The sequence below is a fragment of the Escherichia sp. 93.1518 genome (assembly GCF_013368915.2).
GTDB classification, from domain to species: domain Bacteria; phylum Pseudomonadota; class Gammaproteobacteria; order Enterobacterales; family Enterobacteriaceae; genus Escherichia; species Escherichia ruysiae.
This window is the reverse complement of sequence record NZ_JABWMT020000024.1, coordinates 1-56,534: the sequence shown is the minus strand read 5'-3', so window position 1 is coordinate 56,534 and position 56,534 is coordinate 1. Positions and strand designations below refer to the sequence as shown.

The window sequence follows — 56,534 nt, the reverse complement described above, 5'->3', positions numbered from 1 at the left end:
TGGAGGCGCTAAAAAACATTACTGATGTAGTTCATGATGTGCGATCTAACCGCAATTTTTCCCGACGAGTTTCGGAAGAGCGTATCGCAGAATTTCACCGCTTTGCCCTCGACTTCAATAGTCTGCTGGATGAAATGGAAGAGTGGCAGCTTCGTTTACAGGCAAAAAATGCGCAACTCTTACGTACAGCCCTGCATGATCCGTTAACCGGCCTGGCTAACCGCGCAGCATTCCGCAACTGCATCAATACGTTAATGAGTGATTCTGCCGTTCGGGAAACCTCAGCCTTACTTTTTCTTGATGGCGATAATTTTAAATATATCAATGACACATGGGGTCACGCGACGGGCGATCAGGTCTTGATCGAGATAGCAACACGGTTAATGGAATTTAGCGGGAAACGGCATCAAGCGTACCGTATAGGAGGCGATGAGTTCGCCATGATTCTGTATGGCGTACAGTCAGAATATGAAGTACAGCGTATCTGTACAGCTCTCACACAAACCTTTCATCGCCCATTCGATCTCCATAACGGTCACCAGACCAGTATGACCTTAAGTATTGGATACGCTCTGACTCGCGAACACGCTTCTGCGGAAAAATTACAAGAGCTTGCCGATCGTAATATGTATCAAGCCAAACATCAGCGCGCCGAAAAGCTGGTGAAATAACAAGGAAATATCTACATGATAAAGCAACTGGTAGCACCTCTGGTTTTCTCCACTCTGATACTGGCTGGTTGCCAGACTCCACAAGGCAAATTCACCCCAGAGCAAGTCGCTGCTATGCAGTCTTATGGTTTTACTGAATCTGCAGGTGACTGGTCGCTTGGCTTATCCGACACTATTTTGTTTGCTAAAAATGACTACAAACTGCTTCCGGAAAGTCAGCAACAAATCCAGACCATGGCGGCAAAACTGACCTCTACCGGGCTAACACACGCCCGTATGGATGGTCACACCGATAACTATGGTGAAGATAGCTACAACGAAGCCTTATCACTGAAGCGAGCGAATGTCGTCGCCGATGCCTGGGCTGAGGGCGGGCAAATTCCGCGTAGCAATCTCACCACTCAAGGTTTAGGGAAAAAATATCCTATAGCCAGCAACAAGACAGCACAGGGCCGGGCTGAAAACCGCCGCGTTGCGGTGGTGATTAGTGCGCCTTAAATACAATTTCAGTAGATAAAAAAAGGGCCAGCCAATTGGCCAGCCCTTCTTAACAGGATGTCGCTTAAGCGAAATCTTAGTTGAGGCGCTCTTTGATACGAGCAGCCTTACCAGTACGCTCACGCAGGTAGTACAGTTTAGCTTTACGAACAGCACCACGACGTTTGACAGAAATGCTGTCAACTACCGGAGAGTGAGTCTGGAAGACACGCTCAACGCCTTCGCCGTTGGAAATTTTACGAACAGTGAATGCAGAGTGCAGACCGCGGTTACGAATAGCGATAACCACGCCCTCGAATGCCTGCAGACGTTTTTTGGAACCTTCAACAACCCATACTTTCACTTCCACGGTATCACCCGGACGGAAGGAAGGTACGTCCTGCTTCATCTGCTCTTGTTCAAGTTGCTTAATAATGTTGCTCATAATTTAATCTCTTATCCTGGGTAAACTGATATTTCGGGGGCTTACGCCATCCCATCATGTTTATGTTGCTGTTGTGCGTGTTCCGTTTTGAACTCCGCCAGCAACCTTGCTTGCTCTTCAGTCAGAGCCAGGTTTTCCAGAAGTTCAGGTCTTCTAAGCCAGGTACGACCCAGCGACTGTTTCAAACGCCAGCGACGTATCTCGGCATGGTTGCCCGACAGTAACACTGACGGAACTTCCATCCCTTCTAACACCTCAGGCCGCGTATAGTGCGGGCAATCCAGCAATCCTTCAGCAAAGGAATCTTCCGTTGCTGATGCTTCGTGACCCAGTACGCCCGGAATAAACCGGGAAACGGAGTCAATCAGCGTCATTGCTGGTAACTCACCACCGCTGAGAACGTAATCGCCGATTGACCATTCTTCGTCAATTTCGGTTTGGATCACGCGCTCATCTATACCTTCGTAGCGACCGCACACCAGAATCAATTTTTGATTCGTTGCCAGTTCGCTGACGCCCGCTTGATCAAGCTTGCGCCCCTGCGGTGACAGATAGATCACCTTAGCGCCTTCACCCGCCGCGCTTTTTGCTGCATGAATGGCGTCCCGTAAAGGTTGCACCATCATTAACATCCCCGGTCCGCCGCCGTAAGGACGATCGTCCACGGTACGGTGCCGGTCATGCGTGAAGTCACGTGGACTCCAGCTCTGGATGCTCAGCAGGCCATTTTTCACTGCCCGGCCAGTTACCCCGTAATCGGTAATTGCGCGGAACATTTCAGGAAACAGGCTAATTATGCCAATCCACATAGCGCCGTCTTTTACCGTTTATCCGGTGGTTTAAAAACCAGGATCCCAATCTACTTCGATTGAACGAGTAGTGAGATCGACTTTCTTGATAACCTGCCCATCGAGGAACGGTACGAGACGTTCCTTGATGCCAAACGCATCTTTCAGGTTTGCCTTAATGACGAGAACGTCATTAGATCCGGTTTCCATCATGTCGACGACTTTACCGAGATCGTAGCCTTCAGTGGTCACTACCTGGCAGCCCATCAGGTCTTTCCAGTAGTAGTCACCCTCTTCAAGCTGGGGCAGCTGCGATGAATCCACGACAATTTCACAATTCGTCAGCAGGTTCGCCGCATCACGATCGTCAACACCTTTCAGCTTGATGATCATGTCCTGATTGTGGTGCTTCCAGCTTTCCAGCTGGACTTGCTGCCACTGACCCGCTTTCTGGATAAACCAGGGCTGATAGTCAAAAATGCTTTCGGCGTCTTCGGTGGAAGAAAACACTCTGAGCCACCCACGAATACCGTAAGACGAACCCATTTTTCCCAAAACGATGGGATCAACAGGTGCTTGCGCGGTGAGTTGTTTGCTCATCATGACCACCGTGACAGATTAAGCTGCTTTGTTTACTTCTTTGATCAGCGCAGCAACGCGATCAGAAATAGTTGCGCCCTGGCCAACCCAGTGAGCGATGCGATCCAGATCCAGGCGAGTGCCTTCTTCTTTTTCGCTAGCGATTGGGTTGAAGAAACCAACGCGCTCGATGAAGCGACCGTTGCGTGCATTACGGCTGTCAGCGACAACAACCTGGTAGAACGGACGCTTTTTAGCGCCGTGACGTGCTAAACGAATAGTTACCATAACATCCTCTTGTGTGAATAAAACAACCGGACCCCATCGAGGAACGGAGTCCGGTGTCATATTAAAAGCCCGAAAATTTTACTGATTTCTGGAGAAAATGCAATCAGCAGTTAATAACTCTGTCGCATAAGGTCATTTAGCGACCAGGAAATCCCGGCGGCATCATCCCTTTCATGCTTCTCATCATCTTCGCCATTCCGCCCTTCTTCATTTTCTTCATCATGCGCTGCATGTCGTCGAACTGCTTCAGAAGACGGTTAACGTCCTGCACCTGCATACCGCAACCGGCAGCGATACGACGCTTACGCGAACCTTTGATGATTTCTGGCTTAGCGCGCTCTTTCATCGTCATCGAGTTGATGATGGCTTCCATACGCACCAGCACTTTATCGTCCATTTGCGATTTCACGTTATCCGGGATCTGCCCCATACCCGGCAGTTTGCCCATCAGGCTGGCCATGCCGCCCATATTTTTCATCTGGCGCAGCTGCTCAAGGAAATCGTTAAGATCGAAGCCGTCGCCTTTTTTCAGCTTGCTGGCTAACTTCTCTGCCTGCGCGCGGTCAACTTTACTTTCGATATCTTCGATCAACGACAGAACATCGCCCATGCCGAGAATACGGGAAGCGATACGGTCCGGGTGGAACGGCTCCAGCGCCTCTGTTTTCTCGCCAACACCGAGGAACTTGATAGGCTTGCCGGTAATATGGCGAATAGAAAGCGCCGCACCGCCACGCGCATCGCCGTCCACTTTGGTCAACACTACGCCGGTAAGCGGTAACGCTTCATTGAATGCTTTCGCCGTATTGGCGGCATCCTGACCGGTCATGGCATCAACCACAAACAGGGTTTCAACCGGATTAATCGACGCGTGGACTTGTTTGATCTCGTCCATCATCGCTTCGTCAACGTGCAGACGACCGGCGGTATCCACCAGCAGCACGTCGTAGAATTTCAGCTTAGCTTCTTTCAGCGCCGCGTTAACGATATCAACCGGCTTCTGACCAACATCTGAAGGGAAGAAATCGACGCCTACCTGTTCAGCCAGCGTCTCAAGCTGTTTGATTGCCGCCGGGCGATAAACGTCGGCAGAAACCACCAGCACTTTCTTCTTGTGCTTCTCGCGCAGGAACTTACCGAGTTTACCTACGCTGGTTGTTTTACCGGCTCCTTGCAGGCCCGCCATCAGCACCACCGCAGGCGGTTGCGCAGCCAGGTTCAGGGTCTGGTTCTCTTCGCCCATCGCCGCAACCAACTCGTTACGGACGATTTTGACGAACTCCTGCCCCGGCGTCAGGCTTTTATTAACTTCATGACCAACCGCTTTCTCTTTTACGCGATTGATAAACTCACGCACTACCGGCAGAGCGACGTCCGCCTCCAGCAGCGCCATGCGCACTTCGCGCAGCGTATCTTTAACGTTGTCTTCAGTAAGGCGTCCACGGCCACTGATATTGCGCAGCGTGCGCGACAAACGATCGGTTAAATTATCAAACATTGTCTCTCGCCTGGGGTGGAAACGGTTGGCCGCAATCGCGACACATCATCTGTATTTTGCCGCAGTATAACATGAAGGCGTCTTTGTTGTTATGCAACGGTTGGAGCAGCGTTCACCTGACGCTATACTGCTTTTCTTTCTCATTGCTCAAACTGTCGACATCACTATGCCCGTTTTTGCTCTGCTCGCGCTCGTCGCCTACTCCGTCAGTCTCGCGCTGATTGTTCCCGGTCTGCTGCAAAAAAACGGCGGCTGGCGGCGCATGGCTATTATTTCTGCGGTCATTGCGCTGGTCTGCCACGCAATCGCTCTGGAAGCCCGCATCCTGCCCGACGGTGATAGCGGACAAAACCTCAGCCTGCTGAACGTTGGTTCATTGGTCAGTTTGATGATCTGTACGGTAATGACCATTGTGGCTTCTCGCAATCGTGGCTGGTTGCTGCTACCCATTGTCTATGCCTTTGCGCTTATCAACCTGGCGCTGGCGACCTTCATGCCCAATGAATACATCACCCATCTGGAAGCAACGCCTGGGATGCTGGTGCACATTGGCTTATCGCTCTTTTCCTATGCCACGCTAATTATCGCCGCCCTGTACGCGCTGCAACTGGCGTGGATTGATTACCAACTGAAGAACAAGAAGCTGGCATTTAACCAGGAAATGCCGCCATTGATGAGTATCGAGCGTAAAATGTTCCACATCACGCAGATTGGCGTGGTGCTGCTAACGCTCACGCTTTGCACTGGCCTGTTCTATATGCACAACCTATTTAGCATGGAAAATATCGACAAGGCTGTGCTCTCTATCGTGGCGTGGTTTGTCTATATTGTGCTGCTGTGGGGACATTACCATGAAGGATGGCGTGGACGCCGCGTCGTCTGGTTTAACGTTGCGGGCGCGGTAATTCTGACACTGGCCTACTTCGGCAGCCGAATTGTCCAGCAGTTAATCAGCTAAACCCAGAAAAGGAGTTTCCCCTGGAACACATTTCTACTACTACGTTGATCATTATTCTGATCATCATGGTGGTCATTTCAGCCTATTTTTCCGGGTCCGAAACCGGAATGATGACCCTCAACCGCTATCGTCTGCGACATATGGCGAAACAGGGTAATCGCTCGGCCAAACGCGTCGAAAAATTGCTGCGTAAGCCAGACCGCCTGATAAGCCTGGTGTTAATCGGCAATAACCTGGTCAATATTCTTGCCTCCGCGCTCGGCACTATTGTTGGGATGCGTTTGTACGGCGATGCGGGCGTGGCAATTGCGACTGGTGTGCTGACTTTTGTCGTACTGGTTTTTGCTGAGGTATTGCCGAAAACCATTGCCGCGCTGTACCCGGAAAAAGTCGCTTATCCGAGTAGTTTTCTGCTGGCTCCGCTGCAAATTTTGATGATGCCGCTGGTCTGGTTGCTGAATGCTATCACCCGTATGCTGATGCGCATGATGGGTATCAAAACCGATATCGTGGTTAGCGGCTCTTTGAGCAAAGAAGAGTTGCGCACTATCGTGCACGAATCGCGCTCACAAATTTCCCGTCGCAATCAGGATATGCTGCTGTCGGTGCTCGATCTGGAAAAAATGACCGTCGATGACATCATGGTGCCGCGCAGTGAAATTATCGGCATCGATATCAACGATGACTGGAAATCGATTCTCCGCCAGCTCTCCCACTCTCCTCACGGGCGCATAGTGCTGTACCGCGACTCGCTGGACGACGCCATCAGCATGTTGCGTGTGCGTGAAGCCTGGCGGCTCATGTCGGAGAAAAAAGAGTTCACCAAAGAAACCATGCTACGCGCTGCGGACGAAATCTATTTTGTGCCGGAAGGCACGCCGCTCAGTACGCAATTAGTTAAATTTCAACGCAATAAAAAGAAAGTCGGCCTGGTCGTCAACGAATACGGCGATATTCAGGGACTGGTGACGGTTGAAGATATTCTGGAAGAGATTGTCGGTGATTTCACCACGTCGATGTCGCCAACGCTTGCTGAAGAAGTGACGCCGCAAAACGACGGTTCGGTGATTATTGATGGCACAGCCAACGTGCGAGAAATCAACAAAGCCTTTAACTGGCATCTGCCAGAAGATGATGCTCGCACGGTTAATGGCGTCATTCTTGAGGCACTGGAAGAGATTCCTGTCGCAGGCACTCGCGTGCGTATTGGCGAGTACGATATCGATATTCTCGACGTACAGGACAATATGATTAAGCAGGTAAAAGTTTTTCCTGTGAAACCGCTGCGCGAGAGTGTGGCGGAGTAACGAAAACGGCCCAGCATTCACATGCCGGGCCGTAATTTATTACGAAAACAGTAATTAAGCTTTTGCTTTCGCTACAGTAACCATCGCCGCGCGAATCGTACGACCGTTCAGCGTATAACCTTTCTGCATAATGCCCAGTACGTTACCCGGCGCAACGTCGTCAGATTCCACCATTGCGATAGCCTGATGCACGTTCGGATCCAGCGGTACATTCGTTTCGGCAATCACATCAACGCCAAACTTACGTACTACATCCAGCATCGACTTCAGCGTCAGCTCAATACCTTCAACCATCGCAGACATATCCGGGTTAGCTTTATCAGCCACTTCCAGCGCGCGATCCAGACTATCAATCACCGGCAGCAATTCGTTGATGAATTTTTCCAGCGCGAATTTATGCGCTTTTTCGATATCCAGTTCAGTACGACGACGCAGGTTTTCCATTTCCGCTTTTACGCGCAAAATGCCATCACGTTCACGGGTCTGGGCCTCAGCCAACTGAGCTTCGAGATTCGCAATTTTTTCATCGCGCGGATCCACCTGCTCAGCAGAAGCGTCTGGCTCAACTGCCTCAATCTCTTCGTGCTGATCCATGATAATTTCTTCCGGGGCTTGCCCCTCAGGCGTTTTCTGTTCTTTACTACTCATGAATTTCTCCGCGTTTTTTTCGCATTCATCTCGCTAACTTCGCTTATTATGGGGATCAGTTTCAGGGTTTCAAGGGAAGCACTCACATTGTCATCAATCTTCGCAACAAGGACCTCGGAAAAATGAATAATCATTTCAAGTGTATTGGCATTGTGGGACACCCACGGCACCCTACTGCATTGACAACACATGAAATGCTCTACCGCTGGCTGTGCACAAAAGGTTACGAGGTCATCGTCGAGCAGCAAATCGCTCACGAACTACAACTGAAGAATGTGAAAACTGGCACGCTCGCGGAGATTGGGCAACTGGCTGATCTCGCGGTAGTCGTTGGTGGCGACGGTAATATGCTGGGCGCGGCGCGCACGCTCGCCCGTTACGATATTAAAGTTATTGGAATCAACCGTGGCAACCTGGGTTTCCTGACTGACCTTGACCCCGATAACGCCCAGCAACAATTAGCCGATGTGCTGGAAGGTCACTACATCAGCGAGAAACGTTTTTTGCTGGAAGCGCAAGTCTGTCAGCAAGATTGCCAAAAGCGCATCAGCACCGCGATAAATGAAGTGGTACTTCATCCAGGCAAAGTGGCGCATATGATAGAGTTCGAAGTGTATATCGACGAGATCTTTGCGTTTTCTCAGCGATCTGATGGGCTAATTATTTCGACGCCAACAGGCTCCACCGCCTATTCTCTGTCGGCGGGTGGCCCGATTCTGACACCCTCTCTGGATGCGATTACCCTGGTACCCATGTTCCCGCATACGCTGTCAGCGCGACCACTGGTCATAAACAGCAGCAGCACGATCCGCCTGCGTTTTTCGCATCGCCGTAACGACCTGGAAATCAGTTGCGACAGTCAAATAGCACTGCCGATTCAGGAAGGTGAAGATGTCCTGATTCGGCGCTGTGATTACCATCTGAATCTGATTCACCCGAAAGATTACAGCTATTTCAACACATTAAGTACCAAGCTCGGCTGGTCAAAAAAATTATTCTAATTTTACGCCAGCCTCTTTACTGTATATAAAACCAGTTTATACTGTACACAATAACAGTAATAGTTTTTCATACAGGAAAACAACTATGTTGGCACAACTGACCATCAGCAACTTTGCTATCGTTCGTGAGCTTGAGATTGATTTTCACAGCGGCATGACCGTAATAACCGGCGAGACCGGCGCGGGTAAATCTATTGCGATAGATGCTCTCGGCCTGTGTCTCGGTGGTCGTGCTGAAGCCGACATGGTGCGTACCGGCGCTGCCCGCGCTGATCTGTGCGCCCGTTTTTCACTGAAAGATACGCCCGCAGCACTGCGCTGGCTGGAAGAAAACCAACTGGAAGATGGCCACGAATGCCTGCTTCGTCGCGTTATCAGTAGCGATGGCCGTTCCCGTGGTTTTATCAACGGTACGGCTGTTCCGCTGTCTCAGCTACGCGAACTGGGTCAATTGCTGATTCAGATCCATGGTCAACACGCTCATCAGTTACTCACCAAACCCGAGCATCAGAAATTCCTGCTTGATGGCTACGCCAATGAAACGTCTCTGCTCCAGGAAATGACCGCGCGTTATCAGTTGTGGCATCAAAGCTGCCGTGACCTCGCGCATCATCAACAACTAAGTCAGGAACGCGCCGCCCGTGCTGAACTACTGCAATACCAATTAAAAGAACTGAACGAATTTAATCCGCAGCCCGGCGAGTTTGAACAAATCGACGAAGAGTACAAACGTCTGGCTAACAGCGGTCAATTGCTTACGACCAGCCAGAATGCATTGGCATTAATGGCTGACGGTGAAGATGCGAACCTGCAAAGCCAGCTTTACACCGCTAAACAACTGGTCAGCGAATTGATTGGTATGGACAGCAAACTGTCCAGCGTACTTGATATGCTGGAAGAGGCCACTATCCAGATTGCCGAAGCCAGTGACGAATTACGCCACTACTGCGATCGTCTGGATCTCGACCCTAACCGCTTGTTTGAACTTGAACAGCGTATCTCAAAGCAGATTTCGCTGGCACGTAAACACCACGTCAGCCCGGAGGCATTGCCGCAATATTATCAGTCACTGCTGGAAGAACAGCAGCAACTTGACGATCAGGCCGACTCACAAGAAACGCTCGCGTTGGCGGTAACGAAACATCATCAGCAGGCACTGGAAACGGCGCGCGCATTACACCTGCAACGCCAGCACTATGCAACTGAGCTGGCACACCTGATCACCGACAGTATGCAGGCGCTGTCCATGCCGCATGGACAGTTTACGATTGATGTTAAATTTGACGAACATCACCTGGGCGCTGACGGTGCTGATCGTATTGAGTTTCGGGTAACCACCAACCCAGGTCAGCCGATGCAGCCCATTGCCAAAGTCGCCTCCGGTGGTGAATTGTCCCGTATCGCACTGGCAATTCAGGTCATCACCGCGCGTAAAATGGAAACCCCGGCGCTTATTTTCGATGAAGTGGATGTGGGGATTAGCGGTCCGACAGCGGCAGTTGTCGGCAAACTGCTACGTCAGCTTGGTGAATCAACCCAGGTGATGTGTGTTACCCACCTGCCACAAGTTGCAGGATGCGGTCATCAACACTATTTTGTCAGCAAAGACACCGATGGTGCTATGACCGAAACGCATATGCAATCCCTGGATAAAAAGGCGCGGTTACAAGAGCTGGCACGCCTGCTTGGCGGCAGTGAAGTCACACGCAACACGCTGGCAAACGCGAAAGAACTACTGGCAGCGTAAACTTTTTTACCGCTTCACGGTCAGAATAGACAGCAAAACGCCGTAAGACCGGAAAGCAAAAGGTTTTAAAGTGATGAAAGGTCTATTATCATCGGCATATTACAGATGAGCCACGTACTGCTCGGGCCCGAAAAGGAATCAAATCATTATGCGCTGTAAAACGCTGACTGCTGCCGCAGCAGTACTATTGATGTTGACCGCAGGCTGTTCCACTCTGGAGCGAGTGGTTTACCGTCCTGACATCAACCAGGGGAACTATCTGACTGCTAACGACGTGTCCAAAATACGCGTTGGCATGACGCAACAACAAGTTGCGTACGCATTGGGTACACCGCTGATGTCCGATCCATTTGGTACAAATACCTGGTTCTATGTCTTCCGCCAGCAACCAGGCCATGAAGGTGTAACGCAGCAAACTCTGACGCTGACCTTTAACAGCAGCGGTGTGTTGACCAATATTGATAACAAACCTGCGCTGAGTGGCAACGAATAAAACTTGCTGTTTATAGCGATTAAAAAAGGTGCTCAGTGAGCACCTTTTTTCTGCCTGCTATTTATTCGCCGATTTCTCTGCGCGCTGTCTACGAAGCTCTTTCGGATCGGCAATCAGAGGTCGATAAATCTCTACACGATCGCCATCGCGCACGATATCGCTCAGTTTTGCCGGACGACTGTAAATGCCGACTTTATTTTTAGTTAAATCGATATCTGTACGCAATTCCAGCAAACCACTTGCGCGAATTGCCTCTTCAACCGTCGCGCCCTCCTGCAATGTTACACGCTGCAAATACTGCTTCTCTGGTAACGCGTAAGCTACCTCTACAGCAATTTTACCTGGCACTATAAACCTCTTTTGCTCGCACGGTGAAAGCCTGCACCATATTAGCCGCCAGCTCTTTAAACACGCGACCGAAGGCGAGTTCAATCAACTTATTAGTAAACTCAAAGTCGAGATGAAACTCGATACGGCACGCTTCCGGACTCAACGGTGTAAACTTCCAGCCGCCGATCAATTTCTTGAACGGCCCATCAACCAGATTCATCAGAATACTTTGGTTACTGGTCAACTGATTGCGGGTAGTAAACGTTTTGCTGATCCCAGCCTTAGAGACATCTACCGCAGCGGTCATCTGTCCAGGAGTGGACTCCAGAATCCGACTTCCAGTACAACCTGGCAAAAACTGAGGATAAGACTGAACGTCATTCACTAACTGATACATTTGCTCCGCGCTGTAGGGAACGAGTGCGGTCCGGCTAATTTGAGGCATAACAAATTCCATCAACAAAAATCCAACAAATAATATCATTTATCCTGCTGTAAAAAAAACGCTATCCCGGCGCTGGGTAACATCGTGTTCATGCTAAGATAGAGCCTTGTCCCCCGCAGGATTGATATGGGGTATTTTCGATTTCAGATTACCGATGATTCACGACGCTTATGACGAAGAAAAAAGCACATAAACCTGGTTCAGCGACCATCGCGCTTAACAAGCGCGCCCGTCACGAATACTTTATTGAAGAAGAGTTCGAAGCGGGACTTGCCCTGCAAGGCTGGGAAGTTAAATCCCTGCGCGCAGGAAAAGCCAATATTAGTGACAGCTATGTCCTTCTGCGCGACGGTGAAGCGTTCCTGTTTGGCGCAAATATCACGCCGATGGCAGTGGCTTCCACACATGTGGTGTGCGATCCTACTCGTACCCGCAAGTTACTTCTCAACCAGCGCGAACTGGACTCATTATATGGTCGCGTCAATCGTGAAGGCTATACCGTAGTGGCGCTCTCTCTGTACTGGAAAAATGCCTGGTGCAAAGTGAAAATCGGCGTCGCGAAAGGTAAGAAACAGCACGATAAACGTTCCGACATCAAAGAACGTGAATGGCAGGTTGATAAAGCGCGTATAATGAAAAACGCTCACCGTTAAACCTGCATCACATATTCTGACCAGATCCTCACCGCGCCTCCCCTCTCCGGTGGCGCGAATGCACATCTTATCGGCTATCATATTTGATACAGATGTCGTCATCCCTTTGCTTAATCGAATAAAAATCATGCCAAGCGGGCGCTAAATCCTGAACGATAACGCCATTGGGGCTGGTCATGACGCTCACAAATCTGGTATACTCGCTGTTACACATTGGGGCTGATTCTGGATTCGACGGGATTTGCGAAACCCAAGGTGCATGCCGAGGGGCGGTTGGCCTCGTAAAAAGCCGCAAAAAATAGTCGCAAACGACGAAAACTACGCTTTAGCAGCTTAATAACCTGCTTAGAGCCCTCTCTCCCTAGCCTCCGCTCTTAGGACGGGGATCAAGAGAGGTCAAACCCAAAAGAGATCGCGTGGAAGCCCTGCCTGGGGTTGAAGCGTTAAAACTTAATCAGGCTAGTTTGTTAGTGGCGTGTCCGTCCGCAGCTGGCAAGCGAATGTAAAGACTGACTAAGCATGTAGTGCCGAGGATGTAGGAATTTCGGACGCGGGTTCAACTCCCGCCAGCTCCACCACTTGCTCTTCCGGATACGTCCGGAGAAATCCTGAAAGCCCACATGGCGCAAGCCCTGTGGGCTTTTTTGTGTCTACCGTTGTCCGAGGATATCCAGCTGAATCCAGTGATTATTGGTATACGTTTAGGTATACGGTAAGATGTATACCTAAATGCGTATACCAATTCATGAAGGAACGGCCAAAGTGGCAAGAACGACACGTCCCCTGACCAACACTGAAGTTCTGCGCGCTAAAGCGTTAGAAAAGGATCTAACGTTGCATGATGGCGATGGCCTTTTTCTGCTCGTTAAAACGAACGGTAAGAAATTATGGCGTTTCCGCTACCAAAAGCCAGTAACAAAACAGCGGACCATGATTAGTTTAGGAACCTTCCCTGCACTATCCTTGGCTGAAATCAGAAATGTGCGAGCTAAGTATCTTTCCTTGTTAGCCAAGGGGATCGATCCACAAACACACAATGAACAAGTCACACAACAACAACAAATTGCAGTAGAAAGTATTTTTTCAAACGTTGCTAAAAATTGGTTTGCCATTAAACGCAATAGCGTTACACCTGATTATGCAAAGGATATATGGCGATCCTTAGAGAAGGACATTTTCCCTGCTATCGGAGAGATTCCTGTTCAGGAAATAAAAGCACGTATATTAATTGAAGCCCTAGAACCAATTAAGGCCCGCGGTGCACTCGAGACTGTTCGTCGTTTGGTGCAACGTATTAACGAAATTATGATCTACGCTGTCAATACCGGATTAATTGAGGCTAATCCTGCGTCAGGTATTGGCATGGCTTTTGATAAACCCAAAAAGCAAAATTTGCCAACGCTGCGGCCAGAAGAATTACCTAAACTGATGCATTCTCTAGTAATGTCAAACCTGTCTATTCCTACTCGTTGTCTGATCGAATGGCAACTACTGACACTCGTTCGCCCTTCAGAAGCCTCTGGCGCCCGCTGGGATGAGATCGATTTAGAATCCAAACTTTGGAGAATTCCTGCTGAAAGGATGAAAGCAAAGCGCGAACATATAGTTCCTTTATCATCTCAAGCTTTAATTATTCTTGAAGTAATGAAACCCATAAGTGCTCATCGTGAACATATATTTCCTAGCAGGAATAACCCTCAAGAACCGATGAATAGCCAAACAGCAAATGCAGCATTAAAACGCATAGGGTACGGAGGAAAGTTAGTTGCACATGGACTCCGTTCTATTGCCAGCACTGCATTAAATGAAGCCGAATTTAATTCTGACATTATTGAATCAGCTCTTGCACATATTGATAAAAATGAGGTGAGAAGAGCATATAACCGCTCCACTTATCTTGATAAACGTAAAGAGATGATGGCTTGGTGGGGAAATTTTATATATAAAAATAATTCATTATAAAAGGGATTACAATGAATATTGATTCTATAAAACTTCATTTACAAAATTTTTTCACAAATAATCCAACTGTTCTTATCGGTTCTGGCCTCTCTCTCGGTGAGGGGATTCCAGGCATGAAAACATTGGGAGAACATCTTAATACAACTATCCCCAAATTAGTAAGCGGGGATCTTATAAGAGAATGGGGTATCATAAGTTCCAAACTAAATAATGGTATGGGACTTGAAGATGCCATGGCATTTCTTAAAGATGAAAGTGAACTTATCCCATTAATTATTCAGCACACCGCAGATCTTATTTTAAAGCATGAAAATACTGTAATATGCTCTGTAATCAATGGAGAAAAAAATCTAGCATTTACATCTTTATTGAATCACTTAACTTTTAATCAAAATGAATTGATAATTATAACTCCAAACTATGATAGACTAATTGAAATAGCATGTGAAATTGCTGGTCTAGAAATTTCAACAGGATTTATCAATAGTTATCATTGTATAAATAATCCTGAAGTTGAGTTAGATAAATTCAAAATCGCCCACTCTATCAAAACCACACGAGGTAAATCTACAGTTCAAATTAGAACTAAAAAACACGTTAAAATATTTAAACCTCATGGTAGTCTTGATTGGTTCAAGGCTGACGATAAAATTATCAGGACCAGCTTTCAAAATAAACATGAAAGATTAATTATTACACCAGGTACAAGTAAATTCAGAGCTGGATATCAGCAGCCTTTTGATTGGCATAGAGAAAAAGCAAACCATTATATCAAAAGAGCAAAATCACTATTAATTATTGGCTATGGGTTTAATGATGAGCAGTTAGAAGTACATTTGAAATCAAAAATACGTGAAAAAATACCTGTTTTATTAATGACATATGAATTGACATCAAACGCTCAAAAAATATGTGATGATAATCCTTCTATAACATATGTTATTGCAGAAGGAAACAATTCCATCGTTTGTATCGATGGCATTAAATATAAAATCGAAAAGAATATTTGGTCTTTAAATGAGTTTGTTAAAGAGGTACTTAAATAATGGAATATTACGTCATTAACACTGATGAAACATGCTTTATCGGACGAATCGCAAATGTTGATACCGATCGTGCTATTATCATTTCAGAGTCTCCAGAGATCATACAAGAACTAACCGTTTTTGACTTGGTTGCTATTGAAGGCAATACCCCCACAGAGTTTCTTGTTGGTATCATTGAAAAAGTAAAACGCTCTATTGGAGAAATACAAACTATTGATACTGAAGAAAATATTGAAGATGACAGTGAAAAAGATTTCGATAATATCTTCCAAACTTATTCTATCGATCATGATATTCTTCAAGTAGCTCTTATCGGCACTTTCTGGGAGGTTTACGGGGATAGAAGGAAAATTTTTAAAAGAGGAGCACAATATTTTCCAAAAGTTGAAAAACAAGCATTTCTTATAAAAAAAGACAGTCTTGAGAAATTAATGTCGGCAGTCGACAATGATACTCCTGATGAGCTAAAACTCATACTAGGCAACTATGGAAATACCAATTCACGAGCAGTTGCAAATGGGGATAAATTATTTCAGAGACATGCTGCCCTATTGGGGAGTACTGGTTCAGGTAAAAGTTGGACAGTTGCGTCATTACTAGAACAAGCCTCAAAATTAAAATACAACAATATTGTACTTTATGATCTTCATGGTGAATACAAAACTTTATCTGATACACATAATAAATCGAACCGCCCGAGCATAGCCGATTATTTTAAAATTGCAAGCCCAGGAAATATCGACGATGTAAATAGTATTTATGTACCTCATTGGTTATTAAACAAAGAAGAAATGCTATCACTGTTGTTAGATAGAAGCGATAGCAATGCACCTAATCAGGCAGCAAGATTTAGCTACCACGTGAGAGAGCTAAAAAAAGAATACATCACACACAACAGATTAATACACTTAGAAGATTGTTTGACTGTTGATGCTCCAATACCCTACTCTATCGAGGATCTTATTAGCAGACTGCACGATGATGATCAAGGTATGAAAAAAGGTACTAATAATAAAGAAATAAAAGGTGATTGGAATGGAAAACTAACAAGATTCATAAGCAGGTTAAGAACAAAAGTAGACGACAAGAGGAACTGTTTTCTATTCTCAAATAAACCAGAACACAACCAATATGATTGGTTGGAGAAATACGCTTGTAAAATTTTAAAATCAGATAGCACAGATCATGGCATTAAAATAATTGATTTTTCTGAAGTTCCTTCAGATATTATGCCTATTGTTATTGGTGTATTGACCAGATTTTTATACAACGTCCAATTTTGGAGATGTGAGACCGAACGAACCCCTATAGCATTCGTTTGTGACGAAGCTCATATTTATTTACCCGCTAAGGATACCACTGAGGCTGAAACAAAAATATCCTTATCAATATTCGAGAAAATTGCTAAAGAAGGCAGAAAGTACGGAGTATCTTTATTAGTCGTCAGCCAAAGACCTTCTGATGTTAGCAGAACAATACTAAGTCAATGTAATAACATAATTTCTCTCAGACTAAGTAATTATAGAGATCAACAGGTAGTTAGTCGGTTAATGCCTGATTCATTGAGTTCATTAACATCCATACTACCAATTCTTGATACTGGGGAAGCAATAGTTCTTGGCGACTCTGTTCTATTACCAGCTAGAATAAAATTGAATCCACCAACACTCAAGCCCGATAGCGCAACCAGAGCTTTTTGGAATGAGTGGGGGGCAATTGAAGCAAAAGAAATCTCTATAGCAAATGCTGTTGAATCACTCAGGAGACAATCTCGTAATCGCTAATAAAAATATTATCTAGCAACGCGCAGTGCTTTCCCCGCCTCGCCCGCCCGCTTTGCGGGGCGGTTTCAATGCAGTTGCACTGACACGCTCAGGCCGCGCCGGGAATGGCGCGGTCTGCAGAAAATGAGGCAGGAAAACGCATGCAAAGCCATGCACCTTATCGATGCATGGCTTTTTTCAGTAAAAACGGGCGGATTTTCGGGGAATTTTACACAGACTGATGTGATGCCAGTTGCGCACTTTTACGCGAAAAAATCATGTTCTGCGCAGGGGTGAATTTTTCACGGCTGTCATCCACCGAAGCCGCGTCAGGCCTGAATCCGATGGTCGTTAAAATGTCGCTATCCTGTGCGGAATAATTAATTTTTTCCCCCTTCGCAAGCCAGGACAGAAGGGCTTCACGCAGGGCATCTGTGGCACGCTGTATGGCACAGTTTCGGGCAATGGCCGTCAGCTCACTGTAGCCCATCAGCTCCGGTGCCAGTGCCGCCGCCAGTGCTGTGCCGTGCTGCTGCATAAAATCATTCAGCCGGTCGCGGATGCTGATGTGCTGAACGGCTTCATGCGAACGAATATAACGACCGGCGGCCTGATTCACCTGCCATTTTCTGACTTCGATAATATTGCGTAATTCGTCCAGGCGACTGACGTTTCTGCCTTCTCCTGACAGAAGCCGCAGGTATTCCTGTTCGGCCGCTGCCAGCTCATTTTTGCGTTGCAGCCATGCTGCTTTGTTATTCTGACAGGTGTCAAAGGCCTGCTGTAAGGCTGTGCTTTCCATCGTTATCTCTTTCTCATCATGCTGAAGAATAAAAATACGGTGTGCGGCGACGGCCGGTGTTAACCGGCAGCCCTCATTCCAGACGCAGCGAATATGATTGTGTTTTTAAGCGTACTGGCGGCAGTTCCTGTTTTTCATGCAGGCTTTCTGCCAGTTCGTCCGGCGTGACCGGGCGGACAATGAAACGGTTGATGGTCTGAAGCGTTTTAAACACCAGACCACAGCCCGGATCCGTGCACACATAAAAACGCTCGGTGACTTCCTGAGACAGACGCCTCGATGTTCTTGACAGTGCAAGGCCTTTACATCTCCGACAACAATATCCGGTAACAAGCATTCTTTTCGGGCGTTTCATACTGCCGGAGGCTGACGTCAGTGAATCGCGGTATCTCTGTTTGCCTGAAATGTATTCCATTCCTGAATCTTTACTGTCAGAGAAAAAGCTTTCACTCGCTTCAAATGTCGCAGAGCAATAAATATTCCGGCACTGTGCAATCATTATCTTGGTGCCATCGTCCATGAAATGTGCGCGGCGGGTGTGAGCAACATGTCCACACGACGGGCAGTAAATCATGACAGCAGTCCTCTGGCCTTAAGCTCTGCACCCTGCTGGTCTATTTTGTCCTGCCACACCTTGCGCTGTGCCGGTGTGCCTGCCACCTCATAATCCATGTGCGGGAGTGTTGCCGCTGACAGTCCGGTCAGCCGGAGAACCGGCTCGCCGGTGAGGCTGATTTGCATCTGTTTAATTTTCTGTTCCAGCGATGATTTCACCTGCTGCATGACAGCCTTTTCCGGTGCGACGTAACCCTGATGGCCGGTGGTGTTGGCGAGCGGATTTTCCTGTGCCAGGATGCTCAGATGCATTGCCCGGACAAGCGCCTCACAGGTTTCATTCAGGGCGTGTTCCAGCTCATGCTCTGCATACAGACTCAGTAGGTGATGATGTGCCTTCCGGTAGGCGGTGGCCGTGCTGTCACACGCCCCTTTCAGGCGTTCACGTTCGAAATTCAGCACCACGGCCAGATTGTCATATTCCTGTACCAGCTCCCGGCGTGCCACGCGCTCAATGTGGCGCTGTTTCAGCTCGTCGCTCAGGACACCACCGGCTGCACGAAAGGCCGTGCGCCAGTCGTCAGCGTCGTTTCCGTCGGCCTGCGCCAGCGCATTTTTTTCCTGCTCTGCCCGTTCAATGGCCGTGACGGTCTCATCCATCAGGCGGGCGTTCTCAAGATGGGCGGCTCTGGCCTTTTCCAGTTGTGCCAGCGCGGGTTGCAGATATTCAGGGATGGTGTTGTCAGACATTTTCCGGCTCCTCGTCACTTCAGGTTAAGAAAATTGTGACGTACACCGGACAACAACACGACGCATTGCAGATGTGCCAGCCCTGACACAGGAGACTCATCCTCACACCGGCAAGCCAGGAAAAGGTCGCAGGAAAAACCGGCTTACTGTTTGTTTTTTTATATTTTACTGTTCACCTCTGTTCACCTTAAGAAAAAAGATAAGTAATACAGTAAGTTAAAGGGTGAACAATCGCAGTAATGACTGTTCACCGTCTGTTCACCACTGTTCACCCGCTCATGGACTTTTTGTGCTGTTTACTACTGTTTGTTTTTATTAATTCGCCGGGAATGAATAAGAAGAAACGATTTGTATTTCACTATAAAAATTACGAATTGCTTTAAGTGGCTTTAAATGACTTTAAGTGGAGATGAACAAAAAATACACAAGCATTGTAAGGCTGCCGGAACAAATCCCCCCTGTTGCGTCTGCTGAAAATATTCACAAAATAAAGCGCTACCCGAAGCCGGACGGACTTATCCGGTGCTGTATGGACATTAACGAGGTAGCCCGATGCAAGCTGTTTTTTCTTCCCCGTCTCCCGCCCCTGTGACGCCACTGATGCCGCAGCCGGACATCACACAGGAGCGTTTTTTGCGTCTTCCGGAAGTGATGCACCTGTGCGGCCTGTCACGCTCGACCATCTACGAACTCATCCGTAAGGGGGAATTTCCGCCGCAGGTGAGTCTTGGCGGTAAAAATGTGGCCTGGCTGCACTCTGAAGTCACCGCATGGATGGCCGGCCGCATTGCCGGACGCAAACGGGGGTACGACGCATGATGATGCCTGTTCTGCAAAAAGTCCCTTTTTCTGGCTTGCCTTTTTCCGGCATTTGCGGATATAGTTTTTCCGCTGTCGCAAAATCGGCAGCCGGGCGTGGAAACCCGAGCAATCTAACGGCGACATATGACGCGCCATGCGTCTTTTTTTGTGTCGCAATCAACGCCACAGAGCGCCAGATTATGGTGTGGTGTGTGGTCAGTCGAGCAGATGGCACTCCGTGCATCCTGCCCGCGTCCGCTCATTATGCCGCAGAGTCAATGGTAGCTCAGGCGGGGCAGCCTCCGGGCTGGCCGGTATCCGTTAGAGCCGGTATTTCCACCCCCGTCTGGGCTATCGCCATCGAGCGTGGAAACTCCGGCGATAGCGTAACCTGCTATCTAACGGAGGCTGCCATCATGGCTACAACCCTTACCCCCTCACACCCTGAATTTGTCTTTGTGTTTGCGGCTGTCCGTCGCGCAGACCGTCATCCCCGTATCTGTATGCTTCGCACCGTCGCCGGTGATGAACGCAGCGCCCGCCGTTCCCTTGTCCGTGACTATGTGCTCTCCCTTGCTGCCCGTCTGCCGGTGGTGGAGGTGTCCCGTGCGTAATAAAAAAGCCCCTCAGACCGTCTCAGCGCGTCATGACGCCCGTGAACACCTCAGCATTGAGGCTTACCATAAGCTCAACCGCGCCAGCGCCGTATCCCAGTTTGTTGGGGGTGATTTGATTCACCGTGAACTCTCCGGCCTGCATCAGCTCTACATTCCGCATATTTTCAGCTACCTGAATGAAGATATTGATTTTGTGCTGAATGAGCTGAAAGCCAAAGGCCTGTGCCGCGATTTTCTCGCCCAGCAGAAAGACCGGGGAGACAAGACGCATGTTTGATTTTCCCCAGCCCGGTGAGATTTACCGTTCTGCCGGTTTTCCCGATGTGGCCGTGGTCGGCATTCTGGAAGACGGTATTCCGTGGGAAATGCCGTACCGCTGCCCGGAAATTGTCTGGAACCCGTACCGCCGTAAATTCAGTATCCTTGTGCGTATCCTCGCTGACGGGCGCACCACAGACATCCCGCTGGGGCGTTTTCTGCGGGAATTTACCTGTGACCGTCCTGACCTGTTTAAACGCAGCCCCGTAAACCGGCATGCGGTACTGAAAGAAATGGCCGGAGACCCGGAATTACAGAAATGGCGGGAGAAATATCTGGATATTTACCCGCAGGACACTGTTCCGGCCAGCCGGGCGGCACCGGTGGCGCGGGAATGGCGGGAAATTCCCCGCACGGAGCCTGACCCGGAAATCACCCCGGATAACAGTTACCGCAATTATCTGTAATTAAAAAACGACACCCGAAAAATTAAATGTGCGTATTCGCGCAGGGATACGCACGTCTTCAGGAGACGCAGATATGCCTTATCAGTTAATGCAACCGGCACGGAATGCAGTCATCTGTCACAGGGAGGAAAACAAATGAAAACACCCTTACCGCCCGTCTTACGCGCAGCCCTTTACCGTCGCGCTGTCGCCTGTGCCTGGCTGACCGTGTGCGAACGTCAGCACCGCTACCCGCATCTCACCCTTGAATCACTGGAGGCGGCCATCGCCGCTGAGCTGGAAGGCTTTTATCTGCGCCAGCACGGTGAGGAAAAAGGGCGCCAGATAGCCTGTGCCCTGCTGGAAGATTTAATGGAATCCGGCCCCCTGAAGGCCGCGCCGTCGCTGTCCTTTCTCGGGCTGGTTGTGATGGATGAACTCTGTGCCCGTCACATAAAAGCGCCGGTACTGCACTGAAGGAGAACAACACCATGAAAATGAACGTAACCGCCACCGTCAGCCATGCGCTCGGCCACTGGCCGCGTATTCTCCCGGCGCTGGGGATTCAGGTGCTGAAAAACCGTCATCAGCCCTGTCCGGTCTGTGGCGGGAGTGACCGCTTCCGTTTTGATGACAGGGAGGGGCGCGGCACCTGGTACTGCAATCAGTGTGGTGCCGGTGACGGCCTGAAACTGGTTGAAAAGGTGTTTGGTGTTTCCCCGTCCGACGCGGCCGCAAAGGTGGCTGCCGTGACCGGCAGTCTGCCCCCGGCTGACCTGGCAGTGACGGCCGCCGCCGTTGCTGAAACAGACGCTGCCCGGAAGAACGCCGCCGCACTGGCACAAACCCTGATGGCAAAAACCCGTCCCGGAACCGGTAACGCCTACCTGACCCGCAAGGGCTTTCCCGGCCGGGAATGCCGGATGCTGACCGGCACACACAGAGCCGGTGGCGTGAGCTGGCGCGCCGGTGACCTTGTGGTGCCACTGTATGACGACAGCGGCGAACTGGTTAACCTTCAGTTAATCAGTGCTGACGGCCGTAAGCGCACCCTGAAAGGCGGACAGGTCAGGGGCACCTGTCACATCCTTGAAGGACAGAATCAGGCCGGAAAACGTCTGTGGATAGCGGAGGGATACGCGACCGCACTTACCGTACATCACCTGACCGGTGAAACGGTGATGGTGGCGCTTTCTTCCGTGAACCTCCTTTCTCTGGCCAGCCTTGCCCGGCAGAAGCATCCGGCCTGTCAGATTGTCCTTGCCGCAGACCGTGACCTCAGCGGTGACGGCCAGACAAAAGCCGCCGCAGCCGCAGATGCGTGTGAAGGTGTTGTTGCCCTGCCGCCGGTCTTCGGTGACTGGAATGATGCCTTCACGCAGTGCGGCGGGGAAGCCACCCGTAAGGCCATTTATGATGCCATCCGGCCACCGGCTGAAAGCCCGTTCGACACCATGAGCGAAGCGGAGTTTTCCGCCATGAGTACCAGCGAAAAGGCCATGCGTATCTATGAGCATTACGGCGAGGCGCTCGCGGTCGATGCCAACGGCCAGCTTCTGTCCCGTTATGAAAATGGTGTCTGGAAGGTGCTGCCGCCACAGGACTTTTCCCGGGATGTGGCCGGGCTGTTTCAGCGTCTGCGCGCGCCGTTCTCCTCCGGGAAGGTGGCCTCCGTGGTGGACACCCTGAAGCTGATTATTCCGCAGCAGGAAGCCCCCTCCCGCCGCCTGATTGGCTTTCGTAACGGCGTGCTCGACACGCAGAACGGCACGTTCCACCCGCACAGTCCGTCACACTGGATGCGTACCCTGTGTGATGTGGATTTCACCCCGCCGGTGGACGGTGAAACGCTGGAAACCCACGCCCCCGCGTTCTGGCGCTGGCTTGACCGTGCCGCCGGTGGCCGTGCGGAAAAACGCGACGTGATTCTGGCCGCACTGTTTATGGTGCTGGCAAACCGCTATGACTGGCAGCTCTTTCTGGAGGTGACCGGTCCCGGCGGCAGCGGCAAAAGTATCATGGCCGAAATCGCCACCCTGCTGGCCGGGGAGGATAACGCCACGTCGGCCACCATTGAGACGCTGGAATCCCCGCGTGAACGTGCCGCGTTAACTGGCTTCTCACTGATACGCCTGCCGGACCAGGAAAAATGGAGCGGCGACGGTGCCGGACTCAAGGCCATCACCGGCGGCGATGCGGTGTCCGTGGACCCGAAATACCGGGATGCGTACTCCACGCATATCCCGGCGGTGATTCTGGCCGTGAACAATAACCCGATGCGCTTCACCGACCGCAGCGGCGGCGTGTCACGCCGGCGGGTGATTATTCACTTCCCGGAACAGATAGCCCCGCAGGAGCGCGACCCGCAACTTAAGGACAAAATCACCCGCGAGCTGGCGGTCATCGTGCGTCACCTGATGCAGAAGTTCAGCGACCCGATGCTCGCCCGGTCACTGCTTCAGTCCCAGCAGAACTCAGACGAGGCACTGAACATCAAACGGGATGCCGACCCGACGTTTGATTTTATCGGCTATCTGGAAACCCTGCCGCAGACCAGCGGCATGTATATGGGGAACGCCAGTATCATCCCGCGCAATTACCGTAAATACCTCTATCACGCCTATCTGGCCTACATGGAAGCAAACGGCTACCGGAATGTACTCAGTCTGAAAATGTTCGGACTGGGGCTGCCGGTGATGCTGAAGGAATACGGGCTGAATTACGAGAAGCGCCATACCAAACAGGGGATACAGACCAACCTGACGCTGAAAGAGGAAAGCTACGGCGACTGGCTGCCAAAATGTGACGACCCTGCAACAACCTGACCCTCATGACTCATCTGACCGGCATCTGCCGGTCTTTTTTCATCCCTGAATCCCCCGAAGGTGAACAATCCACTGTTCACCCTTCACCGTATATTCACCCGTTATCACACTGAAATTAAAAGAGAAAAACGAAAGGTGAACAGTGTGAACAATCAAATCAAAAAAAACTTTTTTTCTTCCTGTGTGATTTTCAGCACGGGAAATTAATCCCCTGCACAAGTCACACCGGCAGAATGCCGGAGGTGAAGAATCGAATGTTCACCCTTCACCCATTATTCACCACCTATCACTCTGAAATAAAAGGAGAAAACAGAAAGGTGAACAGTGTGAACAGTTCTTTCGAAAAAAAATTTTTTTCCTGTACGATATAGCATCAATCCAAGTAAAAATGCGCTTTCATTTCACATTAACTTACAGCCATTGGTATACGATTAGGTATACGCACAAAAAATGAATTAAACAAAATCATTAAAAATCAAAGCAATACAATATTTATTCAAACTCCGCCAGCTCCACCAAATAAATCAAGGGGTTACGTGAAAGCGTAGCCCCTTTTTCTTTGGTTGTAGCGGCAAAATGACGACGGATTTAACGACCCCGTATTACTCTTCTGTTTTACAATCACAGTCTTCCTTCTCCTTTTTCAATAGAGAGAAAACCATCGCCAATGTAACAAATATCTGGCTGTATTCTCTGTGCCCCGTACTGAATTGCATTAATACATTCCTGACTTAAATCCGAATTTTTTAGCCCATTGAAGGTACTCACCAAACCAAATGTTAACTATTTGTTGTTTTCGATCACAATAAGAAAACAATATGTCACTTTTGTGCGCATTTTTCAGAAATGTAGATATTTTTAGATTATGGCTACGAAATGAGCATCGCCATGTCACCCTACATCTCATAAGAGGATCGCTTCTGATGAATGCACTGACCGCCGTACACACAAACGCTGTCGATTCAGGCCAGGACTATAGCGGATTCACCCTCACCCCGTCGGCGCAATCCCCGCGTCTTCTGGAACTCACCTTCACCGAACAGACGACCAAACAGTTCCTCGAACAGGTTGCCGAATGGCCCGTGCAGGCGCTGGAGTACAAATCTTTCCTGCGTTTCCGTGTGGGCAAAATTCTTGACGACTTGTGTGCAAATCAGCTGCAACCACTGCTGTTGAAGACGCTACTAAACCGTGCTGAAGGTGCACTGCTAATCAACGCCGTGGGTGTCGATGATGTGAAGCAGGCGGACGAGATGGTGAAGCTGGCAACGGCGGTGGCGCATCTGATTGGTCGTTCCAATTTCGATGCCATGAGCGGTCAGTATTACGCGCGTTTTGTGGTGAAAAATGTCGATAACTCAGACAGCTATCTGCGTCAACCACACCGTGTGATGGAACTGCACAACGACGGCACCTACGTCGAAGAGATCACCGACTACGTGCTGATGATGAAAATCGATGAACAAAACATGCAGGGCGGAAACTCGCTGCTGCTGCATCTCGATGACTGGGAACATCTGGACCACTATTTCCGCCATCCGCTGGCGCGTCGCCCAATGCGTTTTGCCGCGCCGCCGAGCAAAAATGTCAGTAAAGATGTATTCCATCCGGTGTTCGATGTCGATCAGCAGGGTCGCCCGGTGATGCGCTATATCGACCAGTTCGTCCAGCCGAAAGACTTCGAAGAAGGCGTGTGGTTGAGCGAGCTTTCCGATGCCATTGAAACCAGCAAAGGCATTCTTTCTGTCCCCGTTCCCGTTGGCAAATTTCTGTTGATTAACAACCTGTTCTGGTTGCACGGTCGCGACCGATTTACTCCGCACCCGGATCTGCGCCGTGAACTGATGCGTCAGCGTGGCTACTTCGCTTACGCCACTCACCACTACCAGACGCATCAGTAAGCGCAAAGGAATTGAGCGGATGTATGATTTTGTGATTATTGGCGGCGGCATCATCGGCATGTCGACCGCCATGCAACTGATTGATGTCTATCCGGATACCCGCATTGCGTTGCTGGAAAAAGAGTCCGGTCCGGCCTGTCATCAAACGGGCCACAACAGCGGCGTGATCCATGCCGGGGTTTATTACACACCCGGTAGCCTGAAGGCACAGTTTTGCCTGGCTGGGAACCGCGCCACCAAAGCCTTTTGCGATCAAAACGGCATTCGCTATGACAACTGCGGCAAGATGCTGGTCGCCACATCCGCACTCGAAATGGAGCGGATGCGCGCGTTATGGGAACGCACAGCGGCGAACGGGATTGAACGCGAGTGGTTAAACGCCGACGAGCTGCGCGAGCGTGAACCGAATATCACCGGGCTCGGCGGTATTTTTGTGCCGTCCAGCGGCATTGTCAGCTACCGCGACGTCACGGCAGCGATGGCAAAAATCTTCCAGGCCAGAGGCGGCGAGATTATTTATAACGCCGAAGTTAGCGGCCTCAGTGAGCATAAAAACGGCGTGGTTGTCCGCACCCGTCAGGGCGGCGAGTATGAAGCGTCGACGCTGATTAGCTGTTCTGGTCTGATGGCTGACCGGCTGGTGAAAATGCTCGGCCTCGAACCGGGCTTTATCATCTGCCCGTTCCGTGGCGAGTATTTCCGCCTTGCGCCGGAGCATAACCAGATTGTTAACCACCTGATTTACCCCATTCCCGACCCGGCAATGCCATTTTTAGGCGTTCATCTCACCCGGATGATCGACGGCAGCGTCACCGTCGGGCCAAACGCGGTGCTGGCTTTTAAACGCGAGGGTTATCGCAAGCGCGACTTCTCATTTAGCGACACGCTGGAGATTTTGGGCTCCCCGGGGATTCGCCGGGTACTGCAAAACCATCTACGCTCAGGACTGGGCGAGATGAAAAACTCGCTGTGCAAAAGCGGCTATCTGCGGCTGGTGCAAAAGTATTGTCCCCGGCTTTCGTTAAGCGATCTCCAGCCCTGGCCCGCCGGTGTGCGGGCGCAGGCGGTATCGCCGGACGGTAAGCTGATTGACGATTTTCTGTTTGTCACCACCCCGCGCACGATCCACACCTGCAATGCGCCCTCCCCGGCAGCGACATCAGCAATTCCTATTGGTGCGCATATTGTCAGCAAGGTACAAACGCTGTTGGCAAGCCAGAGTAACCCCGGACGCACGCTGCGAGCGGCACGTAGTGTGGATGCCTTACACGCCGCATTTAATCAATAACCTTTGAAAACAGGATGTAGCGATGAAACTTAACGACAGTAACTTATTCCGCCAGCAGGCGTTGATTAACGGGGAATGGCTGGACGCCAACAATGGCGAGGTCATCGACGTCACTAATCCGGCGAACGGCGACAAACTGGGTAGCGTGCCGAAAATGGGCGCTGATGAAACCCGCGCAGCTATCGACGCCGCCAACCGCGCCCTGCCCGCCTGGCGTGCGCTCACCGCCAAAGAACGCGCCAATATTATGCGTAACTGGTTCAATTTGATGATGGAGCATCAGGACGATTTAGCGCGCCTGATGACCCTCGAACAGGGTAAACCGCTGGCTGAAGCGAAAGGCGAAATCAGCTACGCCGCCTCCTTTATTGAGTGGTTTGCCGAAGAAGGTAAACGCATTTATGGCGACACCATTCCCGGTCATCAGGCCGATAAACGCCTGATTGTTATCAAGCAGCCGATTGGCGTCACCGCAGCTATCACGCCGTGGAACTTCCCGGCGGCGATGATTACCCGCAAAGCCGGTCCGGCGCTGGCGGCAGGCTGCACGATGGTGCTGAAGCCCGCCAGTCAGACGCCGTTCTCTGCGCTGGCGCTGGCGGAGCTGGCGATCCGCGCGGGCGTTCCAGCTGGCGTATTTAACGTCGTCACTGGCTCGGCGGGAGCGGTCGGTAACGAACTGACCAGCAATCCGCTGGTGCGCAAGCTGTCGTTTACCGGCTCGACCGAAATTGGCCGCCAGTTGATGGAACAGTGCGCAAAAGACATCAAAAAAGTGTCGCTGGAGCTGGGCGGCAACGCACCGTTTATCGTCTTTGACGATGCCGATCTCGACAAAGCCGTGGAAGGCGCGCTGGCCTCAAAATTCCGCAACGCCGGGCAAACCTGCGTCTGCGCCAACCGTCTGTATGTGCAGGACGGCGTATATGACTGCTTTGCTGAAAAATTGCAGCAGGCGGTGAGCAAACTGCACATCGGCGACGGGCTGGATAAAGGCGTCACCATCGGGCCGCTGATCGATGAAAAAGCGGTAGCAAAAGTGGAAGAGCATATTGCTGATGCGCTGGCGAAAGGCGCGCGCGTGGTTTGCGGCGGTAAAGCGCACGAACGCGGCGGCAACTTCTTCCAGCCGACCATCCTGGTGGACGTGCCGGCCAACGCCAAAGTGTCGAAAGAAGAGACGTTCGGCCCCCTCGCCCCGCTGTTCCGCTTTAAAGATGAAGCCGATGTGATTGCGCAGGCCAATGACACCGAGTTTGGTCTTGCCGCCTATTTCTACGCCCGTGATTTAAGCCGCGTCTTCCGCGTCGGCGAGGCGCTGGAGTACGGCATCGTCGGCATCAATACCGGCATTATTTCCAATGAAGTGGCCCCGTTCGGCGGTATCAAAGCCTCGGGACTGGGTCGTGAAGGTTCGAAGTATGGCATCGAAGATTACTTAGAAATCAAATATATGTGCATCGGTCTTTAACTGGAGAACGCGAATGAGCAGCAATAAAGAGTTAATGCAGCGCCGCAGTCAGGCAGTTCCTCGTGGCGTTGGGCAGATCCACCCAATTTTCGCTGACCGCGCGGAAAACTGCCGGGTGTGGGACGTTGAAGGCCGTGAGTATCTTGATTTCGCGGGCGGGATTGCGGTGCTCAATACCGGGCACCTGCATCCGAAAGTGGTTGTGGCAGTAGAAGCGCAACTGAAAAAACTGTCACACACCTGCTTCCAGGTGCTGGCTTACGAGCCGTATCTGGAGCTGTGCGAAATAATGAATCAGAAGGTGCCGGGCGATTTTGCCAAGAAAACGCTGCTGGTTACGACCGGTTCCGAAGCGGTGGAAAACGCGGTGAAAATCGCCCGCGCCGCCACCAAACGTAGCGGCACCATCGCTTTTAGCGGCGCGTATCACGGGCGCACGCATTACACGCTGGCGCTGACCGGCAAGGTGAATCCGTACTCTGCGGGCATGGGGCTGATGCCGGGCCATGTTTATCGCGCGCTTTATCCTTGCCCGCTGCACGACATAAGCGAGGATGACGCTATCGCCAGTATCCACCGAATTTTTAAAAATGACGCTGCGCCGGAAGATATCGCTGCCATCGTGATTGAGCCGGTTCAGGGCGAAGGCGGTTTCTACGCCGCGACGCCAGCCTTTATGCAACGTTTACGCGCACTGTGTGACGAGCACGGAATCATGCTGATTGCCGATGAAGTGCAGAGCGGCGCGGGGCGTACCGGTACGCTGTTTGCGATGGAGCAGATGGGCGTGGCACCGGATCTCACCACCTTTGCGAAATCGATCGCGGGCGGCTTCCCGCTGGCGGGCGTCACCGGGCGCGCTGAAGTGATGGACGCTGTCGCACCGGGCGGCCTGGGCGGCACCTATGCGGGTAACCCGATTGCCTGCGTGGCGGCGCTGGAAGTGTTGAAGGTGTTCGAGCAGGAAAATCTGCTGCAAAAAGCCAACGACCTGGGACAAAAACTGAAAGACGGATTGTTGGCGATCGCCGAAAAACACCCGGAGATCGGCGATGTGCGCGGGCTGGGGGCGATGATCGCCATCGAGCTGTTTGAAGATGGCGATCACAGTAAACCGGACGCCAGACTCACCGCCGAGATCGTGGCGCGCGCCCGCGACAAAGGCCTGATTCTTCTCTCCTGCGGCCCGTATTACAACGTGCTGCGCATCCTTGTGCCGCTCACCATTGAAGATGCTCAGATTCGTCAGGGTCTGGAGATCATCGCTCAGTGTTTTGATGAGGCGAAGCAATAGCACCGCACCCATGCCGGAGGCGACGCTGCGCGTCTTGTCCGGCCCACGGGAATCCAGGTCGGATAAGGCGTTTACGTCGCATCCGACAATCCGTACGTGAACAGGAATAAATCTATGTCGGCCGGATAAGGCGGAGCCGCTCTCCGGCAAAAAGAATTAATAACAATTAAACGCGTGACCCGACGCGGGAAATGTCGGGGCGCTCTCCCAAGTGACACACTTTCGAGAGGATTCAGGATGGGGCAATCATCGCAACCACATGAGCTAGGCGGCGGGCTGAAATCACGCCACGTCACCATGTTGTCTATTGCCGGTGTTATCGGCGCAAGTCTGTTTGTCGGTTCAAGCGTCGCCATTGCCGAAGCGGGCCCGGCGGTATTACTGGCCTATCTGTTCGCCGGATTACTGGTGGTTATGATTATGCGGATGCTGGCGGAAATGGCGGTTGCCACGCCCGACACCGGTTCGTTTTCCACCTATGCCGACAAAGCCATTGGCCGCTGGGCGGGCTATACCATCGGCTGGCTGTACTGGTGGTTTTGGGTACTGGTCATTCCGCTGGAAGCCAACATCGCCGCCATGATCCTGCACTCGTGGGTTCCCGGCATTCCCATCTGGTTATTTTCTCTGGTCATCACCCTCGCCTTAACCGGCAGTAATTTATTAAGCGTTAAAAACTACGGTGAATTTGAATTCTGGCTGGCGATATGCAAAGTGATTGCCATTCTGGCGTTTATTTTCCTTGGAGCTGTAGCAATTAGCGGTTTTTACCCTTATGCCGAAGTGAGCGGTATTTCAAGATTGTGGGATAGCGGCGGCTTTATGCCGAACGGTTTTGGCGCAGTTTTAAGCGCGATGCTGATCACCATGTTCTCGTTTATGGGCGCGGAAATTGTCACCATTGCGGCAGCAGAATCCGACACGCCGGATAAACATATTGTCCGCGCCACCAACTCGGTTATCTGGCGTATCTCCATTTTCTATTTGTGTTCTATTTTTGTCGTCGTGGCACTCATACCGTGGAATATACCAGGACTGAAAACCGTGGGTTCCTACCGTTCCGTGCTGGAGCTGCTGAATATTCCACATGCAAAATTCATTATGGATTGCGTTATTTTGCTGTCGGTAACCAGCTGCCTGAACTCGGCGCTGTATACCGCGTCAAGGATGCTCTACTCCTTAAGCCGTCGCGGGGATGCGCCAGCGGTAATGGGCAAAATCAACCGTAGCAAAACCCCGTATGTGGCGGTATTACTCTCGACCGGCGCGGCGTTTTTAACGGTGGTAGTGAACTATTACGCGCCCGCCAAAGTGTTTAAATTCCTGATCGACAGCTCCGGTGCTATTGCCCTGCTGGTTTATTTAGTCATCGCCGTTTCGCAATTACGGATGCGTAAAATCCTGCTGGCGGAAGGCGGCGAAATTCGCCTGCGCATGTGGCTTTATCCGTGGCTCACCTGGCTGGTGATTGGCTTTATTACCTTTGTATTGGTGGTGATGTTATTCCGCCCGGCGCAACAACTCGAGGTAATTTCCACCGGCTTATTAGCGATAGGGATTATCTGTACCGTGCCAATTATGGCACGCTGGAAAAAGCTGATATTGTGGCAAAAAACACCCGTTCATAATACGCGCTGATAATGTTCAGGAGTCACACCATGACCATTACGTCTCTGGATGGCTACCGCTGGTTGAAAAACGATATTATTCGCGGCAATTTTCAGCCGGATGAAAAATTACGGATGAGTTCGCTAACGTCGCGTTATGCACTCGGCGTCGGGCCGTTGCGGGAAGCCCTTTCGCAACTGGTGGCGGAACGACTGGTCACGGTGGTGAATCAAAAAGGGTATCGGGTGGCGTCTATGTCAGAGCAAGAACTACTCGATATTTTCGACGCCCGCGCCAATATGGAAGCGATGCTGGTGAGTCTGGCAATTGCCCGTGGCAGCGATGAGTGGGAGGCTGACGTTCTCGCGAAGGCACACTTGCTCGGTAAACTTGAAGCCTCTGACGCCAGCGAGAAAATGCTTGATGAGTGGGATCAGCGCCATCAGGCATTTCATACTGCGATTGTGGCGGGCTGCGGTTCCCACTATTTACTGCAAATGCGCGAGCGTTTGTTTGATCTGGCGGCGCGCTATCGGTTCATCTGGCTGCGGCAAACGGTGCTTTCTGTAGAAATGCTGGAAGATAAACACGATCAGCACCAGACCCTGACTGCGGCGGTGCTGGCGCGAGATACGGCGCGCGCCAGTGAGTTAATGCGCCAGCATTTACTGACGCCAATTCCGATTATCCAGCAGGCGATGGCTGGCAATTAACTACTCTTCAGGAATACGCAACACCTGCCCCGGATAAATTTTATCCGGGCTTTTCAGCATCGGTTTATTCGCTTCGAAGATTTTATTGTAGAGATTGGCGTTACCGTAGACCTGTTTGGAAATGGCACTCAGGGTGTCGCCAGACTTAACAGTATAAAACTGGCTGGCAGTGGCTGGCGTCGCCGTTTTTACCTGATCATCAACACTGGCAATACCGGAAATATTCCCCACTGCAACAAGGATTTTTTCCTTCGCTTCCTGACTTAAGCCGTCACCTGTAACCGTCGCTTTACCATCGACAATCTGAATATTCACTTTATCGGCATCAGGTATACCGGTTTTGTTCAGATGTTCCTGCACCTTCTTCGCCTGATCGTCTTTATCATGCTGACCAGTAACCGCGTCCCAGAGCTTTTCTCCGGCATCTTTCACAAAATTGAACAGACCCATAATTACCTCATTCGTTAACGGAAACACTCAGAAAGTGTAGCAGAGGAACGCGGCGCGTTAACGCCGCAGGATGAGCACAGGATCAATCGCGGGTTTGCACCCAGAAAGCGTGAATTAAACCAGGGATATAGCCAAGAAGTGTCAGCAAAATATTAATAATAAATGCCCAACCAAATCCTTTCCCCAGCAGCACGCCGAGCGGTGGCAAAATGATGGTGATGACGATTCTCCAGAACCCCATATTTCCTCCCTATAAGAAAATTAATCATTGTTTAAAAAGAGATTTTATCTCTTAAGCATAGTAATTTTAGCGGAGTCTGCCCGTTTCAGCCTATGCTTTTACCCTCATTTACGCTGCTGACGCTGGTATACGTTGCATTTTTAGTTTAGAGTTTACTTAATTTAGAAAACACTTAAATAAATATGACTGAACTAGCCCAACTACAGGCCAGCGCCGAACAGGCTGCGGCCTTACTGAAAGCAATGAGTCACCCCAAACGGTTGCTGATTCTGTGCATGATTTGCGGTTCCCCCGGCACCAGCGCCGGTGAACTGGCGCGTATTACCGGACTGAGTGCCTCTGCAACGTCACAGCATCTGGCACGGATGCGTGACGAAGGGATTATCGACAGCCAACGGGATGCCCAACGCATTCTTTATTTCATTAAAAATGAGGCGGTAAATGCCATTATCGCCACCCTAAAAAATGTCTATTGTCCGTAAGGAGTAGCAATGGCTTTAACAACAATTTCACCGCATGATGCACAAGAATTAATCTCACGCGGTGCAAAGTTAATCGATATTCGCGATGCCGATGAATATCTTCGTGAACATATTCCTGAAGCGGATCTGGCACCATTATCCGTGCTGGAACAGGCTGGTCTTCCGGAAAAATTACGTAGAGAACAAATTATATTCCACTGTCAGGCTGGAAAACGCACCAGTAATAATGCACAAAAATTAGCAGCGATTGCCGCCCCCGCAGAGATATTTTTACTGGAAGGCGGAATTGATAGCTGGAAAAAAGCGGGATTGCCGGTAGCCGAAAATAAATCACAGCCTTTACCATTAATGCGTCAGGTACAGATCACAGCTGGTGGCTTAATATTAATCGGCGTCGTATTGGGTTATGCCGTGAATAGCGCGTTCTTTTTATTAAGCGGCTTTGTCGGTGCGGGATTAATATTTGCGGGTATCAGCGGTTTTTGCGGGATGGCAAGGTTGTTAGATAAGATGCCGTGGAATCAGCGAACGTAAGAAGCGACGCCGGACGCGCCATAGTGGCGGCATCCGGCAGCAGTCATTAGATCAGGAAATCGTCGAGAGATTTACCTTCAGCCAGTGCCTGAGCGATCGGTTTCGGTGTACGACCCTGACCGGTCCAGGTTTTGACTTCACCATTAAAATCGGTGAATTGATATTTCGCCGGACGCGGCTGGCGTTTTTTACCTGCACGCGGTGCCGCAGAATTATTACCGAATAACTCTTCCGGGTTAATTCCGTCAGCCTTCATCAGCTCCAGCCAGGTGCTAATTTTCTCCTGGCGCTCTGCCAGTTCACGCTGCTGCTGTTCTTCTTCTTCACGTCTTTCTTTAGTGACAACCCTGAATTTTTCGAGCATTTCTTCAAGAACGTCAATGGAGAATTCGCGAGCCATCGCACGGAGGGTGCGAATGTTATTTAAACTTTGTAACATTACGGACATAATAAAGAAAACCTTTTAACGCCAAAACAAAAAAAGTATTTCGTCGCGTAGTGTAAGCGATCACTTATTATATTTCCACAAAATTTAATCTATTTACAGTCGCGTGCGATATTATTTCAACCGTTATTTCCAGACAAATTAATAATTATTTTCAGTTTATATATTAGCCATTTGGCTTATCATTCCAGACATTTGCGAATAATCGGGTGCTCTCTGCGCCATCATCACCGAATGTAGATTAAAGACAAGTGAATAAAAATGCACAAACAAAGAATAAAACAAATTTTCAGCAACTGAAATTTTATGCTGACATTAGTGGCTTCAGGTCATTAAAAATGCTAAATGAGCTCACCCCCCTACTTAAGCCGGATTGTCTACGCTTTATAGCGTTAACATCTCTTAACCGCCCCACCAGCACAGTTCAAAATAACCACGTAATGATATGATTTTAAATAAAATTATTCATGAAGGCATTTAAAAATCCATAATGTATAAAAAATACGCCATTGCGGAAGATTTTATCTACAAAAACAAAATAAATAAAAATTTTTCACTAATTGATTACTGGCAACCAGCAATATACGCTATGCAAAAATGAAACAGGCAGTCTAAAGCACTGCTTCCATTTCCATTCATATCCGATTTCGCTTTTATTAAGGAGCATTCACATGTTCTCACCGCAGTCACGCTTGCGTCATGCAGTTGCAGACACGTTCGCGATGGTTGTTTATTGTACTGTCGTGAACATGTGTATTGAAGTTTTCCTCTCCGGGATGAGCTTCGAACAGTCTTTTTATTCCAGGCTGGTGGCCGTTCCGGTGAATATCTTAATTGCATGGCCATATGGCATGTACCGCGATCTGTTTATGCGCGCGGCACGCAAAGTTAGCCACTCTGGTTGGACAAAAAATCTGGCTGATATTCTGGCTTATGTGACGTTCCAGTCACCGGTGTATATGGCGATCTTATTAGTGGTAGGCGCAGACTGGCACCAGATTATGGCTGCGGTCAGTTCAAACATCGTTGTTTCGATGCTGATGGGGGCGGTCTATGGCTACTTCCTTGATTACTGTCGCCGCTTGTTCAAAGTGAGCAGCTACCAGCAGGTAAAAGCCTGACCCTTCTTTTCGCGACTGGCACCGCCAGTCGCGTCTTTAACTGGCTTCGCCAAATAAACCATGCAAATAACGTTCAAGCGCAACACGCGAACTAAAGCCATGCGGGATACCGTAATGCTCATGACGTTCACCCGCTAAATAGAGCGGAAATTGCTGGTAATGATCGCAAGTTTTAATATCGGAAGCAGGTTCAGCCAGTGTGGAACTACGTTCTTTTAATGTTGGATGAATTATCAGTGCGGTACGTCCCATTCTCGCTTCGCGGTTAACATAGACATAATGTTCCCCACGGCGGTAACCGTATGCTTTCTGGGTTACTACATCGACAGTAAAACCGACTTTCTCAAGTACGCGCGCCACCTCGTCTGGTCGTAAATACATATTTTATCCTCGTTATTATCTACTGCGCGCCTACCTTACCTGATTGCGCATTCCCAACGCTTTCAGAAAAGTCCATAAAGCCGCGATGAATCTCTGTTAAGAAAATTATGGTCTACACTGAAAATTACATCGAATTCTAATGGGGGATCATATGTTTAACAGACCGAACCGCAACGACGTCGATGATGGCGTGCAGGATATTCAGAATGATGTCAATCAATTAGCCGACAGTCTCGAATCTGTATTGAAGTCCTGGGGCAGCGACGCAAAAGGTGAAGCCGAAGCCGCACGCAGTAAAGCTCAGGCTCTACTGAAAGAAACCAGAGCGCGGATGCATGGTCGTACTCGCGTCCAGCAAGCCGCGCGCGATGCAGTTGGCTGCGCAGATTCTTTTGTTCGTGAAAGACCCTGGTGTAGCGTGGGTACAGCAGCTGCGGTAGGTATTTTTATCGGCGCGCTGTTAAGCATACGCAAATCGTAATGCAACAATGATAATAAATACGCGTCTTTGACCCCGAAGCCTGACTTCGGGGTTTTTAACTTAAGGCACCGCGTAATTGTTGTGCCACCTGCTGCGCCATGCTTTCGCTAACGATATTGGTAAACGAGAGAAGCAATCCTCCTTCCCCACTTGAGCAGATACGCCAGTCGCTAAGTGCTTGTACCGCAAGGCCAGCAGCATTGGCTTTACGCGCGTGGACAATATCGTCGCCCACCATGCTGATAACCATCTGGATGCCCCCTTTTTGTGGCACAACCTGGAATCCTTGTTGCGTAAGCGCCTGCTCAATCCACTGCCTACGCTGAGCATAGTGCTGACGCATTTTCTTCAGATGCCGCCAGAAATGCCCCTCGTGAAGAAAGTCTGCCAGTGTGTTCTGCCATAGAACAGGCACTGCACATGGCTCCCGTGACGCCTGTTGGCGGAATTGTGCAATCTGCTCCACCGGCACCACCAGCCACGCACAGCGCAATGCAGGAAATAGCGATTTGCTGAATGTTCCGGCATAAATCACCCGCTGCGGCGCGTCGAGGCTTTTCAGTGCCGGTAATGGCTTACCGTGATAACGGAATTCACTGTCGTAATCGTCTTCAATAATCCACGCCTGCGCACGCTCTGCCCACGCCAACACCTGATGCCTGCGCGCCAGAGAGAGCGCAACACCGAGCGGGCTTTGATGCGCAGGAGTTATCAGAGCAAAACGTGCATCAGGATAATTTTGCATTCCGCTTGCGACATCCAGTCCGTTGTCATCAACAGGCACAGGTAAAATTTCCACACCGTGGCGAGTAACAATCGGGCGAATCAGCGGAAAACCAGGATCTTCCATCCACATCCCGTCTCCCGGTTTCGCCAGCGCGTACAGAATTAAGGCCATTGAGGCTGCATAACCGTGAGTGATAAAGATCTGTTCTGGCTGGCATTCAATCCCGCGTGAGACGCGTAAATAATCAACAATTGCCTCGCGCAACACCACTTCACCACAGACATCGCCTAACGCCAAATCAAAGCGCGTCTGGGTACGAAGGCGACGCCCCATCACCCGCGCCCACAGCTCACGCGGAAAGAGATCGAGTGCGGGTAATCCCATCTGGAATGGCAGCGGTTGCTGGCTTTCACCGGCAAAGGCAAGCACATCCACAGCGGATTGTTGGGGATGTATCTGCTCACTGACAAAGGTGCCTGCCTGCCCTCGTCGAACCAGCCATCCCTGCGCCACCAGCTCAGCATAAGCATTTTCGACAGTGGATCGGGACACGCCCAGCTCCTGTGACCAGGTACGACTGGAAGGTAGCCTTGCGCCGGGTTTCAGTTCCCCTTGCTCAATAGCCGTTTTTAACTGACGTGCGATATCCTGATAGCGTGGCATATGGTCTGCTTTTTTAGGTAATTTATGGCTCTCTTTAGCAGTCCATTATAGTGCTACATTGCGGGCGTTAATAAGAGGAGAAACTGTATGACTACATTACGTCAGCCTTACTACGAACTTAGCCCGGCAGTGTATAGCGCGCTGGTGCAGGCCAAAACGGCGCTGGAAAATAGTGCGCTGGATACCACACTGATGGAGTTAGTTTATTTGCGCGTCTCGCAAATCAACGGCTGCGCATTTTGTCTGGAGATGCACAGTAAAGCATTACGTAAATCCGGTGTGCCACAGCACAAGCTGGACGCTCTTGCAGGCTGGCGGGTGAGCCATCATTTTGACGATCGCGAGCGGGCGGCGCTGGCATGGGCGGAATCGGTGACCGATATTGCCCGAACCCATGCAGAAGACGACGTTTATCAACCTCTGCTTGAACATTTCAACGCAGCAGAGATCAGCGACCTGACTTTTGCCATCGGACTGATGAATTGCTTTAACCGCCTGGCCGTTTCCATGCGGATGTAATTTCCTGATGCCGGGTAATCACCCGGCTATAGAACACAAAACCCCCTACCCCGTTGAGCCACTCAACGGTGGTGAGTTTTATCGAAATTTCCCATATCTTGTATGGTTGAATCTTTTTTCAACTACATCTAGTATCCCTGTATCAACAGAGAGACAACCCGACGCGTATCATCGCGCCGTATCTTCATTTTAAACGGAAATACGAATCATGCGCATTACTATTTACACTCGTAACGATTGCGTTCAGTGCCACGCCACCAAACGGGCGATGGAAAACCGGGGCTTTGATTTTGAAATGATTAATGTCGATCGCGTTCCTGAAGCGGCGGAAGCGTTGCGTGCTCAGGGCTTTCGTCAGCTGCCGGTTGTGATTGCAGGCGATCTTAGCTGGTCTGGTTTTCGCCCGGACATGATCAATCGTCTGCATCCAGCGCCACACGCGGCCAGTGCATGAGCCAGCTCGTCTACTTCTCCAGCAGCTCCGAAAATACGCAGCGTTTTATCGAACGTTTAGGGCTACCCACCGTGCGCATTCCACTCAATGAGCGGGAACGGATCCAGGTAGACGAGCCTTACATCCTGATCGTGCCCTCTTACGGCGGTGGCGGTACGGCTGGCGCTGTGCCACGACAGGTGATTCGCTTTTTAAACGACGAGCATAACCGGGCGTTGCTTCGCGGCGTTATTGCTTCGGGCAATCGCAACTTTGGTGAGGCGTATGGTCGCGCCGGAGATGTAATTGCCCGGAAATGCGGTGTGCCGTGGCTGTACCGCTTTGAACTCATGGGTACGCAAAGCGATATCGAAAACGTTCGTAAAGGAGTAACCGAATTTTGGCAACGACAACCGCAGAATGCCTGACGCAGGAAACGATGGATTACCACGCTCTGAATGCGATGCTTAACCTTTACGATAGCGCAGGCCGCATTCAGTTCGATAAAGACAGCCAGGCCGTTGACGCCTTTATAGCGACGCATGTGCGTCCGAACAGTGTGACCTTCAGTAGCCAGCAGCAGCGCCTGAACTGGCTGATCAACGAAGGTTACTATGATGAAAGCGTCCTTAATCGCTACTCTCGCGACTTTGTCATTACGCTGTTTGCCCACGCGCACGCCAGCGGTTTTCGTTTCCAGACATTCCTCGGGGCATGGAAGTTTTACACCAGCTATACGTTGAAGACATTCGATGGCAAGCGTTATCTGGAAGATTTTGCCGATCGAGTAACGATGGTGGCGCTGACACTGGCACAAGGCGATGAAACACTGGCGACGCAACTGACTGATGAGATGCTGTCTGGACGTTTTCAGCCTGCCACGCCAACATTCCTCAACTGCGGTAAACAGCAGCGCGGCGAACTGGTTTCCTGTTTTCTGCTGCGTATTGAAGACAATATGGAGTCGATTGGTCGGGCGGTAAATTCCGCACTGCAACTGTCAAAACGCGGCGGCGGTGTGGCTTTTTTGCTGTCGAATCTGCGGGAAGCGGGCGCGCCAATTAAACGTATTGAAAATCAATCTTCTGGCGTGATTCCGGTGATGAAAATGCTGGAAGACGCATTTTCCTATGCCAATCAGCTCGGCGCTCGTCAGGGAGCTGGGGCTGTATATCTGCACGCGCATCATCCCGATATTCTGCGTTTTCTCGACACGAAACGGGAAAATGCCGACGAGAAAATCCGCATTAAAACGCTGTCGCTGGGCGTGGTGATCCCGGATATCACCTTCCATCTGGCGAAAGAGAATGCGCAGATGGCACTGTTTTCGCCTTATGACGTTGAGCGGGTTTACGGCAAGCCGTTTGCCGATATTGCCATCAGCGAACACTATGACGAACTGGTTGCCGACGAACGCATCCGCAAAAAATATATCAATGCGCGTGATTTCTTCCTGCGGCTGGCGGAGATCCAGTTTGAATCCGGCTATCCCTACATCATGTATGAAGACACGGTTAACCGTGCTAACCCTATTGCCGGACGCATAAATATGAGCAATCTTTGCTCAGAGATTTTGCAGGTTAACAGCGCCTCAGAGTATGACGAGAATCTCGACTATGCGCGCACAGGCCATGATATTTCCTGCAATTTAGGTTCGTTGAATATTGCCCACACCATGGATTCCCCTGACTTTGCCCGCACGATAGAAACAGCCGTGCGCGGTCTGACGGCGGTGTCAGATATGAGTCATATCCGCAGCGTGCCGTCTATTGAGGCCGGAAATGCCGCCTCGCACGCCATCGGGCTGGGGCAGATGAATTTACACGGTTATCTGGCGCGGGAAGGCATCGCCTATGGTTCACCGGAAGCTCTGGATTTCACCAATCTCTATTTCTACACCATCACCTGGCACGCCCTGCGTACTTCAATGTTGCTGGCGCGCGAACGCGGTGAAACCTTTGCCGGGTTCAAACAGTCGCGCTATGCCAGCGGTGAATATTTTAGCCAATATCTGCAAGGTAACTGGCAGCCGAAAACGGCGAAAGTTGGCGAACTGTTTGCCCGTAGCGGTATTACGTTACCTACCCGTGAGATGTGGGCGCAGCTGCGCGACGACGTGATGCGCTATGGCATATACAACCAGAATCTCCAGGCGGTGCCGCCAACCGGTTCTATCTCTTATATCAACCATGCCACGTCGAGTATTCATCCGATTGTGGTGAAAGTAGAGATCCGCAAAGAGGGCAAAACAGGACGCGTTTACTACCCTGCCCCGTTTATGACTAACGAGAATCTGGCGCTGTATCAGGACGCTTACGAAATCGGCGCGGAAAAGATTATCGACACCTACGCCGAAGCGACACGCCATGTCGATCAGGGGCTGTCGCTGACGCTGTTTTTCCCCGATACCGCCACAACCCGCGATATCAACAAAGCGCAGATTTACGCCTGGCGTAAGGGAATCAAAACGCTCTATTACATTCGCCTGCGTCAGATGGCGCTGGAAGGTACTGAAATTGAAGGCTGCGTCTCCTGCACGCTCTAAGAGACTGAAAAACAATTGCAATATATTGAATTTGCAAAATTTTGTAGGCCGGATAAGGCGTTCACGCCGCATCCGGCAGGAACAAAGCGCACATTGCCAAAAATCGGAGTCTGATGAGTCCGGCTTTAAGGAATATCTATGAAACTCTCACGTATCAGCGCCATCAACTGGAACAAGATTACTGATGATAAAGATCTGGAGGTGTGGAATCGCCTGACCAGTAATTTCTGGCTACCGGAAAAAGTGCCGCTGTCGAACGATATCCCCGCCTGGCAGACATTAAGCGCCGTAGAGCAACAACTGACGATGCGTGTTTTTACTGGCCTGACGCTGCTCGACACGCTGCAAAATGTTATCGGCGCACCCTCGCTGATGCCCGATGCGCTCACGCCCCATGAAGAGGCGGTATTATCGAATATCAGCTTTATGGAAGCGGTTCATGCCCGCTCTTACAGCTCGATTTTCTCGACGTTGTGCCAGACAAAAGATGTCGATGCCGCCTACGCCTGGAGTGAAGAAAACGCGCCGTTGCAGCGAAAAGCACAGATTATTCAGCAACATTATCGCGGCGATAATCCGCTGAAAAAGAAAATCGCCAGTGTCTTTCTGGAATCATTTTTGTTCTACTCCGGCTTCTGGCTGCCGATGTATTTTTCCAGTCGCGGTAAGCTGACCAATACCGCAGACCTGATCCGTCTGATTATCCGCGATGAAGCAGTGCACGGTTATTACATCGGTTATAAATATCAGAAAAACCTGGAAAAAACCTCCCAGGCACAACGCGAAGAGTTAAAGAATTTTGCCTTCGATTTGTTGCTGGAACTCTACGACAACGAACTGCAATACACCGATGAGCTGTACGCCGAAACCCCGTGGGCTGACGATGTAAAAGCGTTTCTCTGCTACAACGCTAATAAAGCATTAATGAATCTGGGGTACGAACCGCTTTTCCCGGCAGAAATGGCGGAAGTGAATCCGGCAATCCTCGCCGCGCTTTCGCCGAATGCCGATGAAAATCACGATTTCTTTTCCGGTTCTGGCTCCTCTTATGTGATGGGAAAAGCGGTCGAAACAGAAGACGAAGACTGGAATTTCTGACACGGTTATTTTAAAAAATATCATCAACCACAGCAGGAAAATAATTTCCATTAAGTAGCTTTTTATCACACAAATATTTTGTGGTGATCTACACTGATACTCTGTTGCATTATTCGCCTGAAACTACAATATTCAGGCGTTTTTCCGCTATCTATAACAAAAAATATCAACTTTTCTCGATTTGCTCTCAGCCCTTATATCACGGGAAATTCCGGCAATTTGCTCACGTCAATATTCATGCCACATTTGCCCTCAGGGGTTGCCTCAGATTCTCAGTATGTTAGGGTAGAAAAAAGTGACTATTTCCATCGGGTAATATATCGACATAAACAAATAACAGGAATCTTTCTATTGCATGGCAATTAAATTAGAAATTAAAAATCTTTATAAAATATTTGGGGAGCATCCACAGAGAGCTTTCAAATATATCGAACAAGGACTTTCAAAAGAACAAATTCTGGAAAAAACAGGGCTATCGCTTGGCGTAAAAGACGCCAGTCTGGCCATTGAAGAAGGCGAGATATTTGTCATCATGGGATTATCCGGTTCGGGTAAATCCACAATGGTACGCCTTCTCAATCGCCTGATTGAACCCACCCGTGGACAAGTACTGATTGACGGTGTGGATATTGCCAAAATATCCGACGCCGAACTCCGTGAGGTGCGCAGAAAAAAGATTGCGATGGTCTTCCAGTCCTTTGCCTTAATGCCACATATGACCGTGCTGGACAATACTGCGTTTGGTATGGAATTGGCCGGAATTAACGCCGAAGAACGCCGGGAAAAAGCTATTGATGCACTGCGTCAGGTTGGGCTGGAAAATTATGCCCACAGCTACCCGGACGAACTCTCGGGCGGGATGCGTCAACGTGTCGGATTAGCTCGCGCATTAGCCATCAATCCGGATATTTTATTAATGGACGAAGCCTTCTCGGCGCTCGATCCACTAATTCGCACCGAGATGCAGGATGAGCTGGTAAAATTACAGGCGAAACATCAGCGCACCATTGTATTTATTTCTCACGATCTCGACGAAGCTATGCGTATTGGCGACAGAATTGCCATTATGCAAAATGGTGAAGTCGTTCAGGTCGGTACACCGGATGAAATTCTCAATAATCCGGCGAATGATTATGTCCGTACCTTCTTCCGTGGTGTTGATATTAGCCAGGTGTTCAGCGCAAAAGATATTGCCCGCCGCAGCCCTAATGGCTTAATTCGTAAAACGCCCGGTTTCGGCCCGCGTTCGGCACTGAAATTATTGCAGGATGAAGACCGCGAATATGGTTACGTCATCGAACGCGGTAATAAGTTTGTCGGCGCAGTCTCTATCGATTCGTTAAAAGCAGCATTAACGCAGCAGCAAGGTCTTGATGCGGCGCTGATTGATGCGCCGTTAGCGGTCGATGCACAAACGCCTCTTAGCGAGTTGCTCTCTCATGTCGGACAGGCGCCCTGTGCGGTGCCCGTGGTCGACGAAGACCAACAGTATGTCGGCATCATTTCGAAAGGAATGTTGCTGCGCGCTTTAGATCGTGAGGGGGTAAACAATGGCTGATCAAAACAATCCGTGGGATACCACGCCAGCGGCGGACAGTGCCGCACAATCCGCAGACGCCTGGGGTACACCGGCTCCAGCACCGACTGATGGCGGTGGCGCTGACTGGCTGACCAGTACGCCTGCGCCAAACGTCGAGCATTTTAATATTCTCGATCCGTTCCATAAAACGCTGATCCCGCTCGACAGTTGGGTCACTGAAGGGATCGACTGGGTCGTTACCCATTTCCGTCCCGTCTTCCAGGGCGTGCGCGTTCCGGTTGATTATATCCTCAACGGTTTCCAGCAATTGCTACTGGGTATGCCTGCGCCAGTGGCGATTATCGTTTTCGCTCTCATCGCCTGGCAGATTTCCGGGGTCGGAATGGGCGTGGCGACGCTGGTTTCGCTGATTGCCATCGGCGCAATCGGTGCCTGGTCGCAGGCCATGGTCACCCTGGCGCTGGTATTAACTGCCCTGCTGTTCTGTATCGTCATTGGTCTGCCGCTGGGGATCTGGCTGGCGAGAAGTCCGCGAGCAGCGAAAATAATCCGTCCACTGCTTGATGCCATGCAGACTACGCCCGCGTTTGTTTATCTGGTGCCAATCGTCATGCTGTTTGGTATCGGTAACGTGCCGGGCGTGGTGGTGACGATCATCTTTGCTCTGCCGCCGATTATCCGTCTGACCATTCTGGGGATTAACCAGGTTCCGGCGGATCTGATTGAAGCCTCGCGCTCATTCGGTGCCAGCCCGCGCCAGATGCTGTTCAAAGTTCAGTTACCGCTGGCGATGCCGACCATTATGGCGGGCGTCAACCAGACGCTGATGCTGGCGCTTTCTATGGTAGTTATCGCCTCGATGATTGCCGTCGGCGGGCTGGGTCAGATGGTTCTGCGCGGTATCGGTCGTCTGGATATGGGGCTTGCCACCGTTGGCGGCGTCGGGATTGTGATCCTCGCCATTATCCTCGATCGCCTGACGCAGGCCGTTGGGCGCGACTCACGCAGTCGCGGCAACCGTCGCTGGTATACCACTGGCCCAGTCGGTCTGCTGACCCGCCCATTCATTAAATAACTCTGCACTTGCCCGGTGACGCCGGGCATTATCACCCTGCCAAAAAAAGGAATAACAATGCGACATAGCGTACTTTTTGCGACAGCGTTTGCCACGCTTATCTCTACACAAACTTTTGCTGCCGATCTGCCGGGCAAAGGCATTACCGTTAATCCGGTTCAAAGCACCATCACTGAAGAAACTTTCCAGACGCTGCTGGTCAGCCGTGCGCTGGAGAAATTAGGTTATACCGTCAATAAACCCAGTGAAGTGGATTACAACGTTGGCTACACCTCACTTGCTTCCGGCGATGCGACCTTTACCGCAGTGAACTGGACGCCGCTGCATGACAACATGTACGAAGCTGCCGGTGGCGATAAGAAATTTTATCGTGAAGGGGTATTTGTTAACGGCGCGGCACAAGGTTACCTGATCGATAAGAAAACCGCCGACCAGTACAAAATCACCAACATCGCGCAACTGAAAGATCCGAAGATCGCCAAACTGTTTGATACCAACGGCGATGGCAAAGCGGATTTAACCGGTTGTAACCCCGGCTGGGGCTGCGAAGGTGCCATTAATCACCAGCTTGCTGCGTATGAACTGACCAACACCGTGACGCATAATCAGGGTAACTATGCGGCGATGATGGCCGACACCATCAGTCGTTACAAAGAGGGCAAGCCGGTGTTTTACTACACCTGGACGCCGTACTGGGTGAGTAACGAACTGAAGCCGGGCAAAGATGTCGTCTGGTTGCAGGTGCCGTTCTCCGCACTGCCGGGCGATAAAAACGCCGATACCAAACTGCCGAATGGCGCGAATTACGGCTTCCCGGTCAGCACCATGCATATCGTTGCCAACAAAGCCTGGGCTGAGAAAAACCCGGCGGCAGCGAAACTGTTTGCCATTATGCAGTTACCGGTTGCGGACATTAACGCCCAGAACGCCATTATGCATGACGGCAAGGCCTCAGAAGGCGATATTCAGGGTCACGTTGATGGCTGGATCAAAGCCCACCAGCAGCAGTTCGATGGCTGGGTAAATGAGGCGCTGGCAGCGCAGAAGTAATTTTTATTCGGGCGGATAAGGCGTTTTCGCCGCATCCGCCTTCTGTGCACAATGCCTGATGCGACGCTGGCGTCGTCTTATCATGCCTACAAATCACACCGCACATTTCAACAATCAATCTTTCACCCCACATCCATAAACATCCGCTATTATTGCTTTTCAGACTAATCATCACCTGATAAACAACAATAATGACTAAACCCAATCACGAGCTTAGCCCGGCGCTGATCGTGCTGATGTCGATCGCCACCGGTCTGGCGGTCGCCAGCAACTATTACGCCCAGCCATTGCTCGACACCATCGCGCGTAACTTTTCCCTTTCTGCCAGTTTGGCGGGCTTTATTGTCACCGCCGCGCAGCTAGGTTATGCCGCCGGTCTGCTATTTCTAGTTCCACTGGGTGATATGTTTGAACGCCGCAGGCTGATCGTCTCAATGACCTTACTGGCAGCCGGTGGCATGTTAATCACTGCCAGCAGTCAGTCACTGGCGATGATGATCCTCGGTACGGCATTAACCGGTTTATTCTCGGTCGTGGCACAAATTCTGGTTCCGCTGGCGGCAACACTGGCCTCACCGGAAAAACGCGGCAAGGTGGTTGGCACTATTATGAGCGGCCTGCTACTGGGCATTTTGCTGGCGCGTACCGTTGCCGGGTTGCTGGCAAATCTCGGCGGCTGGCGCACCGTTTTCTGGGTCGCAGCAGTATTAATGGCGCTAATGGCGCTGGCGTTGTGGCGCGGCCTGCCGCAGATGAAATCAGAAACCCACCTCAACTACCCACAGTTGTTAGGTTCCGTTTTCAGCATGTTTATCAGCGATAAGATCCTGCGCACCCGCGCGGTGCTGGGCTGCCTGACCTTTGCTAACTTCAGCATTCTGTGGACATCAATGGCCTTTTTGCTTGCCGCACCGCCTTTTAACTACAGCGATGGAACGATTGGTCTGTTTGGCCTTGCAGGAGCCGCTGGGGCGCTGGGCGCACGTCCGGCAGGTGGTTTTGCCGATAAGGGTCAATCGCACCTGACAACAACTTTCGGCCTACTGCTGCTGTTGCTCTCATGGCTGGCGATCTGGTTTGGTCACACTTCCGTGCTGGCGCTGATTATCGGCATCCTGGTGCTGGATCTCACCGTACAGGGCGTGCATATCACCAATCAAACCGTGATTTATCGTATTTATCCTGATGCACGTAATCGTCTGACCGCAGGCTATATGACCAGTTACTTTATTGGCGGTGCCGCCGGTTCACTGATTTCGGCCTCTGCCTGGCAACATGCCGGTTGGGCTGGCGTTTGCCTGGCTGGTGCGACGATTGCCCTGGTTAATCTGTTAGTCTGGTGGCGAGGTTTTCATCGTCAGGAAGCCGCTATTTAGACAATCAGCAACCGTTTTCGTGGCTTTACACTTATAAGGGTGTTAAGAAGCCCATCAGTCTGATAAGGTTAAGATATTCATTCAGTCTATTTATAATTTTAACAGTCGTTAAGCGTACACTCTATGGTAAGCCCTACTCCTCTGCCTGCTTCTGGTTCGGCGACCTTCATGGAAGGATGCAAAGACAGTTTACCGATTGTTATTAGTTATATTCCGGTGGCCTTTGCTTTCGGTCTGAATGCGACCCGTCTGGGATTCTCTCCTCTCGAAAGCGTTTTTTTCTCCTGCATCATTTATGCAGGCGCGAGTCAGTTCGTCATTACCACGATGCTGGCAGCCGGGAGTAGTTTATGGGTCGCTGCGCTGACCGTCATGGCAATGGATGTTCGTCATGTCCTGTATGGTCCATCGTTGCGTAGCCGCATTGTTCAGCGTCTGCAAAAATCGAAAACTGCATTGTGGGCGTTTGGCCTGACGGATGAAGTTTTTGCCGCAGCAACGGCAAAGCTGGTACGCAATAATCGCCGCTGGAGCGAGAACTGGATGATTGGCATTGCCTTCAGTTCACGGTCATCGTGGGTATTTGGTACGGTTATAGGGGCATTCTCCGGCAGCGGTTTGCTGCAAGGTTATCCAGCCGTTGAAGCAGCATTAGGCTTTATGCTACCGGCGCTCTTTATGAGTTTTCTGCTCGCATCTTTCCAGCGCAAACAATCCCTTTGCGTTACCGCAGCGTTAATCGGCGCCCTTGCGGGCGTAACGCTATTTTCTATCCCCGTCGCCATTCTGGCAGGCATTGTCTGTGGCTGCCTCACTGCGCTAATTCAGGCATTCTGGCAAGGAGCGCCCGATGAGCTATGAGGTTCTGCTGCTTGGGTTACTGGTTGGCGCGGTTAATTACTGCTTTCGCTATTTGCCGCTGCGCCTGCGTGTGGGTAATGCCCGCCCAACCAAACGTGGTGCGGTGGGTATTTTGCTCGACACCATTGGCATAGCCTCGATTTGTGCTCTGCTGGTTGTCTCTACCGCACCAGAAGTGATGCACGATACACGCCGTTTCGTGCCCACGCTGGTCGGCTTTGCGGTACTGGGTGCCAGTTTCTATAAAACACGCAGCATTATCGTCCCGACACTGCTAAGTGCGCTGGCCTACGGGCTCGCCTGGAAAGTGATGGCGATTATATAACCCACAAGAATCATTTTTCTAAAACAATACATTTACTTTATTTGTCACTGTCGTTACTATATCGGCTGAAATTAATGAGGTCATACCCAAATGGATAGTTCGTTTACGCCCATTGAACAAATGCTAAAATTTCGCGCCAGCCGCCACGAAGATTTTCCTTACCAGGAAATCCTTCTGACCCGTCTTTGTATGCATATGCAGAGCAAGCTGCTGGAGAACCGCAATAAAATGCTGAAGGCTCAGGGGATTAACGAGACGTTGTTTATGGCGTTGATTACGCTGGAGTCTCAGGAAAACCACAGTATTCAGCCTTCTGAATTAAGTTGTGCTCTTGGATCATCCCGTACCAATGCGACGCGTATTGCCGATGAACTGGAAAAACGCGGTTGGATCGAGCGTCGTGAAAGCGATAACGATCGCCGCTGTCTGCATCTGCAATTAACGGAAAAAGGTCACGAGTTTTTGCGCGAGGTTTTACCGCCGCAGCATAACTGCCTGCATCAACTCTGGTCCGCACTCAGCACTAGCGAAAAAGATCAGCTTGAGCAAATCACCCGCAAGTTGCTCTCCCGTCTCGACCAAATGGAACAAGACGGCATGGTCCTCGAAGCGATGAGCTAACGCGTCATCTCGCTCAAAAATCCAGATTTATAAAAGAAAAACTGACCGGCCAGCATCGCAACGTGCTGGCCTTTTTGGCAAGCAGGTCGGCTCAGCCGATGAGTTAAGAAGATCGTGGAGAACAATATGAGCGCAAATGCGGAGACTCAAAACCCGCAGCAACCGGTAAAGAAGAGCGGCAAACGTAAGCGTCTGCTCCTCCTTCTCACCTTGCTCTTTATCATTATTGCCGTAGCGATAGGAATTTATTGGTTTTTGGTACTGCGTCATTTCGAAGAAACCGATGACGCATACGTGGCAGGGAATCAGATTCAAATTATGTCTCAGGTGTCAGGCAGCGTGACGAAAGTCTGGGCCGATAACACCGATTTTGTAAAAGAAGGCGATGTGCTGGTCACTCTCGACCCGACTGATGCTCGCCAGGCGTTTGAAAAAGCCAAAACTGCACTGGCTTCCAGCGTTCGTCAAACCCACCAGCTAATGATTAACAGCAAGCAGTTGCAGGCGAATATTGAGGTGCAGAAAATCGCCCTCGCTAAAGCACAGAGCGACTACAACCGCCGTGTGCCGCTGGGCAATGCCAACCTGATTGGTCGTGAAGAACTGCAACACGCCCGCGATGCCGTCACCAGCGCCCAGGCGCAACTGGATGTCGCCATTCAACAATACAATGCCAATCAGGCGATGATTCTGGGAACTAAACTGGAAGATCAGCCTGCCGTGCAACAGGCTGCTACTGAAGTACGTAATGCCTGGCTGGCGCTGGAACGTACCCGTATTGTCAGCCCAATGACCGGTTATGTCTCCCGCCGAGCCGTACAGCCTGGTGCGCAAATTAGCCCAACAACGCCGCTGATGGCGGTCGTTCCGGCGACCAATATGTGGGTGGATGCCAACTTTAAAGAGACGCAGATTGCCAATATGCGCATCGGTCAGCCGGTCACTATTACCACTGATATTTACGGCGATGATGTGAAATACACCGGTAAAGTGGTCGGTCTGGATATGGGTACGGGTAGCGCGTTCTCGCTGCTTCCGGCGCAAAACGCCACCGGTAACTGGATCAAAGTCGTTCAGCGTCTGCCTGTTCGTATTGAACTGGATCAGAAACAGCTGGAGCAATACCCACTGCGCATCGGTTTGTCCACGCTGGTGAGTGTCAATACCACTAACCGTGACGGTCAGGTACTGGCAAACAAAGTACGTTCTACGCCGGTAGCGGTAAGCACTGCGCGTGAAATCAGCCTGGCACCTGTCAATAAACTGATCGACGACATCGTAAAAGCTAACGCTGGCTAATCCAGAGGTGCGTGTGATGCAACAGCAAAAACCGCTGGAAGGCGCGCAACTGGTCATTATGACCATTGCGCTGTCACTGGCGACATTCATGCAGGTGCTGGACTCCACCATTGCTAACGTGGCGATCCCTACTATCGCCGGAAACCTGGGCTCATCGCTCAGCCAGGGAACGTGGGTGATCACCTCCTTCGGGGTGGCAAACGCCATCTCGATCCCCCTTACCGGCTGGCTGGCAAAACGCGTCGGGGAAGTGAAGCTGTTCCTCTGGTCAACCATCGCCTTTGCTATTGCTTCGTGGGCGTGTGGTGTCTCCAGCAGCCTGAATATGCTGATCTTCTTCCGCGTGATTCAGGGGATTGTCGCCGGACCGTTGATCCCGCTTTCGCAAAGTCTGTTACTGAATAACTACCCGCCAGCCAAACGCTCGATCGCGCTGGCGTTGTGGTCGATGACGGTAATTGTCGCGCCAATTTGCGGCCCAATCCTCGGCGGTTATATCAGTGACAATTACCACTGGGGCTGGATATTCTTCATCAACGTGCCAATTGGCGTGGCGGTGGTGTTGATGACACTGCAAACCCTGCGCGGACGCGAAACCCGCACAGAAAGGCGGCGGATTGATGCCGTGGGGCTGGCACTGCTGGTGATTGGTATCGGCAGTCTGCAGATTATGCTCGACCGGGGTAAAGAGCTGGACTGGTTCTCATCACAGGAAATTATCGTCCTCACCGTGGTGGCAGTGGTGGCTATCAGCTTCCTCATTGTCTGGGAGCTGACCGACGATAACCCGATAGTCGATCTCTCGCTGTTTAAGTCGCGCAACTTCACCATCGGCTGCTTGTGTATCAGCCTCGCGTATATGCTCTACTTCGGCGCTATTGTTCTGTTGCCGCAGTTGTTGCAGGAGGTATACGGCTACACGGCAACCTGGGCAGGGCTGGCGTCTGCGCCGGTAGGGATTATTCCGGTGATCCTGTCGCCGATTATTGGTCGTTTTGCGCATAAACTGGATATGCGTCGGCTGGTAACCTTCAGCTTTATTATGTATGCCGTTTGCTTTTACTGGCGTGCTTATACTTTTGAACCGGGTATGGATTTTGGTGCATCGGCCTGGCCGCAGTTTATCCAGGGCTTCGCGGTGGCCTGCTTCTTTATGCCGCTGACCACCATTACGCTCTCTGGTTTGCCACCGGAACGACTGGCAGCGGCGTCGAGTCTCTCCAACTTTATGCGAACGCTGGCGGGTTCTATCGGCACGTCCATTACGACGACTATGTGGACTAACCGCGAGTCGCTGCACCATGCGCAGTTGACCGAATCAGTGAACCCATATAACCCGAACGCCCAGGCGATGTACCATCAACTGGAAGGACTGGGAATGACGCAACAGCAGGCTTCCGGCTGGATTGCCCAGCAGATCACCAATCAGGGGCTGATTATTTCCGCCAATGAGATCTTCTGGATGTCAGCCGGAATATTCCTCGTCCTGCTGGGGCTGGTGTGGTTTGCCAGGCCGCCATTTGGTGCAGGTGGTGGCGGAGGCGGTGCGCACTGATGTTGTCAAAGGGAGCTGCGGCTCCCTTTTTATTTGCTCATTCTGCAAACGGTTGTTTTATCCACTCAATCGGTGTATCTTCTCGCCGCCTCACACTCTTCCATTCACCATTAACCGGTTCTGAACATTCGTTCAGGTTGTTAATTCTCTTTTCCCTTCGCCCTCGCTTTCGCGGGTGATACTTACATTTTTCTTTTAACCCCAAAACTCGCACCCTCGCGGGCGTACATTTATTACACACCAAATAATGGATTATTATGAATACCCAACGTAAATACGGGAGAACCTGGCACTACCCTTTCTCCCCTGGCACCACCAGCGATGACCGCATTAACGCCAGTTACTGGCAAGATATGCAGGCAATTTCTCAACTGGTACATACTGAAAAACTCGACGGCGAAAATAACTGTCTTAATCGCTTCGGCGTGTTTGCCCGTTCCCATGCAGCCCCTACGGAATCGGCATGGAGCTATAAGATTCGCCAACGCTGGCAACTACTGAAAAACGATCTCGGCGATCTGGAGTTGTTTGGCGAAAATCTTTATGCCGTTCACTCCATTGAATACCGGGCACTGGAGCAGGATTTTTATCTGTTTGCCGTTCGCTGTCAGGACATGTGGTTAAGCTGGGAAGAAGTTCAGTTTTACGCCGCCTTGTTTGATTTTCCCTGCGTCCCGGAAATTTCCGGCCCGCAGCCGGGAAAAGATGAAAAAAGCTGGCAACATGATTTTCTGGCGCTGACCTGTGAGCGCGGCGCGTTCGATCCCTGGGATACGCAAACCGGGCAACCCTGTACGCTGGAAGGCATTGTCAGCCGAAATCGCGACGCATTTTCCGTTGCCGATTTTCCCCATAATGTATTCAAGTACGTGCGCAAAAATCATGTCAAAACCAGCGAACACTGGAAGCGCCACTGGCGTCGGGCGCGGATGGCCCATGAGTTCGCTTATGGAGAACAGTCATGATTTGGCGACTTACCGACGATAAACGCTGGTCGACACTTCGCCAGCGTTTTAGCTGGGTTGAGGAGATGCATCACACGCCGCAAGACCCGGAGCATCATGGCGAAGGTGACGTTGGCGTGCATACCGAAATGGTGCTTAACGCGCTCGTTGCTCTGCCAGAATTCCAGCAACTCCCCGCTCAACAGCAGGAAGTTTTATGGGCGGCGGCGTTATTGCATGATGTTGAAAAGCGCAGCACTACCGTTCAGGAAAACGGACGTATTCAGTCGCCTGGTCATGCTCGTCGGGGCGAACTGACGGCCCGACAAATTTTATGGCGCGATATCCCCACGCCATTTGTGCTGCGCGAGCAAATCGTTGCACTGGTGCGTCTACATGGGTTACCGCTATGGTTACTGGAACGTCCGGAACCGGAGCGTTTACTGCTCACTGCTGCGATGCGCGTCGACACGCGCCTGCTCGCCCTGCTTGCCCGTGCCGATCTGCTTGGTCGTCATTGCCCTGATAAGCAGTCAATGCTGGAACGCATCGATCTGTTCGAGCTGTTTTGCCATGAGCAACAATGCTGGGGAAAAGCGCGCCCATTCGTTTCTGATTCCGCACGCTGGCATTACCTGACCCATGAACAAAGTTCTCCCGATTTTGTTCCCTGGGAGGCTGAACATTTTGAAGTTACTTTGCTGTGTGGCTTACCGGGAATGGGCAAAGATCGCTATATCAGTGAACAGTGCCAGGGAATGGATGTTATCAGCCTTGATGACATGCGGCGGCGAATCAATGCCAGCCCGGACGACAAAACCGCCACCGGGCGTATTGTGCAACAGGCAAAAGAAGAGGCGCGCGTTTTTTTACGCCAGAAAAAGCCGTTCATCTGGAATGCGACGAACATTACCCGCCAGCTGCGTAGCCAGCTTATCAGTCTGTTTACGGATTACGATGCGAGAGTCAGGATTGTCTATCTGGAAGTGCCGTGGTCGCAATGGAAGCAGCAAAATGCCAGACGCGAGTATGCCGTTCCTGAAGCGGTGGTGATGCGGATGGCCTCAAGGCTGGAAGTTCCACAACCTGATGAAGCGCATAGCGTGGAATATCGGGTGACTGACAGGTAGAAAGCCGGAGAATTAAACACCTGCCCGATACGTTTATCGTATCGGGCAGATTTACATTGCCTGAGAAGAGAATACTTTTGCACTTTTCTTAATGAGGAAATGTTTAATCTTATTATTTACGTGCATATAACCCATGCTTGGAAACCAGACTTACATTATTTTTTGATAATAATCCTGGTGTTTTTTATATCTAAAAAGATGTGCAAACAATAAACATGCAATTAATCAGTTACTGTTACTAACCCCGCAAAATTCCGAAAAAACATCTTATTGATTTCCTTTGCTTTTTCTTTGCTCATTTTTTATGCCTTAAGACATTTAAAAATTTCCGCTAAGTAAAATTATGCACCTTATTTTCACCCTAATGCCTAAACCATCAAAACAAATTAATATCAAATTAATCACAAATTAAACTGATTTATAATTATTGGCCTCACACACTACCCTTCATTTACAGAACAGCAACCTGATTCAGCGGCCTTAAAATCTAATTTTTTACGTAGTTACTGTGGATTCGCTATTTATCTTAAAATAAATCATAAGGATGAAAATTAACTTTATGAATATCAGACAGCATCCCTTGTCCACGCTGGCAATAGCTATTTCAACTGTGCTATCAATACCAATTTCTCAGGCATGGACACCACCAGCCACTATCAACAGCGATGTGACAATCAATAATAATGATGTCGTAACCTTATCTTCATCAGAAAATAACTCACCAGTATGGGACCAGTTTCGGTATCTTAATGTTGGAGCAACAAGTGCAGGAACGTTGAATATAGACGGGCGGGATCTGACTACTTCTAAAATCGTCATAGGTAATGCGACGTCAGGGACAATAAAATTAGAAAATAACTCTCATCTGACACTTAGCCATGCGTCGCCTAACCAACGTGATATTTATTTAGGAACCAATGGCGGCTCAGGAACCTTAATGGTTCTTAGCGGCAGTACTATCACCGATTTAAATGAATTCAGAATTGGTGAATTTAATTACCAGGCGCAGGGACAGGTCGTTATTGACGGTGAGGGGTCATCCGTTGCCGCACGGTATGTGATGGTAGGCGATCAGGGGACGGGTAAACTCGAAATCACTCATGGCGGTCATCTTACCTCATCGGTTGATATGATCATTGGCTTTAATGGAAATATGGAGAATTTTCAGGGAACGGGATACGGCGAAACCCTGGTTGATGGTGACAATTCTTCATTAGCCGTGAATGAGTTTATCTCCCTTGGGGGATTGGGCTCATTGCTGAACGATGCAAAAGGTATTCTTACCGTTAGTAATAATGCCACGGTCAGCGCGAATCAATTTATCTGGCTTGGAATGGACGAAACCAGCACCGGTATTCTAAACATTGGTGGAGCGCAGGGAGAAGCCGAACAGAAAGCGGGAACAATCAAGACACCGATTATCCATATGGGAAGCGATGTCGGGGATAGTACCGCCCAGATTAATTTCAACCATTCCAGCGAAGATTTTATCCTGGCGGCAGATATCGTTGGCAAAGGCGAGGTTAACCAGGCGGGTTCCGGAGTCACTACTTTAACTGGCGCAAATACTTATTCTGGTCAAACAAATATTAGTAAAGGCACCCTGCGCGCCGGTATCAACGATACCTTTAGCCCGAACTCCAGTTATGCCGTCTCCAGTGGAGGAAATATCGATTTAGACGGTTTTTCACAAACCTTAAATGCGCTGGATTTGGCAGGTACGGCAACGCTATCATCCTCAAAAAATGGCAACAATTTGACGCCTGCCACACTCACCATCAATGGCAATTACACCGCTAATAACGGTTTGTTAGTTATGCGTACCGAACTCGGCGATGATAATTCCGCGACCGATAAATTAATTGTAAAAGGCAACACGTCTGGTCATACCCGTGTGAGTGTTCACAATGCCGGTGGTCAGGGCGCCGATACGCTTGAAGGTATCCGCATTGTTGAAATAACGGGGGCATCAGAGGGTACGTTTAGTAAAGAAGGCCGTATTGTTGCCGGAGCCTATGATTATAACGTGACGAAAAGTGACGATCAGAACTGGTACTTAACCAGTGAAACCCCACTTATACCACCTGTTGACCCTGTAATTCCCGATACACCTTCACCTTACACGCCTTCGCCTTACACACCCGCTTCACCTGAACCGCAGCCGGAAAGAAAGCATCAGTATCGCCCGGAGATTGGCAGCTATGTGGCCA

The 56,534-nt window shown here is 50.4% G+C and carries 60 protein-coding genes and 1 other RNA gene (1 of these 61 running past the window's edge); 45 read left to right on the top strand and 16 right to left on the bottom strand.

Translation table 11 applies throughout. The features are described 5' to 3' along the window. Together dgcN and HEN21_RS16795 are read left to right on the top strand one after the other, a co-directional pair. Positions 1–671, top strand: the 3' portion of a protein-coding gene (dgcN, locus tag HEN21_RS16800) for a diguanylate cyclase DgcN (RefSeq protein WP_000368160.1). Its footprint begins 553 nt before the window's first position; 671 of the gene's 1,224 nt are visible here — the last part of the coding sequence; the start codon falls outside the window, past its left edge; the stop codon is at positions 669–671. Between the two features lie 15 nt (positions 672–686). Beyond that, positions 687–1,169 (top strand): OmpA family protein, encoded by a 483-nt coding sequence (locus HEN21_RS16795; RefSeq protein ID WP_000595359.1) that lies wholly within the window; start codon positions 687–689, stop codon positions 1,167–1,169. 76 nt (positions 1,170–1,245) lie between these two features. Here HEN21_RS16795 and rplS read toward each other — a convergent pair whose 3' ends face one another. The 5 genes from rplS to ffh form a co-directional block, all read right to left on the bottom strand. After that, positions 1,246–1,593 (bottom strand): 50S ribosomal protein L19, encoded by a 348-nt coding sequence (gene rplS / locus HEN21_RS16790; protein ID WP_000065253.1) that lies wholly within the window; start codon positions 1,591–1,593, stop codon positions 1,246–1,248. Between the two features lie 41 nt (positions 1,594–1,634). Further along, on the bottom strand, positions 1,635–2,402 hold the full coding sequence (gene trmD / locus HEN21_RS16785; protein ID WP_000264785.1) for a tRNA (guanosine(37)-N1)-methyltransferase TrmD: 768 nt from the start codon (positions 2,400–2,402) through the stop codon (positions 1,635–1,637). 30 nt (positions 2,403–2,432) lie between these two features. Further along, a complete protein-coding gene (gene rimM, locus HEN21_RS16780) occupies positions 2,433–2,981 on the bottom strand; it encodes a ribosome maturation factor RimM (protein WP_000043335.1) in 549 nt (182 codons plus the stop codon). 18 nt (positions 2,982–2,999) lie between these two features. After that, a complete protein-coding gene (gene rpsP, locus HEN21_RS16775) occupies positions 3,000–3,248 on the bottom strand; it encodes a 30S ribosomal protein S16 (RefSeq protein WP_000256450.1) in 249 nt (82 codons plus the stop codon). A gap of 136 nt (positions 3,249–3,384) precedes the next feature. Further along, the gene (gene ffh, locus HEN21_RS16770; RefSeq protein ID WP_000460035.1) at positions 3,385–4,746 is read right to left on the bottom strand and encodes a signal recognition particle protein; all 1,362 of its coding nucleotides are present in this window, start codon (positions 4,744–4,746) and stop codon (positions 3,385–3,387) included. Positions 4,747–4,912: 166 nt separating this feature from the next. Between ffh and HEN21_RS16765 the strand changes: the two genes are divergently transcribed. After that, the gene (locus HEN21_RS16765; RefSeq protein WP_001338897.1) at positions 4,913–5,704 is read left to right on the top strand and encodes a cytochrome C assembly family protein; all 792 of its coding nucleotides are present in this window, start codon (positions 4,913–4,915) and stop codon (positions 5,702–5,704) included. Between the two features lie 20 nt (positions 5,705–5,724). Further along, entirely contained in the window at positions 5,725–7,011 is a 1,287-nt protein-coding gene (locus HEN21_RS16760; RefSeq protein ID WP_010723175.1) for an HlyC/CorC family transporter, read from the top strand. A gap of 54 nt (positions 7,012–7,065) precedes the next feature. On the opposite strand, the gene grpE is transcribed toward HEN21_RS16760, so the two are convergent. Next, on the bottom strand, positions 7,066–7,659 hold the full coding sequence (grpE, locus tag HEN21_RS16755; protein WP_010351929.1) for a nucleotide exchange factor GrpE: 594 nt from the start codon (positions 7,657–7,659) through the stop codon (positions 7,066–7,068). 122 nt (positions 7,660–7,781) lie between these two features. Here grpE and nadK point away from each other — a divergent pair, with 122 nt between their 5' ends. The 3 genes from nadK (at position 7,782) to bamE (ending at position 10,900) form a co-directional block, all read left to right on the top strand. After that, a complete protein-coding gene (gene nadK / locus HEN21_RS16750; RefSeq protein ID WP_001059169.1) occupies positions 7,782–8,660 on the top strand; it encodes an NAD(+) kinase in 879 nt (292 codons plus the stop codon). Positions 8,661–8,745: 85 nt separating this feature from the next. Beyond that, a complete protein-coding gene (gene recN / locus HEN21_RS16745; protein ID WP_105285929.1) occupies positions 8,746–10,407 on the top strand; it encodes a DNA repair protein RecN in 1,662 nt (553 codons plus the stop codon). Between the two features lie 148 nt (positions 10,408–10,555). Further along, positions 10,556–10,900: an outer membrane protein assembly factor BamE gene (gene bamE / locus HEN21_RS16740; protein ID WP_001203438.1), complete on the top strand. Its 345-nt coding sequence runs from the start codon at positions 10,556–10,558 to the stop codon at positions 10,898–10,900. 57 nt (positions 10,901–10,957) lie between these two features. On the opposite strand, the gene HEN21_RS16735 is transcribed toward bamE, so the two are convergent. Together HEN21_RS16735 and ratA are read right to left on the bottom strand one after the other, a co-directional pair. Continuing rightward, complete coding sequence (locus HEN21_RS16735; protein WP_001117835.1) at positions 10,958–11,248, bottom strand: RnfH family protein; 291 nt, start codon at positions 11,246–11,248, stop codon at positions 10,958–10,960. After that, a complete protein-coding gene (ratA, locus tag HEN21_RS16730; protein WP_024191158.1) occupies positions 11,238–11,675 on the bottom strand; it encodes a type II toxin-antitoxin system toxin RatA in 438 nt (145 codons plus the stop codon). Before ratA ends, HEN21_RS16735 begins: the two co-directional genes overlap by 11 nt. 170 nt (positions 11,676–11,845) lie before the next feature. On the opposite strand from ratA, the gene smpB reads away from it, so the two are divergent. From smpB to HEN21_RS16705, 5 genes are all read left to right on the top strand, one after another. Then, entirely contained in the window at positions 11,846–12,328 is a 483-nt protein-coding gene (smpB, locus tag HEN21_RS16725; RefSeq protein ID WP_000162574.1) for an SsrA-binding protein SmpB, read from the top strand. 215 nt (positions 12,329–12,543) lie between these two features. Beyond that, positions 12,544–12,906: a transfer-messenger RNA gene (gene ssrA, locus HEN21_RS16720) on the top strand. Positions 12,907–13,090: 184 nt separating this feature from the next. Then, on the top strand, positions 13,091–14,290 hold the full coding sequence (locus HEN21_RS16715; RefSeq protein WP_021516367.1) for an integrase domain-containing protein: 1,200 nt from the start codon (positions 13,091–13,093) through the stop codon (positions 14,288–14,290). Positions 14,291–14,301: 11 nt separating this feature from the next. After that, on the top strand, positions 14,302–15,336 hold the full coding sequence (locus HEN21_RS16710; RefSeq protein WP_021516368.1) for an SIR2 family protein: 1,035 nt from the start codon (positions 14,302–14,304) through the stop codon (positions 15,334–15,336). Next, complete coding sequence (locus HEN21_RS16705; RefSeq protein ID WP_021516369.1) at positions 15,336–17,120, top strand: ATP-binding protein; 1,785 nt, start codon at positions 15,336–15,338, stop codon at positions 17,118–17,120. Before HEN21_RS16710 ends, HEN21_RS16705 begins: the two co-directional genes overlap by 1 nt. Positions 17,121–17,328: 208 nt before the next feature. On the opposite strand, the gene HEN21_RS16700 is transcribed toward HEN21_RS16705, so the two are convergent. The 3 genes from HEN21_RS16700 to HEN21_RS16690 all read right to left on the bottom strand — a co-directional run bounded on the left by HEN21_RS16700 (position 17,329) and on the right by HEN21_RS16690 (position 19,206). Continuing rightward, entirely contained in the window at positions 17,329–17,901 is a 573-nt protein-coding gene (locus tag HEN21_RS16700; RefSeq protein WP_000446131.1) for a phage polarity suppression protein, read from the bottom strand. 73 nt (positions 17,902–17,974) lie between these two features. Then, positions 17,975–18,475: an ogr/Delta-like zinc finger family protein gene (locus tag HEN21_RS16695; RefSeq protein WP_000638635.1), complete on the bottom strand. Its 501-nt coding sequence runs from the start codon at positions 18,473–18,475 to the stop codon at positions 17,975–17,977. Beyond that, positions 18,472–19,206 (bottom strand): hypothetical protein, encoded by a 735-nt coding sequence (locus HEN21_RS16690; RefSeq protein ID WP_059336983.1) that lies wholly within the window; start codon positions 19,204–19,206, stop codon positions 18,472–18,474. Before HEN21_RS16690 ends, HEN21_RS16695 begins: the two co-directional genes overlap by 4 nt. A 552-nt stretch (positions 19,207–19,758) precedes the next feature. Here HEN21_RS16690 and HEN21_RS16685 point away from each other — a divergent pair. The 12 genes from HEN21_RS16685 (at position 19,759) to csiR (ending at position 32,428) form a co-directional block, all read left to right on the top strand. After that, positions 19,759–20,025, top strand: coding sequence for a helix-turn-helix transcriptional regulator (locus HEN21_RS16685; RefSeq protein WP_024232090.1), 267 nt, complete (start codon positions 19,759–19,761; stop codon positions 20,023–20,025). Next, positions 20,022–20,621: a host cell division inhibitor Icd-like protein gene (locus HEN21_RS16680; protein ID WP_001360858.1), complete on the top strand. Its 600-nt coding sequence runs from the start codon at positions 20,022–20,024 to the stop codon at positions 20,619–20,621. Before HEN21_RS16685 ends, HEN21_RS16680 begins: the two co-directional genes overlap by 4 nt. After that, complete coding sequence (locus HEN21_RS16675) at positions 20,614–20,901, top strand: hypothetical protein (RefSeq protein WP_001244664.1); 288 nt, start codon at positions 20,614–20,616, stop codon at positions 20,899–20,901. Before HEN21_RS16680 ends, HEN21_RS16675 begins: the two co-directional genes overlap by 8 nt. Then, positions 20,894–21,349, top strand: a complete 456-nt coding sequence (locus HEN21_RS16670) for a hypothetical protein (protein WP_000459316.1) — start codon at positions 20,894–20,896, stop codon at positions 21,347–21,349. Before HEN21_RS16675 ends, HEN21_RS16670 begins: the two co-directional genes overlap by 8 nt. A 135-nt stretch (positions 21,350–21,484) precedes the next feature. Then, positions 21,485–21,805 (top strand): DUF5375 domain-containing protein, encoded by a 321-nt coding sequence (locus tag HEN21_RS16665; RefSeq protein ID WP_000856729.1) that lies wholly within the window; start codon positions 21,485–21,487, stop codon positions 21,803–21,805. Positions 21,806–21,819: 14 nt separating this feature from the next. Next, a complete protein-coding gene (locus HEN21_RS16660) occupies positions 21,820–24,153 on the top strand; it encodes a primase-helicase zinc-binding domain-containing protein (RefSeq protein ID WP_176252391.1) in 2,334 nt (777 codons plus the stop codon). Positions 24,154–25,076: 923 nt separating this feature from the next. Next, positions 25,077–26,054 (top strand): glutarate dioxygenase GlaH, encoded by a 978-nt coding sequence (gene glaH / locus HEN21_RS16655; protein ID WP_105285927.1) that lies wholly within the window; start codon positions 25,077–25,079, stop codon positions 26,052–26,054. Between the two features lie 19 nt (positions 26,055–26,073). Continuing rightward, the gene (gene lhgO / locus HEN21_RS16650; protein ID WP_176252403.1) at positions 26,074–27,342 is read left to right on the top strand and encodes an L-2-hydroxyglutarate oxidase; all 1,269 of its coding nucleotides are present in this window, start codon (positions 26,074–26,076) and stop codon (positions 27,340–27,342) included. Between the two features lie 22 nt (positions 27,343–27,364). After that, positions 27,365–28,813, top strand: a complete 1,449-nt coding sequence (gene gabD, locus HEN21_RS16645) for an NADP-dependent succinate-semialdehyde dehydrogenase (RefSeq protein WP_176252392.1) — start codon at positions 27,365–27,367, stop codon at positions 28,811–28,813. 13 nt (positions 28,814–28,826) lie between these two features. Beyond that, on the top strand, positions 28,827–30,107 hold the full coding sequence (gabT, locus tag HEN21_RS16640; protein ID WP_176252393.1) for a 4-aminobutyrate--2-oxoglutarate transaminase: 1,281 nt from the start codon (positions 28,827–28,829) through the stop codon (positions 30,105–30,107). A gap of 237 nt (positions 30,108–30,344) precedes the next feature. Further along, positions 30,345–31,745, top strand: coding sequence for a GABA permease (gene gabP / locus HEN21_RS16635; protein WP_176252394.1), 1,401 nt, complete (start codon positions 30,345–30,347; stop codon positions 31,743–31,745). Between the two features lie 20 nt (positions 31,746–31,765). Then, positions 31,766–32,428 (top strand): DNA-binding transcriptional regulator CsiR, encoded by a 663-nt coding sequence (gene csiR, locus HEN21_RS16630; protein ID WP_000156830.1) that lies wholly within the window; start codon positions 31,766–31,768, stop codon positions 32,426–32,428. Here csiR and kbp read toward each other — a convergent pair whose 3' ends face one another. Together kbp and HEN21_RS16620 are read right to left on the bottom strand one after the other, a co-directional pair. Further along, positions 32,429–32,878, bottom strand: coding sequence for a potassium binding protein Kbp (kbp, locus tag HEN21_RS16625; RefSeq protein ID WP_000522418.1), 450 nt, complete (start codon positions 32,876–32,878; stop codon positions 32,429–32,431). An 82-nt stretch (positions 32,879–32,960) separates the two neighbouring features. Beyond that, positions 32,961–33,119: a YqaE/Pmp3 family membrane protein gene (locus HEN21_RS16620; protein WP_000508177.1), complete on the bottom strand. Its 159-nt coding sequence runs from the start codon at positions 33,117–33,119 to the stop codon at positions 32,961–32,963. A 182-nt stretch (positions 33,120–33,301) separates the two neighbouring features. Here HEN21_RS16620 and HEN21_RS16615 point away from each other — a divergent pair, with 182 nt between their 5' ends. Then, positions 33,302–33,601: an ArsR/SmtB family transcription factor gene (locus HEN21_RS16615; RefSeq protein WP_176252395.1), complete on the top strand. Its 300-nt coding sequence runs from the start codon at positions 33,302–33,304 to the stop codon at positions 33,599–33,601. A gap of 9 nt (positions 33,602–33,610) precedes the next feature. Next, on the top strand, positions 33,611–34,135 hold the full coding sequence (locus HEN21_RS16610) for a rhodanese family protein (RefSeq protein ID WP_001229481.1): 525 nt from the start codon (positions 33,611–33,613) through the stop codon (positions 34,133–34,135). Positions 34,136–34,181: 46 nt separating this feature from the next. Here the strand turns inward: HEN21_RS16610 and stpA are convergent, their stop codons facing one another. After that, the gene (gene stpA, locus HEN21_RS16605) at positions 34,182–34,583 is read right to left on the bottom strand and encodes a DNA-binding protein StpA (protein ID WP_000115375.1); all 402 of its coding nucleotides are present in this window, start codon (positions 34,581–34,583) and stop codon (positions 34,182–34,184) included. Positions 34,584–35,251: 668 nt separating this feature from the next. Here stpA and alaE point away from each other — a divergent pair. Beyond that, on the top strand, positions 35,252–35,701 hold the full coding sequence (alaE, locus tag HEN21_RS16600; protein ID WP_000492676.1) for an L-alanine exporter AlaE: 450 nt from the start codon (positions 35,252–35,254) through the stop codon (positions 35,699–35,701). 36 nt (positions 35,702–35,737) lie between these two features. Here the strand turns inward: alaE and HEN21_RS16595 are convergent, their stop codons facing one another. Further along, positions 35,738–36,082 (bottom strand): DUF2002 family protein, encoded by a 345-nt coding sequence (locus HEN21_RS16595; protein ID WP_000281310.1) that lies wholly within the window; start codon positions 36,080–36,082, stop codon positions 35,738–35,740. Between the two features lie 151 nt (positions 36,083–36,233). Between HEN21_RS16595 and HEN21_RS16590 the strand changes: the two genes are divergently transcribed. Then, positions 36,234–36,563: a DUF883 domain-containing protein gene (locus HEN21_RS16590; RefSeq protein ID WP_010345700.1), complete on the top strand. Its 330-nt coding sequence runs from the start codon at positions 36,234–36,236 to the stop codon at positions 36,561–36,563. Between the two features lie 55 nt (positions 36,564–36,618). On the opposite strand, the gene pdxR is transcribed toward HEN21_RS16590, so the two are convergent. Beyond that, complete coding sequence (gene pdxR / locus HEN21_RS16585) at positions 36,619–37,953, bottom strand: MocR-like pyridoxine biosynthesis transcription factor PdxR (protein ID WP_176252396.1); 1,335 nt, start codon at positions 37,951–37,953, stop codon at positions 36,619–36,621. Positions 37,954–38,040: 87 nt separating this feature from the next. Between pdxR and HEN21_RS16580 the strand changes: the two genes are divergently transcribed. The 17 genes from HEN21_RS16580 to HEN21_RS16500 all read left to right on the top strand — a co-directional run. Beyond that, positions 38,041–38,472 (top strand): carboxymuconolactone decarboxylase family protein, encoded by a 432-nt coding sequence (locus HEN21_RS16580; RefSeq protein ID WP_176252397.1) that lies wholly within the window; start codon positions 38,041–38,043, stop codon positions 38,470–38,472. Positions 38,473–38,680: 208 nt separating this feature from the next. Next, positions 38,681–38,926, top strand: a complete 246-nt coding sequence (gene nrdH, locus HEN21_RS16575) for a glutaredoxin-like protein NrdH (protein WP_001223227.1) — start codon at positions 38,681–38,683, stop codon at positions 38,924–38,926. Continuing rightward, positions 38,923–39,333: a class Ib ribonucleoside-diphosphate reductase assembly flavoprotein NrdI gene (gene nrdI, locus HEN21_RS16570; protein WP_176252398.1), complete on the top strand. Its 411-nt coding sequence runs from the start codon at positions 38,923–38,925 to the stop codon at positions 39,331–39,333. Before nrdH ends, nrdI begins: the two co-directional genes overlap by 4 nt. Further along, a complete protein-coding gene (gene nrdE, locus HEN21_RS16565) occupies positions 39,306–41,450 on the top strand; it encodes a class 1b ribonucleoside-diphosphate reductase subunit alpha (protein WP_176252399.1) in 2,145 nt (714 codons plus the stop codon). The genes nrdI and nrdE overlap by 28 nt, the downstream gene beginning before the upstream one ends. Before the next feature lie 138 nt (positions 41,451–41,588). Beyond that, a complete protein-coding gene (gene nrdF, locus HEN21_RS16560) occupies positions 41,589–42,548 on the top strand; it encodes a class 1b ribonucleoside-diphosphate reductase subunit beta (RefSeq protein ID WP_176252400.1) in 960 nt (319 codons plus the stop codon). Between the two features lie 355 nt (positions 42,549–42,903). Beyond that, the gene (proV, locus tag HEN21_RS16555; RefSeq protein ID WP_000985481.1) at positions 42,904–44,106 is read left to right on the top strand and encodes a glycine betaine/L-proline ABC transporter ATP-binding protein ProV; all 1,203 of its coding nucleotides are present in this window, start codon (positions 42,904–42,906) and stop codon (positions 44,104–44,106) included. After that, on the top strand, positions 44,099–45,163 hold the full coding sequence (gene proW / locus HEN21_RS16550; protein WP_000774969.1) for a glycine betaine/L-proline ABC transporter permease ProW: 1,065 nt from the start codon (positions 44,099–44,101) through the stop codon (positions 45,161–45,163). Before proV ends, proW begins: the two co-directional genes overlap by 8 nt. 57 nt (positions 45,164–45,220) lie before the next feature. Then, entirely contained in the window at positions 45,221–46,213 is a 993-nt protein-coding gene (proX, locus tag HEN21_RS16545) for a glycine betaine/L-proline ABC transporter substrate-binding protein ProX (RefSeq protein WP_001216525.1), read from the top strand. Positions 46,214–46,404: 191 nt separating this feature from the next. Next, positions 46,405–47,589: an MFS transporter gene (locus tag HEN21_RS16540; RefSeq protein WP_105286508.1), complete on the top strand. Its 1,185-nt coding sequence runs from the start codon at positions 46,405–46,407 to the stop codon at positions 47,587–47,589. 123 nt (positions 47,590–47,712) lie between these two features. After that, on the top strand, positions 47,713–48,450 hold the full coding sequence (ygaZ, locus tag HEN21_RS16535) for an L-valine exporter subunit YgaZ (protein WP_176252401.1): 738 nt from the start codon (positions 47,713–47,715) through the stop codon (positions 48,448–48,450). Beyond that, entirely contained in the window at positions 48,440–48,775 is a 336-nt protein-coding gene (gene ygaH / locus HEN21_RS16530; RefSeq protein ID WP_000119757.1) for an L-valine transporter subunit YgaH, read from the top strand. Before ygaZ ends, ygaH begins: the two co-directional genes overlap by 11 nt. Positions 48,776–48,865: 90 nt before the next feature. Then, complete coding sequence (emrR, locus tag HEN21_RS16525) at positions 48,866–49,396, top strand: multidrug efflux transporter EmrAB transcriptional repressor EmrR (protein WP_000378436.1); 531 nt, start codon at positions 48,866–48,868, stop codon at positions 49,394–49,396. Between the two features lie 126 nt (positions 49,397–49,522). Next, the gene (gene emrA, locus HEN21_RS16520) at positions 49,523–50,695 is read left to right on the top strand and encodes a multidrug efflux MFS transporter periplasmic adaptor subunit EmrA (protein WP_010356273.1); all 1,173 of its coding nucleotides are present in this window, start codon (positions 49,523–49,525) and stop codon (positions 50,693–50,695) included. A 16-nt stretch (positions 50,696–50,711) separates the two neighbouring features. Then, positions 50,712–52,250: a multidrug efflux MFS transporter permease subunit EmrB gene (gene emrB / locus HEN21_RS16515; protein WP_176252402.1), complete on the top strand. Its 1,539-nt coding sequence runs from the start codon at positions 50,712–50,714 to the stop codon at positions 52,248–52,250. A gap of 257 nt (positions 52,251–52,507) precedes the next feature. Next, on the top strand, positions 52,508–53,215 hold the full coding sequence (locus HEN21_RS16510; protein WP_105280766.1) for an RNA ligase family protein: 708 nt from the start codon (positions 52,508–52,510) through the stop codon (positions 53,213–53,215). Further along, positions 53,212–54,324 (top strand): AAA family ATPase, encoded by a 1,113-nt coding sequence (locus tag HEN21_RS16505; RefSeq protein WP_105286505.1) that lies wholly within the window; start codon positions 53,212–53,214, stop codon positions 54,322–54,324. Before HEN21_RS16510 ends, HEN21_RS16505 begins: the two co-directional genes overlap by 4 nt. Positions 54,325–54,883: 559 nt before the next feature. Continuing rightward, positions 54,884–56,534, top strand: a 1,651-nt coding sequence (locus tag HEN21_RS16500; protein ID WP_183082920.1) for an autotransporter outer membrane beta-barrel domain-containing protein, incomplete at its 3' end; no start/stop codon positions are given.

What these genes read in the sequence shown, in the direction of transcription:
- gabP (WP_176252394.1), top strand. Translation starts at nt 30,345, where the DNA reads ATGGGGCAATCATCGCAACCACATGAGCTAGGCGGCGGGCTGAAATCA.
- HEN21_RS16705 (WP_021516369.1), top strand. Translation starts at nt 15,336, where the DNA reads ATGGAATATTACGTCATTAACACTGATGAAACATGCTTTATCGGACGA.
- emrA (WP_010356273.1), top strand. Translation starts at nt 49,523, where the DNA reads ATGAGCGCAAATGCGGAGACTCAAAACCCGCAGCAACCGGTAAAGAAG.
- grpE (WP_010351929.1), bottom strand. Translation starts at nt 7,659, where the DNA reads ATGAGTAGTAAAGAACAGAAAACGCCTGAGGGGCAAGCCCCGGAAGAA.
- ratA (WP_024191158.1), bottom strand. Translation starts at nt 11,675, where the DNA reads ATGCCTCAAATTAGCCGGACCGCACTCGTTCCCTACAGCGCGGAGCAA.
- ffh (WP_000460035.1), bottom strand. Translation starts at nt 4,746, where the DNA reads ATGTTTGATAATTTAACCGATCGTTTGTCGCGCACGCTGCGCAATATC.
- ygaH (WP_000119757.1), top strand. Translation starts at nt 48,440, where the DNA reads ATGAGCTATGAGGTTCTGCTGCTTGGGTTACTGGTTGGCGCGGTTAAT.
- gabT (WP_176252393.1), top strand. Translation starts at nt 28,827, where the DNA reads ATGAGCAGCAATAAAGAGTTAATGCAGCGCCGCAGTCAGGCAGTTCCT.
- smpB (WP_000162574.1), top strand. Translation starts at nt 11,846, where the DNA reads ATGACGAAGAAAAAAGCACATAAACCTGGTTCAGCGACCATCGCGCTT.
- HEN21_RS16580 (WP_176252397.1), top strand. Translation starts at nt 38,041, where the DNA reads ATGACTACATTACGTCAGCCTTACTACGAACTTAGCCCGGCAGTGTAT.
- HEN21_RS16700 (WP_000446131.1), bottom strand. Translation starts at nt 17,901, where the DNA reads ATGGAAAGCACAGCCTTACAGCAGGCCTTTGACACCTGTCAGAATAAC.
- HEN21_RS16765 (WP_001338897.1), top strand. Translation starts at nt 4,913, where the DNA reads ATGCCCGTTTTTGCTCTGCTCGCGCTCGTCGCCTACTCCGTCAGTCTC.
- bamE (WP_001203438.1), top strand. Translation starts at nt 10,556, where the DNA reads ATGCGCTGTAAAACGCTGACTGCTGCCGCAGCAGTACTATTGATGTTG.
- glaH (WP_105285927.1), top strand. Translation starts at nt 25,077, where the DNA reads ATGAATGCACTGACCGCCGTACACACAAACGCTGTCGATTCAGGCCAG.
- HEN21_RS16660 (WP_176252391.1), top strand. Translation starts at nt 21,820, where the DNA reads ATGAAAATGAACGTAACCGCCACCGTCAGCCATGCGCTCGGCCACTGG.
- HEN21_RS16690 (WP_059336983.1), bottom strand. Translation starts at nt 19,206, where the DNA reads ATGTCTGACAACACCATCCCTGAATATCTGCAACCCGCGCTGGCACAA.
- ygaZ (WP_176252401.1), top strand. Translation starts at nt 47,713, where the DNA reads ATGGTAAGCCCTACTCCTCTGCCTGCTTCTGGTTCGGCGACCTTCATG.
- HEN21_RS16540 (WP_105286508.1), top strand. Translation starts at nt 46,405, where the DNA reads ATGACTAAACCCAATCACGAGCTTAGCCCGGCGCTGATCGTGCTGATG.
- nrdH (WP_001223227.1), top strand. Translation starts at nt 38,681, where the DNA reads ATGCGCATTACTATTTACACTCGTAACGATTGCGTTCAGTGCCACGCC.
- rplS (WP_000065253.1), bottom strand. Translation starts at nt 1,593, where the DNA reads ATGAGCAACATTATTAAGCAACTTGAACAAGAGCAGATGAAGCAGGAC.
- HEN21_RS16505 (WP_105286505.1), top strand. Translation starts at nt 53,212, where the DNA reads ATGATTTGGCGACTTACCGACGATAAACGCTGGTCGACACTTCGCCAG.
- nrdF (WP_176252400.1), top strand. Translation starts at nt 41,589, where the DNA reads ATGAAACTCTCACGTATCAGCGCCATCAACTGGAACAAGATTACTGAT.
- proV (WP_000985481.1), top strand. Translation starts at nt 42,904, where the DNA reads ATGGCAATTAAATTAGAAATTAAAAATCTTTATAAAATATTTGGGGAG.
- stpA (WP_000115375.1), bottom strand. Translation starts at nt 34,583, where the DNA reads ATGTCCGTAATGTTACAAAGTTTAAATAACATTCGCACCCTCCGTGCG.
- emrB (WP_176252402.1), top strand. Translation starts at nt 50,712, where the DNA reads ATGCAACAGCAAAAACCGCTGGAAGGCGCGCAACTGGTCATTATGACC.
- rimM (WP_000043335.1), bottom strand. Translation starts at nt 2,981, where the DNA reads ATGAGCAAACAACTCACCGCGCAAGCACCTGTTGATCCCATCGTTTTG.
- HEN21_RS16695 (WP_000638635.1), bottom strand. Translation starts at nt 18,475, where the DNA reads ATGATTTACTGCCCGTCGTGTGGACATGTTGCTCACACCCGCCGCGCA.
- trmD (WP_000264785.1), bottom strand. Translation starts at nt 2,402, where the DNA reads ATGTGGATTGGCATAATTAGCCTGTTTCCTGAAATGTTCCGCGCAATT.
- HEN21_RS16610 (WP_001229481.1), top strand. Translation starts at nt 33,611, where the DNA reads ATGGCTTTAACAACAATTTCACCGCATGATGCACAAGAATTAATCTCA.
- csiR (WP_000156830.1), top strand. Translation starts at nt 31,766, where the DNA reads ATGACCATTACGTCTCTGGATGGCTACCGCTGGTTGAAAAACGATATT.
- emrR (WP_000378436.1), top strand. Translation starts at nt 48,866, where the DNA reads ATGGATAGTTCGTTTACGCCCATTGAACAAATGCTAAAATTTCGCGCC.
- HEN21_RS16685 (WP_024232090.1), top strand. Translation starts at nt 19,759, where the DNA reads ATGCAAGCTGTTTTTTCTTCCCCGTCTCCCGCCCCTGTGACGCCACTG.
- HEN21_RS16615 (WP_176252395.1), top strand. Translation starts at nt 33,302, where the DNA reads ATGACTGAACTAGCCCAACTACAGGCCAGCGCCGAACAGGCTGCGGCC.
- HEN21_RS16795 (WP_000595359.1), top strand. Translation starts at nt 687, where the DNA reads ATGATAAAGCAACTGGTAGCACCTCTGGTTTTCTCCACTCTGATACTG.
- alaE (WP_000492676.1), top strand. Translation starts at nt 35,252, where the DNA reads ATGTTCTCACCGCAGTCACGCTTGCGTCATGCAGTTGCAGACACGTTC.
- HEN21_RS16595 (WP_000281310.1), bottom strand. Translation starts at nt 36,082, where the DNA reads ATGTATTTACGACCAGACGAGGTGGCGCGCGTACTTGAGAAAGTCGGT.
- rpsP (WP_000256450.1), bottom strand. Translation starts at nt 3,248, where the DNA reads ATGGTAACTATTCGTTTAGCACGTCACGGCGCTAAAAAGCGTCCGTTC.
- nrdI (WP_176252398.1), top strand. Translation starts at nt 38,923, where the DNA reads ATGAGCCAGCTCGTCTACTTCTCCAGCAGCTCCGAAAATACGCAGCGT.
- nadK (WP_001059169.1), top strand. Translation starts at nt 7,782, where the DNA reads ATGAATAATCATTTCAAGTGTATTGGCATTGTGGGACACCCACGGCAC.
- HEN21_RS16670 (WP_000459316.1), top strand. Translation starts at nt 20,894, where the DNA reads ATGTTTGATTTTCCCCAGCCCGGTGAGATTTACCGTTCTGCCGGTTTT.
- recN (WP_105285929.1), top strand. Translation starts at nt 8,746, where the DNA reads ATGTTGGCACAACTGACCATCAGCAACTTTGCTATCGTTCGTGAGCTT.
- lhgO (WP_176252403.1), top strand. Translation starts at nt 26,074, where the DNA reads ATGTATGATTTTGTGATTATTGGCGGCGGCATCATCGGCATGTCGACC.
- gabD (WP_176252392.1), top strand. Translation starts at nt 27,365, where the DNA reads ATGAAACTTAACGACAGTAACTTATTCCGCCAGCAGGCGTTGATTAAC.
- proX (WP_001216525.1), top strand. Translation starts at nt 45,221, where the DNA reads ATGCGACATAGCGTACTTTTTGCGACAGCGTTTGCCACGCTTATCTCT.
- HEN21_RS16590 (WP_010345700.1), top strand. Translation starts at nt 36,234, where the DNA reads ATGTTTAACAGACCGAACCGCAACGACGTCGATGATGGCGTGCAGGAT.
- HEN21_RS16680 (WP_001360858.1), top strand. Translation starts at nt 20,022, where the DNA reads ATGATGATGCCTGTTCTGCAAAAAGTCCCTTTTTCTGGCTTGCCTTTT.
- proW (WP_000774969.1), top strand. Translation starts at nt 44,099, where the DNA reads ATGGCTGATCAAAACAATCCGTGGGATACCACGCCAGCGGCGGACAGT.
- HEN21_RS16620 (WP_000508177.1), bottom strand. Translation starts at nt 33,119, where the DNA reads ATGGGGTTCTGGAGAATCGTCATCACCATCATTTTGCCACCGCTCGGC.
- HEN21_RS16665 (WP_000856729.1), top strand. Translation starts at nt 21,485, where the DNA reads ATGAAAACACCCTTACCGCCCGTCTTACGCGCAGCCCTTTACCGTCGC.
- pdxR (WP_176252396.1), bottom strand. Translation starts at nt 37,953, where the DNA reads ATGCCACGCTATCAGGATATCGCACGTCAGTTAAAAACGGCTATTGAG.
- HEN21_RS16510 (WP_105280766.1), top strand. Translation starts at nt 52,508, where the DNA reads ATGAATACCCAACGTAAATACGGGAGAACCTGGCACTACCCTTTCTCC.
- HEN21_RS16710 (WP_021516368.1), top strand. Translation starts at nt 14,302, where the DNA reads ATGAATATTGATTCTATAAAACTTCATTTACAAAATTTTTTCACAAAT.
- kbp (WP_000522418.1), bottom strand. Translation starts at nt 32,878, where the DNA reads ATGGGTCTGTTCAATTTTGTGAAAGATGCCGGAGAAAAGCTCTGGGAC.